This window comes from Bacillus sp. MYb209 (assembly GCF_002975175.1).
In the GTDB taxonomy this organism is placed as follows: Bacteria; Bacillota; Bacilli; order Bacillales; family Bacillaceae_G; genus Bacillus_A.
Map to the genome: position 1 here is coordinate 229,504 of NZ_PCNZ01000001.1, position 57,671 is coordinate 287,174.

Annotated in this window: 66 protein-coding genes and 1 other RNA gene (2 of these 67 only partly in view); 6 read left to right on the forward strand and 61 right to left on the reverse strand. The window is 36.4% G+C overall.

The genetic code is table 11. The annotated features are described in order from the left end of the window. The 9 genes from ypwA to CQZ94_RS01305 all read right to left on the reverse strand — a co-directional run. Nucleotides 1-749, reverse strand: partial view of a carboxypeptidase gene (gene ypwA, locus CQZ94_RS01265; protein WP_105583977.1) — the 5' end (the start) only. 769 nt of this gene lie to the left of the window's left edge; only the first 749 of its 1,518 coding nucleotides appear in the window; the start codon lies at nucleotides 747-749; its stop codon lies off the left edge, out of view. A 118-nt stretch (nucleotides 750-867) separates the two neighbouring features. After that, nucleotides 868-2,805, reverse strand: a complete 1,938-nt coding sequence (locus CQZ94_RS01270; RefSeq protein WP_105583978.1) for an ATP-dependent DNA helicase — start codon at nucleotides 2,803-2,805, stop codon at nucleotides 868-870. A gap of 138 nt (nucleotides 2,806-2,943) precedes the next feature. Continuing rightward, the gene (locus CQZ94_RS01275; RefSeq protein ID WP_105583979.1) at nucleotides 2,944-3,126 is read right to left on the reverse strand and encodes a DUF3921 domain-containing protein; all 183 of its coding nucleotides are present in this window, start codon (nucleotides 3,124-3,126) and stop codon (nucleotides 2,944-2,946) included. A 62-nt stretch (nucleotides 3,127-3,188) separates the two neighbouring features. Further along, the gene (locus CQZ94_RS01280; RefSeq protein ID WP_105583980.1) at nucleotides 3,189-4,328 is read right to left on the reverse strand and encodes a THUMP domain-containing class I SAM-dependent RNA methyltransferase; all 1,140 of its coding nucleotides are present in this window, start codon (nucleotides 4,326-4,328) and stop codon (nucleotides 3,189-3,191) included. A 180-nt stretch (nucleotides 4,329-4,508) separates the two neighbouring features. Further along, an RNA gene (rnpB, locus tag CQZ94_RS01285) (RNase P RNA component class B) lies at nucleotides 4,509-4,900 on the reverse strand. A gap of 86 nt (nucleotides 4,901-4,986) precedes the next feature. Further along, nucleotides 4,987-5,322, reverse strand: a complete 336-nt coding sequence (gpsB, locus tag CQZ94_RS01290; RefSeq protein WP_105583981.1) for a cell division regulator GpsB — start codon at nucleotides 5,320-5,322, stop codon at nucleotides 4,987-4,989. 97 nt (nucleotides 5,323-5,419) lie between these two features. Continuing rightward, entirely contained in the window at nucleotides 5,420-5,974 is a 555-nt protein-coding gene (locus CQZ94_RS01295) for an SLOG family protein (RefSeq protein ID WP_105583982.1), read from the reverse strand. A 56-nt stretch (nucleotides 5,975-6,030) separates the two neighbouring features. Further along, nucleotides 6,031-6,591, reverse strand: coding sequence for a CotD family spore coat protein (locus tag CQZ94_RS01300; protein WP_105583983.1), 561 nt, complete (start codon nucleotides 6,589-6,591; stop codon nucleotides 6,031-6,033). Nucleotides 6,592-6,747: 156 nt separating this feature from the next. Beyond that, entirely contained in the window at nucleotides 6,748-7,401 is a 654-nt protein-coding gene (locus CQZ94_RS01305; protein WP_105583984.1) for a YppG family protein, read from the reverse strand. 177 nt (nucleotides 7,402-7,578) lie between these two features. Between CQZ94_RS01305 and CQZ94_RS01310 the strand changes: the two genes are divergently transcribed. Then, a complete protein-coding gene (locus CQZ94_RS01310) occupies nucleotides 7,579-7,770 on the forward strand; it encodes a YppF family protein (RefSeq protein ID WP_105583985.1) in 192 nt (63 codons plus the stop codon). 25 nt (nucleotides 7,771-7,795) lie between these two features. On the opposite strand, the gene CQZ94_RS01315 is transcribed toward CQZ94_RS01310, so the two are convergent. Both CQZ94_RS01315 and CQZ94_RS01320 read right to left on the reverse strand, forming a co-directional pair. Beyond that, nucleotides 7,796-8,140, reverse strand: a complete 345-nt coding sequence (locus tag CQZ94_RS01315) for a YppE family protein (RefSeq protein ID WP_002149288.1) — start codon at nucleotides 8,138-8,140, stop codon at nucleotides 7,796-7,798. A 15-nt stretch (nucleotides 8,141-8,155) separates the two neighbouring features. Continuing rightward, nucleotides 8,156-8,398 (reverse strand): hypothetical protein, encoded by a 243-nt coding sequence (locus CQZ94_RS01320; protein ID WP_002117753.1) that lies wholly within the window; start codon nucleotides 8,396-8,398, stop codon nucleotides 8,156-8,158. A gap of 118 nt (nucleotides 8,399-8,516) precedes the next feature. Here CQZ94_RS01320 and CQZ94_RS32210 point away from each other — a divergent pair, with 118 nt between their 5' ends. Continuing rightward, the gene (locus tag CQZ94_RS32210; protein WP_306475192.1) at nucleotides 8,517-8,663 is read left to right on the forward strand and encodes a phage portal protein; all 147 of its coding nucleotides are present in this window, start codon (nucleotides 8,517-8,519) and stop codon (nucleotides 8,661-8,663) included. Between the two features lie 191 nt (nucleotides 8,664-8,854). Here CQZ94_RS32210 and CQZ94_RS01325 read toward each other — a convergent pair whose 3' ends face one another. After that, the gene (locus CQZ94_RS01325) at nucleotides 8,855-9,880 is read right to left on the reverse strand and encodes a DUF2515 domain-containing protein (protein WP_105583986.1); all 1,026 of its coding nucleotides are present in this window, start codon (nucleotides 9,878-9,880) and stop codon (nucleotides 8,855-8,857) included. Nucleotides 9,881-9,983: 103 nt separating this feature from the next. Between CQZ94_RS01325 and recU the strand changes: the two genes are divergently transcribed. Together recU and CQZ94_RS01335 are read left to right on the forward strand one after the other, a co-directional pair. Next, nucleotides 9,984-10,586: a Holliday junction resolvase RecU gene (gene recU / locus CQZ94_RS01330; RefSeq protein WP_105583987.1), complete on the forward strand. Its 603-nt coding sequence runs from the start codon at nucleotides 9,984-9,986 to the stop codon at nucleotides 10,584-10,586. 66 nt (nucleotides 10,587-10,652) lie between these two features. Further along, nucleotides 10,653-13,430 carry a PBP1A family penicillin-binding protein gene (locus CQZ94_RS01335; protein ID WP_105583988.1) on the forward strand — a complete coding sequence of 926 codons (2,778 nt, stop codon included), beginning with the start codon at nucleotides 10,653-10,655 and terminating at the stop codon, nucleotides 13,428-13,430. Nucleotides 13,431-13,455: 25 nt separating this feature from the next. Here CQZ94_RS01335 and CQZ94_RS01340 read toward each other — a convergent pair whose 3' ends face one another. The 17 genes from CQZ94_RS01340 to CQZ94_RS01425 form a co-directional block, all read right to left on the reverse strand. Next, nucleotides 13,456-13,974 (reverse strand): YpoC family protein, encoded by a 519-nt coding sequence (locus tag CQZ94_RS01340; protein ID WP_105583989.1) that lies wholly within the window; start codon nucleotides 13,972-13,974, stop codon nucleotides 13,456-13,458. 3 nt (nucleotides 13,975-13,977) lie between these two features. After that, nucleotides 13,978-14,625 carry an endonuclease III gene (gene nth / locus CQZ94_RS01345; protein WP_105583990.1) on the reverse strand — a complete coding sequence of 216 codons (648 nt, stop codon included), beginning with the start codon at nucleotides 14,623-14,625 and terminating at the stop codon, nucleotides 13,978-13,980. Nucleotides 14,626-14,640: 15 nt separating this feature from the next. Continuing rightward, nucleotides 14,641-15,348 carry a DNA replication protein DnaD gene (gene dnaD, locus CQZ94_RS01350; RefSeq protein ID WP_105583991.1) on the reverse strand — a complete coding sequence of 236 codons (708 nt, stop codon included), beginning with the start codon at nucleotides 15,346-15,348 and terminating at the stop codon, nucleotides 14,641-14,643. Nucleotides 15,349-15,469: 121 nt separating this feature from the next. Further along, nucleotides 15,470-16,657 carry an aspartate transaminase AspB gene (aspB, locus tag CQZ94_RS01355; protein WP_105583992.1) on the reverse strand — a complete coding sequence of 396 codons (1,188 nt, stop codon included), beginning with the start codon at nucleotides 16,655-16,657 and terminating at the stop codon, nucleotides 15,470-15,472. Nucleotides 16,658-16,675: 18 nt separating this feature from the next. Next, nucleotides 16,676-17,179, reverse strand: coding sequence for a cell wall elongation regulator TseB-like domain-containing protein (locus tag CQZ94_RS01360; protein ID WP_105583993.1), 504 nt, complete (start codon nucleotides 17,177-17,179; stop codon nucleotides 16,676-16,678). 7 nt (nucleotides 17,180-17,186) lie between these two features. Continuing rightward, nucleotides 17,187-17,357, reverse strand: coding sequence for a YpmA family protein (locus tag CQZ94_RS01365; RefSeq protein ID WP_000358351.1), 171 nt, complete (start codon nucleotides 17,355-17,357; stop codon nucleotides 17,187-17,189). 250 nt (nucleotides 17,358-17,607) lie between these two features. Continuing rightward, a complete protein-coding gene (gene dinG / locus CQZ94_RS01370; protein WP_105583994.1) occupies nucleotides 17,608-20,412 on the reverse strand; it encodes an ATP-dependent DNA helicase DinG in 2,805 nt (934 codons plus the stop codon). Between the two features lie 130 nt (nucleotides 20,413-20,542). Beyond that, on the reverse strand, nucleotides 20,543-20,926 hold the full coding sequence (panD, locus tag CQZ94_RS01375; RefSeq protein ID WP_000490176.1) for an aspartate 1-decarboxylase: 384 nt from the start codon (nucleotides 20,924-20,926) through the stop codon (nucleotides 20,543-20,545). Nucleotides 20,927-20,938: 12 nt separating this feature from the next. Then, nucleotides 20,939-21,787 (reverse strand): pantoate--beta-alanine ligase, encoded by an 849-nt coding sequence (panC, locus tag CQZ94_RS01380; RefSeq protein WP_105583995.1) that lies wholly within the window; start codon nucleotides 21,785-21,787, stop codon nucleotides 20,939-20,941. Further along, a complete protein-coding gene (panB, locus tag CQZ94_RS01385; RefSeq protein ID WP_105583996.1) occupies nucleotides 21,787-22,623 on the reverse strand; it encodes a 3-methyl-2-oxobutanoate hydroxymethyltransferase in 837 nt (278 codons plus the stop codon). Before panB ends, panC begins: the two co-directional genes overlap by 1 nt. A 341-nt stretch (nucleotides 22,624-22,964) precedes the next feature. Further along, a complete protein-coding gene (locus CQZ94_RS01395) occupies nucleotides 22,965-23,945 on the reverse strand; it encodes a biotin--[acetyl-CoA-carboxylase] ligase (protein WP_105583997.1) in 981 nt (326 codons plus the stop codon). After that, nucleotides 23,930-25,123, reverse strand: a complete 1,194-nt coding sequence (locus CQZ94_RS01400) for a CCA tRNA nucleotidyltransferase (protein ID WP_105583998.1) — start codon at nucleotides 25,121-25,123, stop codon at nucleotides 23,930-23,932. The genes CQZ94_RS01395 and CQZ94_RS01400 overlap by 16 nt, the downstream gene beginning before the upstream one ends. After that, nucleotides 25,110-26,255, reverse strand: coding sequence for an N-acetyl-alpha-D-glucosaminyl L-malate synthase BshA (gene bshA, locus CQZ94_RS01405; RefSeq protein ID WP_002086596.1), 1,146 nt, complete (start codon nucleotides 26,253-26,255; stop codon nucleotides 25,110-25,112). Before bshA ends, CQZ94_RS01400 begins: the two co-directional genes overlap by 14 nt. Beyond that, nucleotides 26,252-26,956: a bacillithiol biosynthesis deacetylase BshB1 gene (bshB1, locus tag CQZ94_RS01410; RefSeq protein ID WP_105583999.1), complete on the reverse strand. Its 705-nt coding sequence runs from the start codon at nucleotides 26,954-26,956 to the stop codon at nucleotides 26,252-26,254. Before bshB1 ends, bshA begins: the two co-directional genes overlap by 4 nt. 11 nt (nucleotides 26,957-26,967) lie before the next feature. Beyond that, nucleotides 26,968-27,363 (reverse strand): methylglyoxal synthase, encoded by a 396-nt coding sequence (mgsA, locus tag CQZ94_RS01415; protein WP_000684753.1) that lies wholly within the window; start codon nucleotides 27,361-27,363, stop codon nucleotides 26,968-26,970. A 14-nt stretch (nucleotides 27,364-27,377) separates the two neighbouring features. Next, nucleotides 27,378-28,178: a dihydrodipicolinate reductase gene (dapB, locus tag CQZ94_RS01420; RefSeq protein ID WP_105584000.1), complete on the reverse strand. Its 801-nt coding sequence runs from the start codon at nucleotides 28,176-28,178 to the stop codon at nucleotides 27,378-27,380. Next, nucleotides 28,175-28,519 (reverse strand): nucleotide pyrophosphohydrolase, encoded by a 345-nt coding sequence (locus CQZ94_RS01425; RefSeq protein ID WP_105584312.1) that lies wholly within the window; start codon nucleotides 28,517-28,519, stop codon nucleotides 28,175-28,177. Before CQZ94_RS01425 ends, dapB begins: the two co-directional genes overlap by 4 nt. A 393-nt stretch (nucleotides 28,520-28,912) precedes the next feature. Here CQZ94_RS01425 and CQZ94_RS01435 point away from each other — a divergent pair, with 393 nt between their 5' ends. Continuing rightward, on the forward strand, nucleotides 28,913-29,794 hold the full coding sequence (locus tag CQZ94_RS01435) for a YitT family protein (RefSeq protein WP_105584001.1): 882 nt from the start codon (nucleotides 28,913-28,915) through the stop codon (nucleotides 29,792-29,794). 19 nt (nucleotides 29,795-29,813) lie between these two features. On the opposite strand, the gene CQZ94_RS01440 is transcribed toward CQZ94_RS01435, so the two are convergent. From CQZ94_RS01440 to CQZ94_RS01590, 30 genes are all read right to left on the reverse strand, one after another. Next, complete coding sequence (locus tag CQZ94_RS01440; RefSeq protein WP_142395718.1) at nucleotides 29,814-30,473, reverse strand: uracil-DNA glycosylase; 660 nt, start codon at nucleotides 30,471-30,473, stop codon at nucleotides 29,814-29,816. A 133-nt stretch (nucleotides 30,474-30,606) separates the two neighbouring features. Then, nucleotides 30,607-31,287, reverse strand: coding sequence for a zinc metallopeptidase (locus CQZ94_RS01445; RefSeq protein WP_002086606.1), 681 nt, complete (start codon nucleotides 31,285-31,287; stop codon nucleotides 30,607-30,609). A gap of 105 nt (nucleotides 31,288-31,392) precedes the next feature. After that, on the reverse strand, nucleotides 31,393-32,178 hold the full coding sequence (ypjB, locus tag CQZ94_RS01450; protein WP_105584002.1) for a sporulation protein YpjB: 786 nt from the start codon (nucleotides 32,176-32,178) through the stop codon (nucleotides 31,393-31,395). A gap of 81 nt (nucleotides 32,179-32,259) precedes the next feature. Then, the gene (lit, locus tag CQZ94_RS01455; RefSeq protein WP_105584003.1) at nucleotides 32,260-32,946 is read right to left on the reverse strand and encodes a lipoprotein intramolecular transacylase Lit; all 687 of its coding nucleotides are present in this window, start codon (nucleotides 32,944-32,946) and stop codon (nucleotides 32,260-32,262) included. A gap of 25 nt (nucleotides 32,947-32,971) precedes the next feature. Further along, nucleotides 32,972-33,562, reverse strand: coding sequence for a lipoprotein heptaprenylglyceryl N-acetyltransferase LhaT (gene lhaT / locus CQZ94_RS01460; protein ID WP_105584004.1), 591 nt, complete (start codon nucleotides 33,560-33,562; stop codon nucleotides 32,972-32,974). Between the two features lie 121 nt (nucleotides 33,563-33,683). Further along, nucleotides 33,684-34,451, reverse strand: a complete 768-nt coding sequence (gene qcrC / locus CQZ94_RS01470) for a menaquinol-cytochrome c reductase cytochrome b/c subunit (RefSeq protein WP_105584005.1) — start codon at nucleotides 34,449-34,451, stop codon at nucleotides 33,684-33,686. 43 nt (nucleotides 34,452-34,494) lie between these two features. Next, the gene (gene qcrB, locus CQZ94_RS01475; protein ID WP_000932700.1) at nucleotides 34,495-35,169 is read right to left on the reverse strand and encodes a menaquinol-cytochrome c reductase cytochrome b subunit; all 675 of its coding nucleotides are present in this window, start codon (nucleotides 35,167-35,169) and stop codon (nucleotides 34,495-34,497) included. After that, nucleotides 35,170-35,682, reverse strand: coding sequence for a menaquinol-cytochrome c reductase iron-sulfur subunit (gene qcrA, locus CQZ94_RS01480; RefSeq protein ID WP_105584006.1), 513 nt, complete (start codon nucleotides 35,680-35,682; stop codon nucleotides 35,170-35,172). Nucleotides 35,683-35,823: 141 nt separating this feature from the next. Next, complete coding sequence (locus tag CQZ94_RS01485) at nucleotides 35,824-36,282, reverse strand: YpiF family protein (protein ID WP_105584007.1); 459 nt, start codon at nucleotides 36,280-36,282, stop codon at nucleotides 35,824-35,826. A gap of 153 nt (nucleotides 36,283-36,435) precedes the next feature. Continuing rightward, the gene (locus CQZ94_RS01490) at nucleotides 36,436-36,972 is read right to left on the reverse strand and encodes a ReoY family proteolytic degradation factor (RefSeq protein WP_002086615.1); all 537 of its coding nucleotides are present in this window, start codon (nucleotides 36,970-36,972) and stop codon (nucleotides 36,436-36,438) included. 73 nt (nucleotides 36,973-37,045) lie between these two features. Next, complete coding sequence (locus tag CQZ94_RS01495; RefSeq protein WP_105584008.1) at nucleotides 37,046-38,308, reverse strand: tetratricopeptide repeat protein; 1,263 nt, start codon at nucleotides 38,306-38,308, stop codon at nucleotides 37,046-37,048. 107 nt (nucleotides 38,309-38,415) lie between these two features. Further along, a complete protein-coding gene (aroA, locus tag CQZ94_RS01500) occupies nucleotides 38,416-39,690 on the reverse strand; it encodes a 3-phosphoshikimate 1-carboxyvinyltransferase (protein ID WP_105584009.1) in 1,275 nt (424 codons plus the stop codon). A gap of 157 nt (nucleotides 39,691-39,847) precedes the next feature. Further along, the gene (gene hisC / locus CQZ94_RS01505; RefSeq protein ID WP_105584010.1) at nucleotides 39,848-40,960 is read right to left on the reverse strand and encodes a histidinol-phosphate transaminase; all 1,113 of its coding nucleotides are present in this window, start codon (nucleotides 40,958-40,960) and stop codon (nucleotides 39,848-39,850) included. Nucleotides 40,961-41,077: 117 nt separating this feature from the next. Continuing rightward, nucleotides 41,078-42,163, reverse strand: a complete 1,086-nt coding sequence (aroB, locus tag CQZ94_RS01510) for a 3-dehydroquinate synthase (RefSeq protein WP_105584011.1) — start codon at nucleotides 42,161-42,163, stop codon at nucleotides 41,078-41,080. Then, entirely contained in the window at nucleotides 42,163-43,335 is a 1,173-nt protein-coding gene (gene aroC / locus CQZ94_RS01515) for a chorismate synthase (protein WP_105584012.1), read from the reverse strand. Before aroC ends, aroB begins: the two co-directional genes overlap by 1 nt. Nucleotides 43,336-43,635: 300 nt before the next feature. Beyond that, complete coding sequence (gene ndk / locus CQZ94_RS01520; RefSeq protein ID WP_105584013.1) at nucleotides 43,636-44,082, reverse strand: nucleoside-diphosphate kinase; 447 nt, start codon at nucleotides 44,080-44,082, stop codon at nucleotides 43,636-43,638. A 124-nt stretch (nucleotides 44,083-44,206) separates the two neighbouring features. Continuing rightward, nucleotides 44,207-45,169 carry a heptaprenyl diphosphate synthase component II gene (hepT, locus tag CQZ94_RS01525; RefSeq protein ID WP_002011823.1) on the reverse strand — a complete coding sequence of 321 codons (963 nt, stop codon included), beginning with the start codon at nucleotides 45,167-45,169 and terminating at the stop codon, nucleotides 44,207-44,209. Nucleotides 45,170-45,200: 31 nt separating this feature from the next. Then, entirely contained in the window at nucleotides 45,201-45,914 is a 714-nt protein-coding gene (gene menG, locus CQZ94_RS01530; protein WP_105584014.1) for a 2-heptaprenyl-1,4-naphthoquinone methyltransferase, read from the reverse strand. A 29-nt stretch (nucleotides 45,915-45,943) separates the two neighbouring features. After that, entirely contained in the window at nucleotides 45,944-46,696 is a 753-nt protein-coding gene (locus CQZ94_RS01535; protein ID WP_105584015.1) for a heptaprenyl diphosphate synthase component 1, read from the reverse strand. Nucleotides 46,697-46,966: 270 nt separating this feature from the next. Next, the gene (gene folE, locus CQZ94_RS01540) at nucleotides 46,967-47,536 is read right to left on the reverse strand and encodes a GTP cyclohydrolase I FolE (RefSeq protein ID WP_001151482.1); all 570 of its coding nucleotides are present in this window, start codon (nucleotides 47,534-47,536) and stop codon (nucleotides 46,967-46,969) included. A gap of 121 nt (nucleotides 47,537-47,657) precedes the next feature. Then, nucleotides 47,658-47,930 (reverse strand): HU family DNA-binding protein, encoded by a 273-nt coding sequence (locus CQZ94_RS01545; RefSeq protein WP_001043860.1) that lies wholly within the window; start codon nucleotides 47,928-47,930, stop codon nucleotides 47,658-47,660. A 306-nt stretch (nucleotides 47,931-48,236) separates the two neighbouring features. Beyond that, on the reverse strand, nucleotides 48,237-49,715 hold the full coding sequence (spoIVA, locus tag CQZ94_RS01550; protein ID WP_044438024.1) for a stage IV sporulation protein A: 1,479 nt from the start codon (nucleotides 49,713-49,715) through the stop codon (nucleotides 48,237-48,239). A gap of 241 nt (nucleotides 49,716-49,956) precedes the next feature. Continuing rightward, nucleotides 49,957-50,670 carry a hypothetical protein gene (locus CQZ94_RS01555; RefSeq protein ID WP_105584016.1) on the reverse strand — a complete coding sequence of 238 codons (714 nt, stop codon included), beginning with the start codon at nucleotides 50,668-50,670 and terminating at the stop codon, nucleotides 49,957-49,959. 48 nt (nucleotides 50,671-50,718) lie between these two features. Further along, nucleotides 50,719-50,922 (reverse strand): DUF2768 domain-containing protein, encoded by a 204-nt coding sequence (locus CQZ94_RS01560; RefSeq protein WP_002117663.1) that lies wholly within the window; start codon nucleotides 50,920-50,922, stop codon nucleotides 50,719-50,721. A 232-nt stretch (nucleotides 50,923-51,154) separates the two neighbouring features. After that, nucleotides 51,155-51,406, reverse strand: a complete 252-nt coding sequence (locus tag CQZ94_RS01565) for a stage VI sporulation protein F (RefSeq protein WP_000369753.1) — start codon at nucleotides 51,404-51,406, stop codon at nucleotides 51,155-51,157. A 119-nt stretch (nucleotides 51,407-51,525) separates the two neighbouring features. Further along, nucleotides 51,526-52,548 carry an NAD(P)H-dependent glycerol-3-phosphate dehydrogenase gene (locus CQZ94_RS01570; protein WP_105584017.1) on the reverse strand — a complete coding sequence of 341 codons (1,023 nt, stop codon included), beginning with the start codon at nucleotides 52,546-52,548 and terminating at the stop codon, nucleotides 51,526-51,528. An 18-nt stretch (nucleotides 52,549-52,566) separates the two neighbouring features. Further along, nucleotides 52,567-53,877 carry a ribosome biogenesis GTPase Der gene (gene der, locus CQZ94_RS01575; RefSeq protein WP_105584018.1) on the reverse strand — a complete coding sequence of 437 codons (1,311 nt, stop codon included), beginning with the start codon at nucleotides 53,875-53,877 and terminating at the stop codon, nucleotides 52,567-52,569. Nucleotides 53,878-54,001: 124 nt separating this feature from the next. Then, nucleotides 54,002-54,187 carry a capping complex subunit for YIEGIA gene (locus tag CQZ94_RS01580; protein WP_105584019.1) on the reverse strand — a complete coding sequence of 62 codons (186 nt, stop codon included), beginning with the start codon at nucleotides 54,185-54,187 and terminating at the stop codon, nucleotides 54,002-54,004. Continuing rightward, nucleotides 54,184-55,077, reverse strand: a complete 894-nt coding sequence (locus CQZ94_RS01585; RefSeq protein WP_105584020.1) for a YIEGIA family protein — start codon at nucleotides 55,075-55,077, stop codon at nucleotides 54,184-54,186. Before CQZ94_RS01585 ends, CQZ94_RS01580 begins: the two co-directional genes overlap by 4 nt. Beyond that, complete coding sequence (locus tag CQZ94_RS01590; protein ID WP_105584021.1) at nucleotides 55,070-55,681, reverse strand: YphA family membrane protein; 612 nt, start codon at nucleotides 55,679-55,681, stop codon at nucleotides 55,070-55,072. The genes CQZ94_RS01585 and CQZ94_RS01590 overlap by 8 nt, the downstream gene beginning before the upstream one ends. 117 nt (nucleotides 55,682-55,798) lie before the next feature. Here CQZ94_RS01590 and CQZ94_RS01595 point away from each other — a divergent pair, with 117 nt between their 5' ends. Next, nucleotides 55,799-55,933, forward strand: coding sequence for a YpzI family protein (locus CQZ94_RS01595; protein ID WP_105584022.1), 135 nt, complete (start codon nucleotides 55,799-55,801; stop codon nucleotides 55,931-55,933). Nucleotides 55,934-56,117: 184 nt separating this feature from the next. On the opposite strand, the gene CQZ94_RS01600 is transcribed toward CQZ94_RS01595, so the two are convergent. Both CQZ94_RS01600 and CQZ94_RS01605 read right to left on the reverse strand, forming a co-directional pair. After that, a complete protein-coding gene (locus CQZ94_RS01600; protein ID WP_105584023.1) occupies nucleotides 56,118-56,528 on the reverse strand; it encodes a hypothetical protein in 411 nt (136 codons plus the stop codon). A 416-nt stretch (nucleotides 56,529-56,944) separates the two neighbouring features. After that, a protein-coding gene (locus tag CQZ94_RS01605; RefSeq protein ID WP_105584024.1) for a type 2 isopentenyl-diphosphate Delta-isomerase crosses the window boundary here: on the reverse strand, nucleotides 56,945-57,671 show its 3' portion. Its footprint extends 323 nt past the window's final position; only the last 727 of its 1,050 coding nucleotides appear in the window; its start codon lies off the right edge, out of view — the gene reads right to left on this strand; the stop codon is at nucleotides 56,945-56,947.

Consider the following 57,671-nt stretch of genomic DNA (forward strand, 5'->3'; position numbering starts at 1 on the left):
CGAACATCCCCTCTATTTAATGTAATTTCAAAAGGATGTACCGTTTCATCAAGACGACCCGCTTCAAAGTTATAGTTCAATTGTTTTAATAACTCTAAAGTAAAATTCTTTTGTTTTTCTTTTGAAAAATGTTCGGATAAAGCATTTGTTTTTAATTCTTTTTTAGACTCAGAAATTTCTTTCACAAGCGGGACGATACGTTCACGTAGTTGACCAAATACATGATCTAACACTTCTACTGTGATTCCCGGCTCATACATGTCTAATAGCGTGTTATATTTGTACGTTTCGTAACCCCAATATGTAATAAACTTCTTTTTGAATTCAACAATTTTTTCTAAATACGGACGGAACATTTCGAAGTCAGATTTTTCGCGTGCTTCTTCCCATACACTTTCCGCTTTCGCTTCTAATTTCACATACGCTTCATATTCCGCTTGTGGAATTTTCTTATTTCTATCATATTCTTTACGACACTCTTCAACCATTTTCTTTGTCGTTTCAGAAAGTTTATTTTCAACAATTAAAGATTCTAGTTCAGTTAAATAGTTCCCCATCTCATCTGAAGTCGACATCGCAAACACTTCGGATGAAAGCATTCCAATTACTTCTGAACGCTGGTCTACTCCTTGCTTTGGTGCACCTGTTCTTAAATCCCAAAACATTAAGCTTAATGCTTCTCCATAATTCTCTATCTTCTTCACATATGCTAAAAATTGTTTTTCTACTTCATATGTAGCAACTGTCATAGTATAAAAAACCTCCTTTTTCTACCTCAACCTTATTTCGAGATTAAAACATAAATTCCTTTTCTAATAGAAAAAAAGCTTGGCAAGTGCCAAACTTTTCCCTACAACATCTTTTCGTTTAAAGTACTTTTCCTTCTACCGGAAGCACTTTCTTCACTGCTTCTATCACTTTTTCATCTTCATTATCTGATAAGAATAATGATATAGCACCTTTATCTTCACTTGTACGAATTAAACGTCCAATTCCTTGGCGAAGACGTAAAATCATATAAGGCACATCTACGTCCCAGAATGGATCATTCACATGTTTACGCTTCGCCTCAAACACAGGATCGTTTGGAGGGAATGGTAATGACCAAATAATAACGTGTGATAATGATGAACCTGGAATGTCTAAACCTTCCCATAAATGAACGGCACAAAGTACAGTCTCTTCTTCATTTTGGAAACGAGAAACGAGCTGACTAATTTCTTGATCTCCTTCATATAGGAACGGCACTGACATTTGCTCTTTACTTACATATTCTTTAAACGCTGCAAGTTCTTGCGTTGTACGGAATAATACGAGTGTACGTCCATTTGTTTTTTGTATATTTTCAAGTGTATATTGACACTTTCTTTCCCATTCATTTTCTTTCGTATACGGAAGTAAGTTTACTGTCATTTGCTCTTCATAATCAAACGGCGAAGCAACTGAGAATGATAAGTAATCTTTTACCCCTAGACTATTTGCAGTAAATGCGAACGAATCATTGTCAGATAATGTCGCAGAAGAGAAAATATACGGAATCTTCTTCGAGAATACTTTTTCTTGTAACACTTCTTCAACTGCACGCGGCATAATAACTAACGTGAAGGCACCATCACCTTCTTCACCCCACGTAATTACATTTTTCTCGTGCATGAAAAGACGAAGTGAATGCTCTAACACATCTAAATGCTCATCAACGATATTTAAATCGTATGTGTTTACTGTATACATTTCGCTTTCAAATACTAATGCGTCACCAACTTCACCAATTTTTGCATAAAGTCGTTCTGCCTCAGCAGTTACTTTTTCCGTAACTTTAATTTCTAAACGATCGGAACCTTCAATTTCCTTTTTATTCTCTTGTAGTACCTCAAAGAATCGTTCAGTTTGCCAAATTGTTTCTTCTACTAAATGTGCAAACTCTTCACGGATATCATTTTGTAACAATCTCGTTAAAAGTTGTTCCATCATCGTTTGCTTTAAACGATATGTTAAAGCTTTTTGCGCTGCATACTCTACAAGATGCCCTTCATCAAATACAACACAGCTACTTTCAGGTAACAATGGAATTTGCCCTTCACGTTTACGTGCATCATATGTCCAAATATGATCCATATAGAAGTCTTGAGAACAAATAATTAAATCTGCAGCTTTACGATAATGTTCACGAGAAAGTGTTTGACCACAACGATGACGAGAATCACAAGTGAAGCAATCTTGGAAGTAATCCCAGTTTACCTTTGACCATTCCTCGTCATTTAACAGTGGAAATTCTTTTCGATCACCGTAGTGAGTAAAGTTCTGCATCGTACCATGATCGAATACGAACTGAGGTAATTCGTAATATACATCTTCAATTACTTCTGGAGCTCGTCCACTCATAACATCTTCAAGTTTACGCAAACATAAATAATTATCCATTGATTTCGCAAGTCTAACATCAACAGATAGCCCTAATGCTTCAGATAACTTAGCAATGTCTCCTTCTTCTTTCACAAGCTGCTCAATTAACGTTTCATCTGCACAAGCGATAATAGCTGGCTTCCCTGTATAACGTGCATAACAAATTGCATATAGAAGATATACAATTGTTTTCCCTGTTCCTACACCTGCTTCTGCAAACATAACTTTCTTCTCTTGGAAAGCGCGCTCTAACTGAAACGCCATAAAAATCTGTTCATCACGCTCTTCAAAGCCTTTTTCTGGAAGGATGTCGTAAAACACATCTCCAATCCACTCATTCAACTTATCATAAAAATTATCTTGTTTTCCTACTTCAAATGGTAACCTATTCTCAGTAAACATCCTTAGCCTCCAACCAAACAGTTTTTCTATAAAAAGATATAGCAACTGCTACTCACATGTATGCAGTTGCTTTCCCCTGTTGCAATACATAGAAATACACGAAAAAAAAATTCCCTTTCGAAAAAGGAAAATTTTTTTCTATATTAATGACCTTAAATAACGTTTATCAATCGCTGTTTCATGCGAAAGAGCTGACAAATATTCTTCCTGCGCTTTTTGTATTTCATCTACAATCGCACCTTGACTATCCACTTCTTTTCCGAGCTCATCATACGTACGGTGAATAGCCTTTTGAATCATTGATAATTGGAAACCATCCATTTCGCTTCCTCCTTTTACGCATTACATAATAGCCAGTATATGCGCGCTGGAGGAGTTTTATACTATGAGTTACGCGGTGGACGTTTTCCAAAGTATTGGTAGTAATCTGTACGGATAAAGCCGTTAAACAACTTACGCTTCTTCGATGCATCTTTTCCGTAACACTTCTCAAATGCTTCATAACTTGTTAATAAATACATTGACCATGTATCTAACGGGCGGAATACCTCTCCCGTTTCTTTATATAATTTTTCAACAAGCGCTCTTTCACTTAAACGTTCTCCGTATGGAGGATTCGTTACAACATAGCCATATTCCTCTTTTGTCGTGAAATCTTTTACTTGCATTTGTTTAAATGATATAAGATCCCCTAATCCAACTTCTTCTGCGTTATCTTGGGCAACTCTTATCATACGGTGATCGATATCTGATCCAATGATTTGCAGTGGTTGATTATAATTTGCTAAATCTTCAGCTTCTTGACGAGCTTCGCGCCAATTTTGTTTACCAATCCAGCCCCATTCATCCGATGCAAAGCCTCGGTTAAATCCTGGTGCGATATTTTGTCCAATTAATGCAGCTTCAATTGGAATTGTACCTGATCCACAGAAAGGATCAACAAAAGGAAGATCCGGCTTCCAGTTTGTTAACTTAATTAAAGACGCAGCTAATGTTTCTTTTAAAGGTGCTTCACCTTGCTCGAGACGGTATCCACGTTTATGAAGACCTACACCACTCGCATCGATTGTTAACGTTGCAATATCTTTCAACATTGCAATTTCAATACGGAATAACGGACCATCTTCTTCAAACCAAGTTGTGCGTCTATACGTTGTTTTTAATTTCTCAACAACAGCCTTTTTAACAATACGTTGGCAGTCTGAAACGCTAAATAATGTTGATTTCAAAGATTTCCCAATAACAGGGAATTCTCCGTTCTCTGGAATATAATCTCCCCAGTTTAACGCTTTTGTTTTTTCAAATAACTCATCGAATGTTGTTGCTTTAAATTCGCCGACTTTAATTTTCACACGATCTGCAGTACGTAACCATAAATTCGTACGACAAATCGCTTTTTCATCCGCTTCAAACGTTACCTTTCCGTTTTCCACTTCACATTCATAACCAAGATCGCGAACTTCTCGGGCAACTAACGCCTCAATACCCATTGCCGCTGTTGCAATTAAAGTAACTTTTCCCATTTGCATTCACCTCTTATGTATAATCAAACAATAATTAATAACATGTTGTCCTATTAATTATTACATATTATGAAGAATATTCTCATTTACCATTTTAACTCAAAATTTATAACTTCATACAAATAAAAAGCCCTCCTCTAACAAAGGAGAGCTGAGTTATTTCATAGTTGGTTCATAACGTTCTGTAAGCCATGTTCTGTTCCTTTGTACTGCAAACGGCCCACGCCTCGTACTCCGGTGGTAATCATCTATCTACAGGTTATGAAAACCTGTCCTTTCCCATCGTTCATTTCCTTGGAAAAGATTCCCCTACCATTATTTGGGTTTCTCGCTCGTGGGGTTTACCTCGTTCCACTCCTATCATTTCTTCAAGGACTTCGTCACTGTGGCACTTTAAAGGTAGTCAAACCATATCCGAAAGGACTTAGGTTTTTTCCCTGCCGTTAAACCAGCCTTACAGCCAGAATACCCTAGCTTATGACTTGGCTAGGCACGAACACTACAACCATCTCAGGCTGTGCGAGCATGGACTTTCCTCTACAACGTTGGCGTTGCAGCGATTACCCAAACGTTATGACAAACATTAGTATAGTGGAAACAAAAAGATTTTGCAATGTTTTTTTCTATGTAAATGCTTTAACCTTTTTACCACCTTACATTATTCGTATAACTTACTTCCAAATACAGCTTTTTCTAAATTAGATAGACGTTTTAAAATATCCGTATTCGTATTGTTATATACAGGTTGTGCAACTGGTGTTTGTACCGGTTGTTGCGGAACTTGTGTTGCCACTACTTTTTGTTCTTCTAATTCACGTTTCAAACGAGCATTTTGTTGTTTTAATTGATCAAATTCCTTATGAAAAGCTTCATAATCTTTAATAATCATATCAAGAAACTTATCTACTTCTTCTTGTTGATAACCTCTCATACCTGTTTTAAACTCTTTTTCTAAAATATCTTTCGCCGTTAATTTAATTTTATCCGAAATCATTTTCTTCACCTCAAATTTTTGCCAAAACTTTCATTAACTAAATTTTTTCAGAAACAATGCCTTTTGTCAATCAAATATACGAGCACTATATTACATATCACTCTGCATTATTCCACTGTTCCTCTTCCATTATATCTTGTAAATCAGAAAAAAGAATGAAATAACTGTGATAATTTTCTATTTCTCCTTTTTTCTTAGCTGCTTCTACAATATATTTAGGGCTCCCAGGCTTTTCTTCATCATATACAGCTAAAAGTGCATCGCTTTTTTCAATAAAAAATTGATTCTTTAATTTAAATTGCTCTGGGCTTTCGTACTTCCGTTTCGTAATACTATCAATATGATCTGCTTGTGAAAGAATAAATTCGTAATATTCACGATTATCTTCCTTCCAATTTTCCTCTTGTTCTAAAAAAGGAGTAAATATCGCTAATTTTAAATTTGGATATTCTACTTGAATCTCAAAAACAACTTCAGCAGCCCATAGCTCTACTCCTAATTGACCACTTATAATAACCCATTCCAAACCTTCTTCTACAAAAGCAGTTAATTTGCGATGCAACGCCTTTTTTATACAATCTACTCCTGGATGATCATTTTTAAATATTCCAAGTTCAAATGGCTTATATCCTGTTACAGCAACAACTTTCATATCAACACTCCAATTATAAAAAAAGAACTAGCATTTTGCTAGTTCTAACATATCATTTACTTTTTAAACATTCCACCAATGTTTGGTCCCATATTTGGTCCAAATGGTGATATATTCGGTCCCATATTTGGTCCAAATGGTGATATATTCGGTCCCATATTTGGTCCAAATGGTGATATATTCGGTCCCATATTTGGTCCAAATGGTGATATATTCGGTCCCATATTTGGTCCAAATGGTGACACATTCGGTCCTGGTCCAAATGGTGATATTTGATGACCGTGGTGATGACCATGACCACATGGTCCACATCCACCGCCAAATCCACCAACAGATCCGCCGCCAAATCCACCAACAGATCCGCCGCCAAATCCACCAACAAATCCTGGATCACCAGGATCTACAACGTTTACGTTCGAGTTTGTTTGTGGGAAGAAGCTTTGATTTTTAATTTGTTGATGATGAACATGCGTTGTATGAGTTGGAAAAATGTGTGGCACCACCGTTGTTGAAAAAGAATGTGTTACGCACTGTTTCGTTGGATGAATGACAGGAGCTGTCGTACAAATAGTTCCTACAGGCTTATGCCCTCCAAAGCAAGGATGACAATGATGCATAGTTTTTTCTCTCCTCTCTCATTAAAAAAATCTGACTACACTTTACAATATGAGCGAGGTGGTAAAGCCGCTTGTTATATATACCCATTTATTTCATGGAAATTTGTCTAGTATCCAATTTCATACGTAATACCTATTATAGACAACCCCCTAATATTATTTACCAAAAAAGCCCCCGACTTGCTTAACAATCCCTGTTACTTGATTCATCGCGTTCATCATTTGTCCAGCTGTGTTCATCATTTTATTTACATCGTAGTTACCATCTGATGATTTAAATTGTGAAACAAAACTAGAAAACTGACTTGGTTGCTGTTGCTGTTGCTTTTGTTTATTCATCGTTGGATATGGTTGTTTTGGTGGATAAAACATAGCTTGTTGATTTACATATTGAGCTGGCGACATGTAGTTTTGTGAATTCATATACGCTTGCTGTGGTTGATTCGTATACATTTGCTGCGGCTGACTCATATGCGGTTGATTCATATGTGGTTGTTGCGACTGATCCATGTGCGGTTGCTGTGGTTGATTCGTATACGCTTGTTGCGACTGATTCATGTGCGGTTGCTGTGGTTGATTCGTATACGCTTGTTGCGACTGATTCATGTGCGGTTGCTGCGGTTGATTCATGTGCGCTTGTTGCGGTTGATTCCCAAACGACACTTCAAATGGTTGATAATAATTTTGGTTTCCATAATGAGGCTCGAAAGGATACATATTATATCGTAAATATGTATCCTCATTATATTGGTACATATTTTGCTGTGCATATGGATTTGCTTGCTGATATACATTAGGTTGTTGAAACATGCATTCTCTCCTCCTTCGCATAAGTTTCTACATATAGAATATGTACCTATAAAATAAAATGTGTGAAGGAGTATCTGTCTGTTTTTGTCGGAAGTTTAAATTTTTAAAAAAATTAGAAAGTAAACCCTTCCATGCTATGATAATAAGGAAGAAGATTCTCATTGGGGAGGAATCAACATGGTATTAGGGGATTTAAAACAAGCGTTTTCTCAAAAAAAGGGGTATTACACAGAAAATTTGAATGAACTGTTAGACTTTGCAAGACATTGTTATCTTGAAGGAAAAATATGCATATCAGATTACCGAACATTAATACGTGAATTAGAAATAAACGGTGCAACAAAACCTACAACAGTGACAGAAGCATAAAAAAACAAGAGGGTTTTCCCTCTTGTTACTTACATTGATCTACGATATTTTGCAAAGTATACGAAATAGCTTGATAAGTTTCAAAGAAACGTTTACCTTTTCCCTTATTAACAAAACATTGTAGCACATTAGTTTGTAAATTATCATACACTTGATCAATTTGTTGTACATGTATATACTTAGGTCGTTCTTCCTTTATCCACCTATAAGCTAATTCTTTCCACATCTCTAACTCCGCATCTACAATATCAACAAATGGCTTCATATCCTTATAAAAATCATATTCAGCCATTTCTCTTTTTTTCACATTCGCTTCATCATTATACTGCATTAACTTCTCCGAGGACTGGATTAATGCTTCATATCCCATTTTGTTCCCACCTTATTATGCACTCACTACGACGTTTTGAAATGTCTTTACCCAGCTCCCTTTTTCTTCGTGATGCACTAATTTATTTTCCATATGCTCGATATGCATTTCTGTTATTTCTATCTTATTGCATATTTTTTCACCTTTATCCTTCAATGCATGATTCATTCTAATCCCAATATTCATTTCCAGCAAATCGAGAGAACTTAACATTTGATCCATTTTTTTCATAACATCTTCCTTCTGAACCATCGCCATATTTAAAACGCCCCCTTCTTTGCCTTTCCTTTGTCATGTAATTTCGCCGATTGATTGATTACTCCTTCTCACATGACAAAACTAGTTGATATTCGTCAAAGAAATCATTTAGTATGCCATTTTTAGAAATGGTAACAATACAAAAAGGAGGTGTATTACGATGGCAAAAAATAAAAACGAAAAAAAGAAAAAGCAAAACAAACAACAAAACAAACCTGAGACTGGTAATCCAAAGCTTGACGGTCCAAATTTCCCCGCTACATAAAATGACACTTTAATCAAAGTGGCTTTTACAAACAACTATTTTCTAGTCTAACCTTACCTCTTCGCTTTCGATAAGTGTTGAAGTTAAAGTCGTACTGCCGGCAAATAGCCGATTAGAAAGTAATTTGTTGTAGAGCATATTACTTTTAATAAAGAAGTCCCGCCTTCATTTAAGAGGGCGGGACTTCTTTATTATATCATGAACTCATCTATTCTTTTAACAAAACTACTTAATATAGAAAGAGTATGTATTTGCTCCCTCTTCTTTCTATACCATTCTGTTATATTAATTTCCCCCTTAGGTTTTTTAAGTAAAAATAATGAATCTATTTCCAACCCTTCACTAAACCAATCTTTTTCAATTAATTTTTCATGAGTGACAATAGAATACACATCCCGAAGAGCCGGCGTACATGATTTTCTAATTCCCCTTATATTACATTCATAATCCATCCTTGATCCTGTATGTCTAGTTTGCACTGCAAATTTATAAAAAGAAGCCTTATACTTTGAATGAAATAATAACCAAGCTAATTGCTTCCCCAGTTCTATACGTTTTTGCAACGTTTCAAATTGATAAACTGAAAATCCATACATTCCCCCTTCCACCATTGGAAAAATAACTGCACTAACGTGAAATATTTCTTGAAATTTGAATAGTGCAGTATCAAATACATGTTTTTGAAAGTATGCATTCTCGATTACTGGTTTTTGAATTTTATTTTGTTCATTAATAATAAGCGCCGTCATAAGTCTATTTATATCCTTTTTCTTCCAAAATGCGACCCATTCTTTTTCCATAAAAATTGATATGTTGAAAAATTGTAACAAATGAAAGAGCGGCGCACATCTCTTTTTACTTTCCTCATACAGTAATAGTTGAGGAAATGCATCTAAAAAAATGAGCCAATTGGCTTTCTCATACAAAAGAAATAATCGTCTCTTAACTGTTTGAGATAGAAGATTAGAATAATATTCTCCTTCTAAATCTGTCATGTTCCATCCCCCATTCCTTGAAACCATACTTGCTAAAAAAGACCACCTAATTTCTCTATTTCTCAAATAATATTCTTGGTAAGATTGTGTACGTGAAATATTATCTACGTTAGCTACATCCGTTCTCTCCTTAATATTAAGAACTATAGCTTTTTCCTCTTCTGTACAAAAAATATCATTACGGTTCTGTTTAATTTTTTCGTAATCATTCCATCGAAACATGAGTAAGTCACCATACCTTTCTTGAAAAAGGTCACATCTTTTTTCATTTTTTGATATAATCACCTTTGTAAGTAATTCTTATCAAGTTGGGAGTGGACAAAATATGACCATTCGTTACCCAAATGGAAAAAGGTACGATCAAGCTTCACAACCTCATAAAACACCAATAAAAAAACATACTTACAGTAATAGAGGTATGTCCCTTGAAGAGGAATTGAATGACACCAATCAATATTACTTAACCCATAATATTGCATGCGTACATAAAAAACCTACACCTCTTCAAATTGTAAAAGTAGATTACCCCGCTCGAAGTGCTGCAGTGGTAAAAGAAGCGTATTTCAAACAACCTTCTACAACAGATTACAACGGTGTATACAAAGGGAAATACATCGATTTTGAAGCGAAAGAAACTAAAAATAAAACCAGTTTTCCACTTCAAAACTTCCACCTTCATCAAATTGAACATATGAAGCAAGTAGTCGCTCATAATGGAATTGCATTTGTTATTATTAAATTTACACTTTTTGATGAATTTTATTTATTAGATGCAAAACATATTATTGCATTTTGGAATCGTCAAAATACTGGTGGACGTAAATCGATTACAAAACAAGAAATAGAAGAGCATGGGGCTTTATTATCATGCGGTTATCACCCTCGGATTGATTATATCCGCGTACTAGACACGGTTTATTTTTCGTGATAGAGTCATCACTAAGGCTCTTTTTTCGACTTTTGGGGGAGAGAATGAAAGGTAGGAGAAAGTATAATGTCAGATAATTATCGTTCTCGTACAGAACGAAATCATGTAAAAAATCAAACGAAAGAAACTCATAAAGAAGAAAAGCCAAAGAAAAAAGGTTCCTTTTTCAAGAAATTCCTTATAGGTTGTCTACTTCTTGGTATCGTCGGCCTCGTAGCTGGCGTTTCGGCTTTCTTTGTTATGGTAAAGGACGCTCCGAAATTAGACAAATCAAAACTTGTCAATCCTTTATCAACAAAGTTTCTTGATAAAAACGGAAATTTCTTCTATGAATATGGTGCTGAAAAACGAACCCATGTTACATACGATCAAATTCCAAAAGTAGTGGAAAGTGCATTCCTTGCGACTGAGGATGCTCGTTTCTACGATCATAATGGAATTGATTTTAGACGTACTGGAATGGCGGTCATGGAAAATGTCACTGGTGGTTTTGGATCACAAGGTGGTAGTACGATTACACAGCAAGTAGTTAAAAACTATTTTCTAACGATGGACAAAACTGCAAAAAGAAAAGTGCAGGAATGGTACTTATCTTATAAGTTAGAGCAACAGTATTCAAAACATGAAATTTTAGAAATGTACTTAAATAAGATTAACCTAGGTAATCGCTCTTATGGTATTTCAACAGCAGCTAAAAAATATTACGGCAAAGATTTAAAAGACATACAATTACATGAAGCTGCAATGCTCGCCGGTTTACCCCAAGGTCCTAACATTTATGATCCAACAAAAGAAGAAAACGTTGAGCGAGCAACGAAACGTCGTAATATTGTATTAACATTAATGAACCGACACGGGTATATAACGAAACAAGAAATGAATGACGCAATGCAAATCCCTGTAACACAAGGACTTCTTCCATCTTCAGAAGTAACTGAAATGAAATACCAAGCATTTTTAGATGCAGTTGTAAAAGAAGTTGAAAAAGAAATTCCTGATGTAAATATCGGTTCAGATGGTTTAACAATCCAAACGACGCTTGATCTTGATACTCAAGACTATGCTGATAAAATAATGGATGGGGACCTCATCAAGTATCCAAACGATCAATTCCAAGGATCATTCGTATTTATGGATACTCAATCTGGAGAAGTTCGAGCAATTGGCGCTGGTCGTAAAGAAAGTAAGTCTACTTTCAAAGGTCATAATATGGCAATCGATTTAAAACGCCAAGTAGGTTCAACAATGAAGCCGATTTTCGACTATGGTCCAGCAATTGAGAACCTACAATGGTCTACGTATCATCAATTAAACGACTCAGAGTATACGTATTCCAACGGTAAAAAAATACGAAATGCAACAAATAGTTATAAAGGTGACGTTTCACTTCGTGAAGCATTGAAAAAATCATTAAATATTCCGGCTTTAAAGACAGCTCAAGCAGTCGGTCTCAATAAGTCACAAGAATTTGCTGAAAATTTAGGAATGACATTTAAAGACGGCAAGGTATATGAATCTACTGCAATCGGTAGTAATGACAGCTCTCCATTAGAAGTAGCTGGTGCATATGCAGCATTTGGGAATGACGGTGTTTATAATAAACCTCACTTCGTAAAAGAAGTTATCTTCCCAGATGGGAAAAAGAAAAACTTTAAGCCGAAAGAAAAACGTGCGATGCATGACTATACGGCCTACATGATTACTGATGTTCTTCGCGACGTAGTAAAACCTGGTTCTGGCGGTACAGGTCCGACAGCGTATGTTCCAGGAGTAGACGTAGCAGGTAAAACAGGAACACAAAACTTTGATGAATCTGTTATTAAAAAATACGGTATTCCAGCAGATGCCAACAGAGATAGTTGGTTCGCAGGATATACACCACAATATACAATGGCTGTATGGACTGGTTATGAAAAAGATAGCCCAGAAAATTACATTGGAGATCGTTCTACTAGAATTGCTCAGCAAATGTTCCAAACAATGATGAGCAAATTTGCTACGGATAAATCTCGTTTCGAGCGCCCTTCTTCTGTACAAGAATTAAATGGAGAACTGTACATTAAAGGTGCGAAAAAAGATGCAGTTAAAGAAATTAAAGTAGATTCGCCAAGCGGCCTTAATGTTGCTTTCGATGGCGCTAGCACAGTTACACTAAATTGGTCTGGACCATCAGAGGTTGATGCGTATGCTGCAAGCTATAAAGCTACTGACGGTTCTAGTGGTAGCTTATCAGTTAGCGGTACGACAGCTACTCTTAGTGGTATTAAACCAGGTGTTACTTATAGCTTCTCTGTAGTAGCGAAAAAGGGTACCGGAACAAGTCCTGCAGTTGGTGCATCCTTCACTGCGCCTGGCGGAACTCCAGATGCGAAAAAAGCTGACGAAGAAGCTAAGAAAAAAGCTGATGAAGAAGCCCAGAAAAAGGCCAATGAAGATAAACTAAAACAAGAAGAAGCTAAGAAAAAAGCTGACGAAGATCAGCGCAAACAACAAGAACAGCAACAAGAACAACAACGTAAACAGCAAGAAGAAGCTCAAAAGAAAGCTGCTGACGAAGAGGCTAAGAAGAAGGCTGACGAAGAAGCTAAGAGAAAAGCTGACGAAGAAGCTAAGAGAAAAGCTGACGAAGAAGCTAGAAAAAAAGCTGACGAAGAAGCTAGAAAAAAAGCTGACGAAGAAGCTAGAAAAAAAGCTGACGAAGAAGCTAGAAAAAAAGCTGACGAAGAAGCTAGAAAAAAAGCTGACGAAGAAGCTAGAAAAAAAGCTGACGAAGAACAGCATCAACAGAATACCGGAGGAGATACACCTCACGCAGACGGAAATGTTGTTACAACAGAGTCTTAATAAACAAAAAAGAAGTCGGTTTCTCTTAACGAGAAACTGACTTCTTTTTTGTTATCATTTTCTTTACATATAGCTTTTCTATTTCGATATACAACTGTGCTAATTGAATATATGAATGGTAATTACTCGGTTTCTTTATAATAAATGAATATCGCTCCATAAAATTAACAGGTTGTACTTCCAATTTATTCGTATTTACTTGCATCTCATTCAAACTATGAACAGGCTGCTCATTTAACCAATATATAACCGATAGAAAGTGAGCTGCAAAAAGAATCATCGGACCCTCAGCTTCTTGTTTTTTTCTGTTTCGAAATAGTGTAGCAATTTCTTCATGCTTGCTTTTCCATATATTTAACACCGCTGGAATACTTGTTTCAATTTCATTCCATGGCTCATATTGTCTTTCAATATCAAATATAAAGTAAGTATTTTGTATTATTTCTTCAAAAGATTGGTCTGTGTAATACGTAATCGAATTTGCACTCTCTTTAAAAAATGGTACGCACCGAAACTCTTTCGGTATTTCTATAACTCGCTCCATCCTTTATTTCCCCTTCATTCGTTTCTTTCCTTCGCGACATATTTCTAGTAATCGACACTCTTCACATTGTGGTCGCTGCGCCTTACAGTGATAACGTCCGAAGAAAATCATACGGTGGTGTGTAACTCCCCACTCATCCATTGGAATTTTCTTCATCAATGTCTTTTCCACTTCTAACACTGAATCTTTCCATCTACAAATTGCTAACCGTTTACTCACTCTCTCTACATGAGTATCAACAGCAATCGCTGGAATCCCAAACGCTACCGAAACAACTACATTCGCTGTCTTTCTCCCTACTCCTGGTAATTTCGTCAGCTCGTCACGGTCTTCTGGAACTTTCCCATTATAATCATCTAGCAACATCTGGCACAATTTTTGAATGTTTTTCGCCTTATTTCTAAACAATCCAATGGAACGTATATCTTGTTGTAATTCTTCTAAAGACACACTTAAATAATCTTCTGGTGTTTTATATTTTTGGAATAAGTTTTTCGTCACTTTATTCACAAGTGCATCTGTACATTGCGCAGATAATGCCACTGCGATTACAAGTTCAAATGGATTATCATGAATTAATTCACAATGCGCTTCTGGATACATATCCGCCATTGTATCTAAACAAGAGCGAATTTGCGTTTTATTCAACATGTCTTTCCTCCTACATTACTGCTCCAACCAATTGTAAAAAGGCACTTTCCCAGTAAATTTTGTTTCTTGTTTTGTTGTTTGTTGTGTACGTTGTTGATTCGCTCTAAATTTTTGGCCTTGATTTTGCGCTTGCTCTACCGTTTTAATTCCGTTCTTTTTCCACTCAAATAAAATACGATCAATATACCGGAAATTAAGTTTACCACTCATAACAGCTTCTCGAAGAGCCGCTTGAATTAAATTCGGATGATGTTGATCTTGATCTTCCCACATTCCTAATGTTTCACATTCAAACGGTGAGAGCGGTCTTCCAAATTCTTTTTCAAATACTGTATATAAATTTACTTGAAGTTTCTTTTTTTCTTTCTGTTCTTCCTCTATTGATTCATCCATTAAAAAATGCAATATTTTTTCCCAAAGTGGTTGTAAAGAATAACTTTCACACATCATCGCTTCTGATCTGTGTCCACCTTCTAGCGCTAAAAAACCTTTTTGGATTAATGTCTGAATCACTTCCATACATTTCATTTCTGTTATCGTCATCCGCTCTGAAATCTCTGAAGGAGTCGGGAACGAATTACCTGATTCTAAAAATGTGTGTACATGAAGTACCACCATAAATTCCGTTTCATTTAATCCTAGCTTTTTATAATGCATCATAAGCAATTTAGGAATTGCTATGCTTCCCTGTTCAAGCCATTGTAACATCATTTTCTTTTTCATCACCAAACACCTCGTTCTCTAGTATAACACACCTTCAGCCATTTCTATTTGCCACAATTCGTCAAAAAAACCTCCCTATATATAGGGAGGTTACTTGCCATTTACTACAAAAAACAGAAGATTACGCCTGTACTTTGCTTTTCATGAACGTATGAATTCGTTCTAATGCTTTCTCTACTTGCTCAAGAGATGTCGCATACGATAATCGAACGTTATTCGGTGCACCAAATCCTGTACCTGGAACAAGAGCTACTTTTTCCTCTTCTAATAATGCTTTTGCCCACTCATCAACTGTATCATACCCAGCTAACGCTACGGCTTCTTTTACATTTGGGAATAAGTAAAAAGCACCTTGTGGTTTGATACAAGTGAAACCCGGAATTTGAATTAATTTATCATAAATAATGTTCAATCTTTCTTCAAACGCTTGACGCATTGTTTCTACAGGTTCTTGTGAGCCTGCATACGCAGCAATTGCACCGTATTGAGCAATTGAAGTAGGGTTTGACGTACTATGACTCGCTAAGTTCGTCATCGCTTTAATAAGCTGCTTATTTCCTGCTGCATATCCAATGCGCCATCCTGTCATAGAATGTGATTTAGATACACCATTAATAATAAGTGTTTGTTCTTTTAATGCATTAGAAAGCTGGGCAATTGAAGTATATTCTGCGTCACCATAAATCAATTTTTCATAAATTTCATCAGAAACGATTAAGATATCATGTTCTAAACATACTTCTCCAAGCTGTTGTAATTCCTCTTTGCTGTAAATCATTCCTGTTGGATTGCTCGGTGAATTAATAATAACTGCTCTCGTCTTCTCTGTAATTGCCTCACGTAGCTGCTCAGCTGTAATTTTGTACTCATTGCCTTCTAAACCTTCTACATAAACCGGCTTACCGCCAGCAAGCTTTACTTGTTCAGGGTAGCTTACCCAGTAAGGAGTTGGAATGATAACTTCATCTCCTTCATCAAGTAATACTTGGAATAAAGTATATAATGCATGTTTTGCACCATTACATACAATAATTTCAGATGGATCATACGCTATTCCTTGATCGCGAGTAAATTTCTTAACGATTTCTAGTTTTAACGCTTGTAATCCACCTGTTGGTGTATACTTCGTATGTCCTTCTAACATCGCTTTATGTGCAGCATCCATAATATGTTCTGGTGTATTAAAGTCAGGTTCTCCTGCCCCTAATCCAATTACATCATGACCTTCTGCTTTTAATGCTTGTGCCTTTGCTGTAATTTCTAAAGTTGAAGACGGTGTTAAAGCAGCTACTCGCTTTGCTAATTTCATTTGTAGTTCCCCCTACATCTATTTTTCAATGCTATATCGTTTTAAAAACTTACCATCTTGAAACGCAAGATTGTAGTAACTATAACGATTGTCATCATCAATATATGTAACTTCCCATAATGGTACATCTTTTTCAAAGCCTAATTTCACTTTCAGAATTTCTTTCGGCTTTCTTTTTGATTCCTTACTTTCATTGCCGACTTGTTCTATTGTTCTTTGTATAGCCTCTTTTTCAGAAATACCTTCGCTCTTTTTCCTTACTACAGTATCCCCTTTTTTCTCAGGCACCCAAACGATAAGTTGTTCTCCTTTTTCATCTGTACCTTGTACGATTGTATATGAAGATTCTCCGTTATAATAATCCACAGATTTCACATTTGTAAGTTTTGCTTTTTCTTTTGCAATTTCTACAGACTTTGACTCTTTTGGAATTTTCTTTTCCATTGCTTTATTATAAACATACGCCCCATATATTCCGCTAGCAACGATTACGATAATGATTGCAAAGATCCACTTTTTCATTGAATCACTACGTTCTGTAAATCGTAAATACAGCTATTTCTTTATCTTTTTCGTCTAATGCTAATCCGAACATGAGGTCCTGCTCTTTTAACGTACGATTCAAGCTATCAACAATTTTATACAAGTCAGACGAATATTTAATACGCGTCGTTGATAGGACTTCGATTTTCTTATCCATGAAAAAACTCCTCCGTTACACAAAAATTTCTAATTATAGAAGAACGCAATGCGGTTACAATAAGAGTACATTCTTTACAACCCCTGCTTCATCACCCATCTATTATAGCAGGACATGTACAGCAAAAAAAGGTTTCAAATCGAAAAGCAATATATTTTATATACAAGAAGTAAGAAAAATAAAATTCCTCCTACCCACATTTTTTACGCCTGAAGTTTAAATGTACTTCAGGCGTATTTTTCTTCCAATTTTATTTATTTGGCCGTTCCTTTAATTGCTCTAACAATTCTTCTAACGGTCCTTCATAGAGCGGAACAGTTGGGATTGATTGTAAAAACCGTTTTCCATAGGAAGAACTTGTCAAACGACGATCTAATACAAATACCGTTCCTGTATCTGTATTTGTTCTAATAAGACGACCAAATCCTTGTTTGAAACGTAATATCGCTTGCGGGAGCGCTAACTTAGCGAATACGTCTTCTCCTTGATTTTTTAGCCACTCTCCTTTCGCTTCCATCATCGGCTGATTAGGAGGCGTAAAGGGCAGACGGACAATGACAAGGCAACTCAGAGCATCTCCAGGTATATCTATCCCTTCCCAAAAACTACTTGTTCCTAACAAAATCGATTTGTCGAACTCTTGAAATTTACGAATGAGGCGACTTCGGCTCTTATTATTCACACTTTGTGTTAATAATAAATATCCTTCTAATGCATCATCACTTTTCAAATTCGTATACGCTTCTTTCAACATTTCATACGAAGTAAATAAAACGAGCATTCTACCTTTTGTAGCTTTCGCTATTTTCGCAATATGTGCCGATACAGACTCAATATATTCCTCATTACTTGCTTGCTTAATAAAAGGCACATCCGTTGAAACCATTAATTTCATTTGTTCTTCAAAACGAAATGGTGATGGAACCTTTAATATATTGGGCGCAAAATCATGCAAACCTAGCTCCTCTTTTATATAGTCGAATGAATCACTAACTGTTAACGTTGCTGATGTGAAAATAACACTCTTTTTTTCTGTTAAAAATTCATCAGCAAATCTTTCACTAATATGAACAGGCTGCGCATATAAAACTGTTGAATGAATCGTTCCCTTCGTTTCAGTCTCCATCCATGTCACGTATGAATTTTTTTCTAAAATGAGTAATTGTAAAGATTGTACCATCTTTCTCAACAACTCAATTAAGTGCATAAATTCACCTGTAACAACATGCATCTCCCATTCTAATTTACTTTGCAATATATCAACTTGCTTCTCAAGTGTAGTCACTAATTTTCTTACATCATATACAAAACGATTTGTTAACTCGGTAATGCTATCCCATAACTTACCTTTCTCTACTTCCGTGTTATATCGATAAATGAGCGGCATATTGCTCATCCCTTGTTCCTGCTTTGTTTGTTTAAATATGAAAGCACGTAACATTTGGAATAGTTCATCCGCATCAAATTTCAATTCCTTCAAACTATGACTCACCATACGGAAAGTCGACCGAGATGCTTGCTCTGATTTTTTCATCATTTTATATACTTTAGAAAGCACATCATCTGTTTCTAAAGTACCAAGACGAGATAAAGCTAATTGAAAATACATACATGAGAACTGTTCACCCAATGTTCTACTCGCCGCTTCCTCGATATGATGAGCTTCATCAAAAATAATATGTTCACATGAAGCAAACAGTGGTTCTTCACTTGAAAAATCTTGAAATAATAACGCATGATTTGTAATAACAATATCTGCAAACAATGCTTTATTCTTCGCTCGTTGATAAAAACAACGACTAAACCAGTTACTTTGCATCCCGCCTGGACTATATGCATCACTACAAATACGGTTCCAAAGTAACTTTCCGCCCTCAGGAATATTTAATTCATCACGATCGCCGGTTTCCGTTTGCAATAACCACACTAAAATTTTTGCCTTTGTGAGCGCCATATCATAATTTTTCTCTTCCTCTTGCAAAGCATATTCAAATTTATGTAGACACAGATAATGCTTTCTTCCTTTCAGAAGAGCTACTTCAAATGAAAATGGCATTATTTTCTTTAATAAAGGAATTTCTTTTTCTAGTATTTGTTGTTGCAATTGTACAGTTTGTGTACTTATAATGACAGGTTCTTCTTTTTCCTTTGCGAAATAAATACTTGGAAGTAAATATGCAAGCGTCTTCCCCGTACCTGTTCCTGCTTCAATCAGTGAAAACCTAGAATCTCTTAGCGCTGTATATATTTCCTTCATCATAATCTGTTGGCTTTCTCTTTTTTCAAACTTTGGCATATTCAATTCAAGTTTATCCATTGTCTTATGTAAGAAAGCATCAAATTTAGATGAGCATGTTTCACTGAGGCTTAAAGAATAATTCCGCTTTCGAAGCGCAATATTTCGATACACTTCATACTCCTCTGTCTCTTCTTTACCATGCATCATTTTCTTTAAAATATTTTCAGAAAGTACATCAGCTATATCACTTTGGAAAACATCACTTAATTCATAAAGCGATTGTAATGTGACAAGTGGTAACTTTACAATTTCACTTAAAAATTGTAAAAACAACTCCGCTGTTGCAAGAGCATCACTATCCGCACGATGTGGTTGATCGTGCTCTAGTTCATGCTGCTTAGCTAAATCACGTAATTTATAACTATCAGCTGTCGGCAAAAGAATTTGCGCCAATTCAACTGTATCAATTTTAGGACAATGTACTTCTGTATATCCAGCCTGCCTTAATTCTTCATTTAAAAAATTCCAATCAAAGTGAACGTTATGTGCAACAAAAGCCGCACCTTGTAATAGCTCAACAATCATCGGGGCTACATCTCGAAATAACGGGGCTTGTTTTACAAGATCTTCATCAATCCCAGTTAATTCTGTAATAAATAGGGGAATCTCTCTCTTCGGATTAATAAAAGATGAAAAAATCTCTAATATCTCTCCATCTTCCACTACAACAGCTGCAATTTGGGTGATTTTATCCTTCCCATCCTTCCAGGAGTTCCCTGTCGTCTCTAAATCAACAACGACATAACGCTTACTCATATATGTAACACCTCAATTTCTTACCTATCAAACACAAAAATTATATAATGTTACTATACCACGTTTTACCTCATCTTAATGAAAAGATGCACAAAAAAGCTATCTCCTTAATTAGAGATAGCCATCCTACTTATAATATCGTGCCAGCTTTTTCAGCACCTAACATTTCAATAATTTGATTATCATCGTCTAATACTGCAATTTTCGGCTCTTGTTTATGAATATTTTCTTCTGCCACTAAACCATAGCAAATAATAATAACTTTATCACCCGGTTGTACAAGCCTTGCAGCTGCACCATTTAAACAAACAACTCCACTACCGCGCTCTCCTTTTATAACATATGTCTCTAAGCGAGCCCCATTGTTGTTATTTACAATTTGTACTTTTTCATTTTCTACAATATTTACCGCATCCATTAAATCTTCATCAATTGTAATACTACCTACATAATTTAAATTTGCTTCTGTTACAGTTGCGCGATGTAACTTCGCTCTCATCATTGTGCGAAACATAGATGCTCCCCCTTATTTCCCCATTAATGTTATATTGTCAATTAATCGTACATTTTCAAACTTAACTGCAATCGCTAAAATGATTCTTCCTTCAATTTTATTTGTTGCTTTTAATGAAGGGTATGCATATAAATCAGCATAATCTACAGTGCCTTTCGTATACTTCTCAATATGCTCTTTCACAAGATTCATAATGATTTCTGGATTACGTTCGCCTGCCTCAATTCGTTCTTTCGCTATACATAGACTGCGGTATAAATGAGGAGCCTCTTCGCGTTCTTCTAGTGATAAATACACATTACGAGAACTTTTCGCTAATCCATCTTCTTCCCTTACAATATCAACTGGTACGATCGTAACGGGAATATTAAAATCAGTTACGAATCCTTCAATTACAGCTACTTGCTGTGCATCTTTCATACCGAAATAAGCACGCTTTGGCAATGTAATATTAAATAGTTTCATTAGTACAGTCGCAACACCAGCGAAATGACCAGGTCTTTGTTTGCCACATAATACGTCGGTACGCTTCACAACTTCTACTGTTGTCGTTTGTTCTGCTGGATACATCTCTTCTACACTCGGATAAAATAAATAATCAACACCATTTTCTTTTGCTACATTTTCATCTCTATCAATATCACGTGGGTATCGATCTAAATCTTCATTTGGTCCAAATTGTAGTGGATTTACAAATACACTTAAAACTACATTTTCATTTTCTTCCCTGGCCTTACGTAGTAACGTAGCATGCCCTTCGTGTAAATACCCCATCGTTGGAACAAAACCGATACTTTTTCCACTTGTACGAAGTTCGTTTGTAATTTGCTGCATCTCTTGCACTGTAGTTATGATTTTCATTATTGTTTTCCTCCGTATAACGCTAAGCACTCTTCCTCTTTCATTGTGAATGAATGTTTTTCTTCAGGAAATTGCCCTGTCTTTACTTCAGTAACGTATTGCGAAATCCCTCGCACAATCTCCTCTTGAACAGACGTATATTGCTTCACAAATTTCGGAACACGATTTACGCCGTACGAGATAAGATCATGGTATACAAGAACTTGCCCATCTACTTTTTGTCCTGCTCCAATTCCGATTGTAGGAATTGTTAACTGCTCTGAAACAAGTTCTGCTAATTGCATTGGTACACACTCTAACACAAGTGCTATCGCACCAGCTTCCTCACATTTCTTTGCATCTTCTATTAATTTTTTTGCACTTTCAGCATCTTTTCCTTGTACTTTATACCCACCTAGCACTCCTACAGATTGAGGAGTTAAACCTAAATGCGCCACAACGGGAATTCCCGCATTCGTTAAGTAGTGAATAGTTGATATAACTTCTCCAGCACCTTCTACCTTTAATGCATGTGCCCCGCTCTCTTGAACAATGCGACGTGCATTAACCATCGTATCTTGCAATGAGACATGATAAGACATAAATGGCATATCAGTTACAATAAACGTCTCTTTCGCTCCGCGGCGTACAGCTTTCGTATGATGAATCATATCCTCTACTGTTACTGGAACTGTTGAATCATACCCAAGTACAACCATTCCTAGAGAATCACCCACTAAAATCATATCGACTTTAGCTTCTTCTACTAATTTAGCAGATGGATAATCATACGCCGTTAGCATTGTAATCGGCTCACCTTGCTCTTTCATTTTCAAAAAATCTGTTTTTGTTTTCAAAAACTACTCCTCCTTTATGCAGGAGAGAGGAGATGGCCGAAATCATATAAAAAAACCCCTCTGGCCATAAAAGGGCAGAAGGGTTGTGTGTTAGTCGGCATTATTCATCCCTCTGTCCCAGTCCGTTATTGGATCAAGGCAGAATCCAAATTATTTTTTTCATACTGCGTAAAATAATGGTGCAGTTCGCTTTGATACTGCCCATATTCGAACTAATTATAGCAAACTCTGAAAAGGAATTGCTACATTTTTTCGAAAAAATAATTTTCTATCCCTATTACGGTATGTGAAATTTATCAGTATCTAAATGACAAAAAGAAGCTCCAAAATAGGAACTTCTTTTACTTAATTTCTATATCAGCAGAATGAATGTGGTGCACTTGTCCTTGATGATCCTCAAGTAACAATACACCATCCTCCGTAATCCCTTTTGCTAGCCCATTAATAGTTTCCTTCATCGTTCGAGCTGTAATTTCTTTTCCGATACTTACTGCGTAACTTTCCCAAAGAATTTTAATAACAGAGAAGCCATTTTTTAAATACTCTTCATACAATTTCTCTAGTTGCAAGAAAATTTGTTGCATAAGTTCCGCACGAACAATCGGCTTACCCGATTCAATTGCTAATGAAGTTGCAATTTGCTGAATTTCCTCATCAAAATGTTCTTGTTTCTGATTTGCATTAATGCCAATTCCCATAATAACAGCATTAATTTTATCTGGATCAGCTTGCATCTCCGTTAATATACCGACAGCTTTTTTACCTTGAATTAAAATATCATTTGGCCATTTAATCCCTACGTTTACACCGGTACATTTTTCAATTGCTTGCGCTACGCTAACAGCTGCTAATAAAGTAAGCTGTGGTGCATGATGAACTGGAATAGATGGACGCAAAATAATACTCATCCAAATTCCTGTTCCTTTTGGAGAATACCATTTTCTACTTAAACGTCCTCTACCTGCTGTTTGTTCTTCAGCAACGACAATTGTTCCCTCTTCTGCGCCTTCATAAGCAAGTCTCGCTGCAATATGCTGAGTAGATTCAACCGATTCTTCAAAATAAACCGTTCTACCGATACGCTCTGTTTGTAATCCTAATTGAATCTCATTAGCAGTTACTTTATCTGGTTTACTAGCAATTCGATACCCTAAGCGGCGTATAGCTTCTAGTTCATACCCTTCATTACGAAGATCCTCCATATGCTTCCATACAGCGGTTCTCGAACAGCCAAGTTTGTCACTAAGTGTTTGACCAGATACAAATGCACCATCTGCTTCAGAAAAAACTTGTAATAACTGCTTTCTTATAGTAGATTGCATCTTTGTAGCCACTCCCTTATATTCTCTTTCTTATTAACTAAATCTCCTTGTACGATTGTTTTTTCAATATTTTGAAGCATTTCGGCAACCCACGGACCTGGCTTTTTATCTGCCCAGCTTAATAAATCATTACCAGTCACATTCATTTCTTGACGATTTTTTATCGGCAATGCATGAAATAATGATTGTACTTGCTTAACAGACGCACTATTATAACTTTCTATTATCGCTTCATATACTCTTTCCGCCATCTCAGCGATGCGAATTCCAGTTTTATAAAGAAGGATTGTATCCCACTCCTTCTCCTTTCTAGAACGAATTGCTAATAAAACCGCTACGATATCTTTAATCTTTTTATTCGAGAACTTCCATTGACGTAAAAAGACAGATGGATGCTCTTCTCCGATACAATATAAGAAAAATGCCCACGCCTCAACGTCTGTTTCGAAAGAATCCCATTTATACTGCGTAGCTTTCAAGAGTCTTTCTTCTGACATTTGCAAATATGGCAGATGAGAAAATAGCTTCGTTTCTACTAACTCTTGAAGACCATTCACACAATATGTACCGGTCAACAATTTTTCAAATTCAACTGTAATTCTTTCAATCGCTATATGTTCGAGCAAATGCCCATACGTTTCAATTGCTTGTTTCGTCTTTATTTCCAAAGAGAAACCTAACGTACTTACGAACCGAATACCACGCATCATTCGCAGTGCATCTTCTTGAAAACGGTCTGCAGCATCTCCAACCGTTGTAATTTCCTTCAGACGAATCGCTTCTTGCCCAGCAAATAAATCAACCATTTCGCCTTCCTCTGTCATTGCAATTGCATTCATCGTGAAATCACGTCGTTTTAAATCCTCTTCTAATGAACAGACAAATTGAACATTACTAGGTCTCCGAAAATCTTCATATTCGCTTTCTGTTCGAAAAGTAGTTACCTCATACGGTTCACCATTTTCTACAACAATTACAGTTCCATGCTCAAGACCAACCGGAACATGTCTTGGGAAAATAGCCATTACTTCTTCTGGTAAAGCAGATGTTGCGATATCGATATCTCCAATCGGTCTATCGATAATAAGATCGCGTACACTTCCACCAACGAAGTAAGCCTCATGTCCGTGCTGTTTTAATATCTCAATAATTGAACTAGCTTTTTTAAATCTTTCCATTCTTGTCATCCCTTAGTATGTCATAATAAATCGCTTCATACTGTGAAACGATTTTTTCCGAACGAAACTGCTCATATACAGATTTCATCGCTCGCTCCCCCATATTACGGTGAAGTTCTTCATTTTCTAGTAGTTGAATTGCTTGCTTAGCTATTCCATCTGTATCTCCAACTTCACATATATATCCTGTTTCACCATGTTGAATGACCTCTGGAATGCCCCCAACCCTCGTTCCGATACTAGGCACACCACACGCCATCGCTTCTAATATAACGAGACCAAAACTTTCCTTTTCTGATAAAAGTAGCATTAAATCACTCATCGCAAGAAGCTCTGCAACATTATCTTGCTTTCCTAGGAATAAGACACGTTCCTCAATATGTAAACTTTTCACCAATTGTAAAATAGTACAGAACTCTGGTCCATCACCAACAAGAAGCAATTTCGCATCTACTTCCTTTACAATTTTGGCAAATGACTGCACAACATCCTGTACACGCTTAACCTTTCGGAAATTTGAAATATGAATCAACACTTTTTCATTTTCTCGTATACCATATTCTTTTTTTAATTGAGACATATCACGTTTGAAATAAACACGTTCGTCTACAAAATTGTATACCGTCTCAATTTCTTTATCTGGTTTTACAAGTTCATTCGTTTCTTCAATTAACGAATGTGACACAGCTGTAACAACATCAGATTGTTCAATACCAAAGCGAATTAAATTATTTAACGAAGGGTCGGAACCTAACACAGTAATATCCGTTCCATGTAAGGTTGTAACAATTTTAATACGCTCCCCAATCATTTGTTTTGCTAAATATGCACAAATAGCATGAGGGATTGCATAATGCACATGTAAAATATCAAGGTTTTCTCTTTGAGCAACCTCTGCCATTTTACTCGCTAGTGCTAAATCGTAAGGTGGATATTGAAAAACAGAATATTGATTTACTGTTACTTCGTGAAAATAAATGTTCGGGTACACTTTATTCAACCGAAATGGTACACCCGATGTAATAAAATGAATTTCATGCCCGCGTTCCGCCAATTGCTTTCCTAACTCTGTCCCAACAACCCCAGAACCACCTACAGAAGGATAACATGTAATACCTATTTTCAATTTCATTTACATCCCCCTATTAAATCAGCATGTATTAAAACGGGTTTCTTACTCATAAATCCTTCGGCATACAGCACTCCAACTTCTTTCCCAAACATCTTCTCCCGAGCGATTACAGTTTCAACGTATCCTTCGGTTAATGGCGTCTTAACACCATCACTCCCTGTTGAAAACTGACTTTCATACGCTTCTAACGCTTCCACCTTTTTAGAAAGGTATTCACTAATATCTATACAAAAATTCGGTTTATGAAAACCATTAATCATATAATTATAAAAAGACTCTACACGGTGCGGCGGAAGTTCAGGCATATATTTACGAATTCCCGCTGAAAAGATAGCCTCTTCCACAAGTTTCGCGCAATTAGCATGGTCTGGATGACGATCTTCGTAATATGGTGCAAAAATTAGTGTTGGTTTATATGTACGAATAATCTTTACAATTTCACGTATATATTCTTCTTTCATATACAAACCACGGTCTGGCATTGCTAAATTAATTCTCGTTTTTACTCCCATAATACGAGCTGCAGCCTTTGCTTCTTCTTTTCTCAGTTCTACCGTTCCATTTGAAGAAAGATCAGCTTCTGTTAAATCGCAAATGCCTACTTCATAGCCTTGCTTCGTATACTTTGCAATGGTACCTGCCATGCCGATTTCCACATCATCGGCATGAGCACCAAACGCTAATATATGTAATCCACTCATAATTGTTCCCCTCATTTTCTTAACTTTCGGTAATCTAAATCTCCCCGCTCTAATGCATGCATTAACATTTCAGCACTTGCCATATTCGTTGCTAGTGGGATGGCGTATACATCACATAAACGAAGTAACGCATTGACATCTGGTTCATGCGGCTGCGCTGTTAGTGGATCCCGGAAAAAAATCACCATATCCATCTCATTTTTTGCAATCATTGCACCAATTTCTTGATCGCCACCAAGAGGACCAGATTGATATCTTGTTACAACTAAACCAGTTGCCTCCATAATACGAAGTCCTGTCGTTCCTGTTGCAAAAAGTTCATGTTTTTCAAAAATTGGTTTATATGCGTATGCGAACGAAACCATATCATCTTTCTTTTTGTCATGTGCGATTAAGGCAATTTTCATCCGTTGTCTCCCCTTTAGTCGATAATATTTTCTAAACCGTACACAAGATGATTAAGGTTCATTACTGTTTCAATTGATAGTTTTACACCTGACATAAATGATGCACGGTTGAATGAATCATGACGAATTGTTAACATTTGTCCATCTCCGCCGAACATTACTTCTTGGTGCGCAATAAGCCCTGGTAGACGTACGCTATGAATGTGAATACCGTCTACATTTGCACCACGTGCACCTTCTAGTTGTTCGATTTCATTTGGATGACCTTGCTGCTTTGGTTCACGGTTTTGACGGATTAATTCTACTGTTTTTACAGCTGTACCAGATGGTGCATCTAACTTTTGATCGTGATGCAATTCAATTACTTCAACATCTTGGAAGTACTTCGCTGCCATTTGAGAGAACTTCATCATAAGTACTGCACCAATCGCAAAGTTTGGAGCAATGATTGTTCCCACTTCTTTTTCTTTCGCAGTTTCCGTTAAATGTTTAAGCTCTTCTTCTGTAAATCCAGTCGTACCAATAACAGATCGAAGTCCACGTTCAACTGCAAGTGTCACATGTTTCTTTCCAACTTCTGGTGTTGTTAAATCTAACAATACATCTGCTTCTACTTCATCTAAACAAGTATGTAAATCCGCATAAATAGGTGCATCTAGCGCTGGCATTCCAGGTAAATCAGCGATTTTCTCTCCGCCATACTTATAATCAATTGCTGCTACTAAATTGAAATGCGCTGTTCTTTCCATAAGAAGGACTGCTTCATGTCCCATACGTCCTCGTGGTCCAGCGATAATTATTTTAATTTCTTTCATGCGTCTTTCTCTCCCTCATCAATACGTGTCCAGCGATCTTTATCACGTGTATTAAATTTATTCATTACAATGTTATGCGCTGTTTCTAAATCAATATTTAAACTATTTGCCATACAAATCATAACAAATAACACATCTCCAAGCTCTTCCTCAATACTTCGCTCTATCTCAGTCGTTTTCTTCGGTTTCTCACCATAATAATGATTAACCTCTCTTGCAAGCTCTCCCATTTCTTCAGTTAAACGGGCCATCATTGCAAGCGGACTAAAATAACCTTCTTTAAATTGGCCGATATATGCATCTACTTCCTTCTGCATATCTTTCATCGTTTTTGCTTCCATACTAGTCACCTCTATTCCTTCCTCTTTCATGTTAGCCAATTCATCGCGATTTGACAAATATTATTCCCCCACATTTGCCTATTTGCCACGTTTTTTCGGATAGACTATAATAAAGTGAAACTTTCTTTTGCATGATTTTTGCAAAAGATTAGCCCGAACTAATCGGGTTCCTACGGCTGGTTTGCTCTTTCTTCGTCGCTTTATCCTCTACCAGCCGTTGGGATGGGGTAACGTGAAACTTTCTTTTGCTTACTTTTTGCAAAAAATCAGCCTAAACCAATCGGGCTCTTACGTCGTTTACTATTTTTACCAGCAACTAGAAATAACTTATCATTATGTTTTATCGTTTAAGCGGAGCAACGCAAATCATTACATAATTAGGGGGCTATCTACATGAAAACAAACTTGAATATTCGAAATATTTTATTTATTTTATTAGGTTCCGCTATTTTCTCTTTCGGTATTGTGAATATCAATATTGAAAACCACCTTGCAGAGGGTGGCTTTACCGGCATTACGCTATTATTATATTTTCTATTTTCGTTTGACCCTTCCTATACAAACTTAATTTTAAATATTCCTATATTTTTCATCGGTTGGAAGTTACTCGGCCGAACAACATTTTTATACACATTAATCGGTACATTTAGCGTCTCTTTATTCCTTTGGGTGTTTCAGCGCTACGAGGTTCTCAACTTACATTTAAACTTGCAAAATGATATGACACTGGCTGCTTTATTCGCTGGGGCATTTATCGGTATAGGACTTGGAATTATATTCAAATACGGCGGGACTACTGGGGGTGTTGATATTATCGCAAGGCTAGCTCACAAATATGTTGGCTGGAGTATGGGAAAAACGATGTTTATGTTTGATGCGGTCGTTATCATTATCTCTATTCTTACATATTTATCATACCGTGAAGGCATGTATACGTTAGTTGCTGTTTTTATCGGGGCTAAGGTTATTGATTTCATGCAAGAAGGAGCTTATGCAGCAAAAGGAGCAACTATTATTTCTGATAAAAACGATGAAATTGCTGCAAAAATTTTATCCGAAATGGAGCGCGGAGCAACCTTTTTAAAAGCAGTTGGATCCTATACAAAATTAGAACGTAATGTACTATATTGTGTTGTTGCTAAAAATGAAATCGTAAAATTAAAAAATATCATTATTTCAGTAGATCCACATGCCTTTGTCGCTGTAAGTGATGTACACGATGTTGTTGGTGAAGGATTTACATTAGATGAAAATAAAAAACCGTTACATAATTAAATTCAACTAGAAAAGCTCTTTAGCTTTTCTGGTTTTTTATTACAAATCTTTTAAGTTTCTCCAAATCCTCATAAATAAGCTCCAATAAACTCCGATTATAGAAAATAGAAGCTGGATGAAAGGTCGGAAAAATATGATATTCTTTTTCTGACCAAATAAATTCTGTACTGCTGCTATCTTTCAATCGCTGCACAGGTTGCTTTAACAATTCTCCATGAACATCCGTAATTTTATTATTTTTACCAACTAAACGCTGTAATGCAATATTACCAAGTGTGACAATAACCGGCTGCTGTATAAATTCCAGTTCATAATCTAACAAAGGTGCATGGGCAAGTATCTCACCTTGATTCGGTGTTCTATTGTACTTCCTCTGTATTATTTCGCCATTTCGTTCCCTTTTCTCTCTCCATTTATAAGGTCTACTCCGAACCGCACTCGTAATATACACTTCTTCCCTTGTAACGTGAATACGTTCTAAAAACTCCATTAAATGTTTTCCAGCTTTCCCGCTAAACGGGATACCATTATGAATTTCTGTTTCACCAGGTGCTTCTCCAACAAGCATTAATTTTGGATTTCTAGGGCCCTGTCCACTTAAAAAACCTTCTAATTGGTATATAGCACTACGCTCCTTCACTTGCTTAACTAAATAATCTGGATATTCTATGTCCGTCACCTTCTTTCATCATTCCATACTTATCTTTATTTTAACTAGTTCTATACCCCATATTCTCTCTATTATTTCCATTCGTAACATGTTATAAGATTCAATCCACAAAACAAAAAAAGACTATCATAATTGATAGTCTTTAATCGTCGCTACGCTGCATACCAGTATAAATTAATACGAGACGTAATAATTCAAATACCGCTACAGCTGCTGCTGCTACATATGTTAATGCTGCCGCATTTAATACTTTACGAGCTTGACCGTACTCATCTGTCGATACGATACCAAGTGCTTCAATTTGTTGCATTGCACGTTTTGATGCATCAAACTCAACTGGTAATGTAACAAGTTGGAAAATAACACCTGCTGCCATTAAAATAATTCCTAGTAACAACAAACCAGACATTTGTGCAAATACACCAATTAGGACAAAAACCCATGACATGTTTGAACCAAAATTAGCAACTGGCACTAACGAATGGCGTACACGCATAAAGTTATAGTCTTTCGCATCTTGAATTGCGTGTCCTACTTCATGTGCTGCTACAGCTGTACCAGCAACTGAATGACCATAATAGTTATCTGTCGATAATCTAACCGTCTTTACACGCGGGTCATAATGATCTGACAAATGACCTGGCGTTTCTTCTACGGCTACATTGTACAATCCATTTTCATCTAAAATTTTTCGAGCCACTTCCGCTCCTGTCATACCTGATGTTGAATAAACTTGTGAATACTTGCTATAGGCACTACGTACTTTTGACTGTGCATACAACGGTATGATCAAAATGATCGCGAAGTAAATTAAATAAAACATCATAAACCTCCATTGAAGTTTTAATTATAGTACTTCTCATTCTATTTTTTTCTTCCACCGTTGTCAATAAATAAACATTACAATCCGTATCTTTATTTATACGCATTATCTATCTTTAGAATGCAAGTTACTTCTCCGCTTCTCTCTCTCCCCTTTATACTTTCTCCATCCAACATACGTTAAAGTGAACAAAATAAGTCCTCCAGTAATTGTCATAAACCAAATGAGAGAGGGAGCAATCTCATCTTTTTTTACTGTATGAAATATTTTTTGCAAATCACCTTTAATAATCCCTAGTTGCATTTGTCCACCTTTCGTTTTTAACATAACGTTACGAAATTCATCCAAATAAGATAAATGTGCATTTACACGCTGCGCTTCGTTTTCTGGCAGAGCAATCATTAAACTAGGATAAATAATATTAAATTCATTTAAAAATGTATTTAGCGTCTGTTGGAATTGTCCATCATCGTCTTTTTTCATCGCTTTTTCTACTTGAGAAAAAGCATTCATTATCTTTCTTTCTCTTTCCATCCAAAGTGGCTGATATTTAGATACTTGCGCATCAACAGCAAGTTGTAACGCTAACACATTATCAACTTTAACTTGCCTATCTAAATCTTCCGAGAGAGATTGTTTCGCCTTATCGTATGCTAAAGAAACGACTCTAATTTGTCCCGGAATTACTTTTGAATTATTTTCATTCTCCTTTGATAGAAACTGCTCTGAGAAATGGTGCAGTACTTGTATTGCCTTCTCATCTTCTTTTTTCTTCACTAACTGTAAAGAGTCATCTAGCAATCCAGTTAGTTCACTCCACTCTTCAGCATATATACGTACTGGAAACATTATAATTAGAAATGCTATCAGTCCAATTAATGTTCTCTTCATCCCGGTCCCCCCTATAACTACTAGTACAAAATATGTGGAATTGGACAAGAATAGAACAGAACAAAAACAAAAAAATTCTCTTTAAACAGAGAATTTTTTCTTTGAAACCCTTTTCTTTTTCACTAAATATTTATACACACTGTAACAAAGTATGCTACCACCTAAAATCAATAATAAAATAACACATGCAGCATGCATAAAGAATTCTTCCGGTAACATTAAAATAACCGGATCTGTTTCAATATCAAACATCCAATAATCATTGCTAAATAAAAGCTTATGAAATAATACGAAACTCTTTTCAAAATTAATAGCAATTGGTAACGTAAGAGCTATTGGAAAAATAATTGTCAGAATCGCTCCGTGAAGTAAAAACTTTTCTTTTTTCTTTTTTAATAAATACGCTCCTCCTAATACAGCAATTACAATCGTTCCATACATTATATATTGAATCTTTACTAAAACATTTTTAACATCTACAAAATGAATGCGTCCATTTGTGGACATATCTAATGTCGGCAATTGTAATGCACCTTCATAAAACGGCGATAAATATGTAATAAGCACATCATAATTTCTCTTAATTTCATCTTTCGCCATATCCGCTAAATCTGGAATATTTAAAAAATCAATTTCAAAATAATACAACCATTTTCCATATACAACTACCGTTGTCGCGAGAGCGAAAACAGAAAATGCTATGCTATAGGAAACTACTAAAGTGATCAATCGATCCAATATGTTTATACCACTCTTATTTTTCTTCATTTTCTCCCCCTAAATGTCCTCACCATCATAAAGAAAACTGTTTTCGGTTCTTACGTAAGCAATAATAATATGTAATACACAGTACAGCAATACTTAACCAAAACGTAAAATAACCAATTTTCTCTACAAACAAATGCATAATCCCGTATCTCGGCATTTGCCAAAATAAATAATCAATTGCATCATTATGTAATGCCCATATGCCAGCTAAAGTGAAGTGCCATTTTTTTATCCGATAAAACGGAGCATATAACATTCCCTGTACTGCCATCGCAAAATGAGATAACATTAACATATATCCCATAAGGCCAATAGGACCTTTTACATAAATCATAATTGCATTTACAACAACAGCCCAAACACCATATTTTATTAAAGTAACTATCGCTAACGCTTCTATTAACCCCCAGTTCTTCTTCATCAAAAAAGCAATTAAAACAAAGACAAAAAAGAGAGTCGCCATAGGGCTATCTGGTACAAACGGCCAAAATATAGGTGAGGTTTCTTTTAATTGATTTCCATACCATATGAATCCGTAAATTGTACCTAATATGTTAACAACCAATAAAAATAATAGTACCGAACGTTGCCTTAACATTGCATACAAGTAAACCAAGCTGTATGTCCAACACCTTTCAAACAAAGTAATTCTTTCATCGAACTCTACTCTATTATATAGCAAACTTTCCGTCATCAAAATAAAAAGCTGACTACAGATTTTGTAGTCAGCTTTTCTATTATTTTTTATTATACTTTGCAACGAATTCCGAAAGCTTTTTCAGTTCCTCATCTGTACCTTTAAATACACCTTTAGGCATTGAACCTTTTCCATCTTTCGCAATTTTAGCGATGTCTTCTGGTTTTAAAGTTAAGTTTTGCAAAGCCGGTGCTGCCGCCCCGCCCTGTAAATTGTCACCATGACATGTTAAACAAGTATTTTTTTGCATCAACTTGTAGCCATCATCATTTTTATCAACTGGTGCTGTTTTTACAATTGCTCCTTGTTTTTTTGCAGCTTCCCAGTCGTGGTGTGCTACAGATTCCCAAGTTAAAAAAATAATCGATGCAATTGCTAAAAGCATAAACCCCGTTGCTACAGGACGCTTCAATGGCGCTCTTTCTGGACCTCGATCTAGAAACGGAGCTAATAGTAACGCTCCAAACGCAATCCCCGGCATAATAAACGCACCAATTACAGTAAATGAGCCTGAAGCATACGAATACTTTAATAACTGATACAAGAATAAGAAATACCAATCTGGAAGTGGTATATATCCTGCATCTGTAGGATCCGCCATTCTCTCAAGCGGTGACGGATGCGCCACTGTTAAACATAAATAACCGACTAAAAAAACTGCACCAACCATCCATTCTTTTAACAAGAAATTCGGCCAAAACGCTTCTGTTTTCCCTGGATATTCAGAATAATCTTTTGGAATATTTGGTTTCCGGGCTACTGGTACCCGAGAATCTCCTACAAACTTCATCCCTTTGCCGCGATGCATAATCTCCCTCCTTTTGTTCTTTCCCCTTTAATTTAGCAATCTCTTATAGCGGACCGGAAATACCTTGTTTGCGAATCATGATGAAGTGGAAGGCCATTAAACCTAGAAGTGCTGCTGGTAAGAAGAAGACGTGAATAGCAAAGAAGCGAGTTAATGTTTGAGCGCCAACAATTTCGGAATGGCCAGCAAGTAATGTTTTAATATAAGGACCAATGAGCGGCGTTTGCTCTGCGATTTGAATCCCTACTTTCGTAGCAAATAACGCTTTCATATCCCACGGTAATAAATATCCGGTAAAACCAAGACCTAACATAACAAAGAAAATAAGAACACCAACAATCCAGTTTAACTCACGAGGCTTTTTATACGCACCTTGGAAGAAAACTCTGAGTGTATGTAAAAACATCATTACAATTACGAGACTGGCACCCCAGTGGTGCATACCACGAACAATTTGTCCATACGCAACTTCATTTTGTAAATAGTAAACCGACTCCCAAGCATTTTTAATATCAGGCACATAATACATCGTTAAAAACATTCCAGACAAAATTTGAATTACAGTAACGAAAAAGGTAAGTCCTCCGAAGCAGTAGACGAATGCAGAAAAGTGATGCGCCGGGTTAACATGCTCAGGTACTTCATGATCAGCGATATCACGCCATATCGGTGTAATATCTAAACGTTCGTCCACCCAATCATAAATTTTATTTAACATCTACTTTGCACCCCCTTTTGGCTTCGCTTTTCCTAAATAAAGTGTTCCATCTTTTACTTTGGATTCGTATACGTCAAGCGGAGCAAGAGGCGGTGTGCCTTTAATGTTCATCCCATCTTTTGTGTAACGTCCCCCGTGACACGGGCAAAAGAATTGATTAGGATGTGCTTTGTCCGAATTCCAGTTCACTGTGCAACCTAAATGTTTACACACTGGAGAAAACGCAACAATGTCTCCGCTTTCATCTTTATGCACCCAAGCAGATTTTGGCTCTTCAGACTTGTACCATCCGTCAACCTGCTTCACCTTAAAATCGAAGCGCTTCGGCTCTGTTGTAATATCCTTTACTTGTCCAACAGCAACCATATCTGTTTCCGCTTCTTTTCTTAACACCGGATCAAGCGCAAACCGCGTCATCGGCATTAAAATACCCGCCGCCATAAAGCCTCCTACCCCTGTAAGTGTGTAATTTAAAAACTGTCTTCTTGACACACGATGTTCTTTCTCGCTCACGAAAATTTCCCCCCTCTATCAGAAATTGTCCCCTCGTGAAAAAATTATATAAAAAATAAAAACTAGGACACTATCATGATATAATACCCTCTTGTATAGGTCAATATCATACTACTCATAATAATAAGAACTTTCTGTTTATTATTTTTTTATCCATCTTTCTTCCAACATTTCCATAATATTTTTTATGTGAGCACGAATAACTTCCCTTTTCGCTTGGTCACTAAATTGCTCTAATGATAACGATGGAAACCAAAATAAATCACCCTGCAAATCTCGCATATCTTCTTTCCATGAAAAATCACTTGTCACGTAGGCAATATGCTTAAAACCTTGCCTTTGCAAATGATCTGTCCATTCTTGCAAACGGTCTTTTTCATTCTTTTGGCTCTCTACCAAATACGTAAATGCGGGCAGTAAAAGCACTCTTCCTTTATACTCCCTTTCCAACTCCATACTCAAAGCCTCAATAAATTCACCTTGCTCTACAACCATTTTGATTTCTTTTGCTGCCGAAATAGACAAAAGGGGTATAATCCCTGTATCTACATACTCCCTCGCTTGCTCAAACTGTTCTACATCTTTTACAATCCATTTCACCTTTTCTCCCCTCCTCCATTTGAAATAACAGAACTTTCACTTTATATATATTAAACCATACTAAAAGAGGTAAAAAAAGAAAAACTACCTATTATTAAGTAGTTTTTCTTAAAAAGTCTGAAATTCGTAAAGATTACATAATCAAAATGAATTCTATAAAATTTTCAACTCTGCTGTTAACCTATGAAATGCTTCCTTATCTTGCTTATCCAAAGCTTCATCAATTTGTTTCAAAAGACGCTCTCTTCTAAATGAGAATACACTTTCTTCTAAAAATCGTTCTGCAAGCAATCGATCTTTTTCATTCACTTCAATATGCTTTGGCAAATATGGGTTTTCTTCTAATACAGCTACATAGTTTGCATTTTGGAACGATGATTTAAAATTAAGCTGAATATAAATATCCTCATCTCGATTCAAACGAATATCATGAAACGACTTTTCTGCATCTGTTGTCATTACATTTTGTTTAAAAAAGTGAAACGGTGTGTCTTTCACACAATTTGCTGACATTACTAAGCCACGCGGACAATATTTTGCATGCTCTACGAAGTGGACTTTATGCATTAATTGGTCGTGACTCATTAAATAATTCAAAATCCATACACATTCACGCTGTTTCAGTTGGTAATTATTCAAAAACCATTTTACAAAATCCTTCTTCTCGTTTACAGAAACAGGGGTATTCATCGCAATTAAGTCCCTCCTCTGTCTTTCTCTTTTCTTTTTAGATTCAAGAAGCGGCATTCAGTTTCCTTCCAACTTATGAAAAATCCTCTAAATTATATAACAACTCTTCAATATGAATTTGTGTTGGGTCTAGTTGTATTAACTGTGTAAATACTTCTTTCGCCTCTTTTCGCATTCCTTCTTCCAATAAGAAATAACCGTACTCTTCCAAGAAGTCTGGATGATTCTTAAAAGAAGTATATGCACTTTCATAGTGTTTTAATGCATCCGAATACATTTCTAATTGTTTTTTTGCAAACGCAAGATCCCAAAGTAGTTGTGTATCTGGCTCTCCGCTATCAATAGCACGCTCTACAACTGTAATTAACTCTTCATACTTTTCTTGTTCTTTTAAGATATATGCATATTTTAATGTTGCACCTAAATGTCCTGGATCTAACTCAAGCGCTTTTTGAAGCACTTCCTCTGCCTCTGCTACTTTTCCTAATTTAGCTGCAATGTTCGCTAATTCTACATAAAACGGAACAGCAAGCTCATCTACTTTAATTCCTTCATGAAGTGTTTCATAGCTTTCTTGAAGCATTCCTTCTTTTTCATAGCTTTTCGCTAAATACATGTATAGCGATGCGTACTCAGGGTCTAATTCTTTTAGTTCTTGCCAAGCACCAATCGCTCTTTGATATTCTTCTCCTTGATATAATGTGAAGGCATATCCAAATAATGAGTGAATATCTTTTTGCTCCTCTAAGCCCGCTTCATAGTAAGAGATCGCCCCTTCCCAGTTTCCAATTGCACTTAACGTTTCTGCAAGGCGAAGCGCAATGACAACACCCCCCATTACTTTATGTTCCGCTAATAGCGACTCGTAATAAGTGATTGCCTTTTGTTCTTCACCTTTACTACTATATAATTCTGCTAATCCAAACGTAATAACAGGCTCGTCAGGCATGATTTCTTTCGCCTTTAATAACTTTTGCTCTGCTACATCATCAAAACCTTGCATTTGGAATAAATCCGCAACAAGCAATAACGATTGAACATATAAGTCATCATTTTCCGGAATATCATGAAGTACTTCAATCGCTTCATCTTCTTTATCTAGATCAATATATAATTCTGCTAAAAATACCGTAAATTCACTTTCTTCCGGATATAGTAAACGTAAGTCTTCAGTAATTGCTAGCGCCTCATCCGTAAATCCAAGTGTATGATAGTAGCGAGCGATATCATACTTCTCTTCATCATTCGCAACTTGTAATTGTTCTTTTAATAATTGTAATCCTTTTTCCGCTTCACCATTTTCAATATATGTAACAGCCTGTTCAAACTTTTGCATAAACGTCTCCTTTAATTCAAAAAATATTCTCTTCTGTTCATTTATCATAAGCAACTAGGTGTAAGAACGCAACCTTTTGAGTGAACTGCCTCTTCCTATACTTTCTCTTATAGCGCAGCTAATTGTTCGAAAAATTTCGGATACGATACAGCGACCGCATCACTATTCTCTATTTTCACTTCTCCATCTATAATACACGATGCGATTGCAAGCATCATCCCAATACGATGATCGCCGTGACTATTAACAGTATTTCCTTTTAAACTTTGTTTACCATATATAATCATACCATCTGGTGTAGCTTCAATCTTCGCACCTAATTTGCCTAATTCATCTACAACCGTATCGATACGATTTGTTTCTTTTACTTTTAACTCCTCAGCGTTTTTAATAACAGTAATTCCTTCTGCCTGCGTTGCCAATAAAGCAATTACAGGAATTTCATCAATTAATCTTGGAATAAAAGTTCCACCAATTTCTATTCCTTTTAGTTTAGATGTTTCAATCGTAATATCCCCGCACGGTTCAAACTCTTCATTTCTAATATGATCGATAGAAATAAGTGCACCCATCTTTGTTAATACATCTAAAATCCCTGTTCTCGTCGGATTTAAACCAACGTTTTCCAATACAAGCTTACTATTTTGGACAATTGCACCAGCTACTAAGAAAAATGCCGCCGAAGAAATATCTCCTGGAACTTCTATGTCTGCACCTTTAAGTTGTTGTCCACCTTGTAATGAAACGGTCCGTCCATTAACATCTACGGTACAACCGAATGCACGTAACATTCTTTCCGTATGATCACGAGATTGCATAGGCTCTGTTACCGTAGTTATGCCTTCCCCTTGCAAACCCGCAAGTAAAACTGCTGACTTCACTTGTGCACTTGCTACTGGTGAATGGTAATGCATACCTTTTACCTTACCACCGCGAATAGATAAAGGTGTATATTGTCCGTTTTCTCTACCATCGATTTGAGCATTCATCTTACTAAGCGGGTCTGTAACACGTTTCATAGGACGTTTTCCAATTGATGTATCACCAATTATCGTACTATGGAACGGCGTGTTTGCTAAAATCCCAAGCATAAGACGAATAGTCGTCCCTGAATTCCCCACATCTAATACTTCTTTCGGTTCTTGTAAATTATGTAACCCTTTACCGTAAATCGTGACATCGTTACCACTCTGTTCAATCTGGACACCTAGTTTTTGAAAACATGCAATTGTACTTAAACAATCTTCTCCTAATAAAAAATTTGATACTTTCGTCGTCCCTTCCGCTATCGCTCCAAACATAACAGAGCGATGCGAAATAGATTTATCTCCTGGAACAACAATTTTCCCATTCAAACTATTTTTTCGTCCTACTAGTTTCAAACTGTATCCTCCTCACATTTTAAATAAGTTATATGTACAATAGTTCTTCTTATACGTCTACTTCTATTGTAACGTTTTCTTTCTTGAACGTGCAAACAACTCCCCTTATTGCAATTCAAATGAAAAAGGCTCCTGTAACAGGAGCCTTCACCATTTCTTAAGAATACGTTTCTTCTTTCTTCACTTGTTCTTTTACAAGTTCCGTAAGTAATTCAATAATCTCATCATTTTCTTCTTTTAATCCAACAGTAATACGAATACCATCATGCATACCAAATGCTGCACCAGAACGAACGATATATCCTTTTTTCATTAATCGTTCGAAAGCTTCATTACCAGGTATACCAAGTTTCAAGAAAATGAAATTCGTTTGAGATGTATAGTAGAATACGTTATATTCCTTACAAAATGCATAATATTGATTTAATCCTCCGGCATTTTTCTTCACACACTCTTGTAAAAACTGTTGATCCTCTATTGCCGCTAACGCTACCGCTTGTGCGATAGTTGATGTGTTAAATGGTAGTCTTGCTACCTCTAGCTGCCCAATAAGCTTTGCATCACCAACCGCATATCCAATACGAAAAGCAGCTAATCCATATGCTTTTGAGAATGTACGTAGCACCATAAGATTTTCGTACTTTTCAAGAAGAGGTAATGTTTGCGGATAATCTTCTGCACCAGCATATTCATAATATGCTTCGTCCATAATAACGAGCGCTGACCTTGGAACTGATTCTAAAAATGAAAGTAATTTTTGTTTTTCTACATATGTACCTGTCGGATTATTCGGATTACAAATCCATACAATCTTCGTTTTCTCATCTACTTGCTGTAACATTGCATCTAAATTGTGAATACCATTTTCAAGTGGTACTTCCCGAACTTCCGCTCCTTCAATAACAGCATGGTGATAATATTGTGAGAACGTAGGATTCGCCATTACAACATTTGTTCCGTTATGTAGCAAAGCGCGGCTAATCATTTGAATGACTTCATCTAACCCACTACCAAATAAGAGTTGTTCCGCTTTTACACCTAAATGCTCTGCTACTTTCTCACGAAGCTCAAAAGCCGCCCCGTCCGGGTAGAGTGCATATTGATTAGCTAACGAAGTTAATGCTTCTGTCACACGCGCAGAGCAGCCAAACGGATTTTCATTCGATGCTAATTTCACAATTTTTGACAATCCATATTCTCTTTTTACTTCCTCAATATTTTTCCCAGGTACATATGCTCTCAAAGTTAACAATTGCTCTTTTACTCTCACTTTTCTTCCCCCAGTCATTGATATGATTTATAATTCCTTACTGTCATCTTTAATCATAACCGTCACCATTACGAGAATACCTTTAAATATGCATTTCATACCTGTTCTACAACTTTTTTAGACCATATCCTTTTGAAATGCTTCTAACGCAATATGAACAGTCTCATCTGAAATAGATACGACATTCACTCCCCCATATTCCTGCATAAGCACCATATGAATTGTTCCAGCATTTGCTTTTTTATCTTGTTTCATCAACTGAACGAGACGTTCTACATTCAAGTCGCTTGGCATTTTCGGATAACCGTATTTCAAGAACCACTGCTTCATTTCTTCATAAGAAAGATCAACTTTGTACACTTGCTCACTTAAAAACATGGCAAATAGCATGCCAACTGCTACTCCATCACCGTGAGTAATATTTCCATATCCTAACTCTTTTTCAAGAGCATGTCCTAACGTATGCCCAAAATTCAAATGGGCACGTACACCTTTTTCTGTTTCGTCTTGCGACACAATATTCGCTTTCACAGGAATCGCCTTCGTTAATATATGAATTAACTTTTCATCACGAAGATCCGTTAATATTTGCACTTCTTCTTTTAACCAATGATATAGCTCTACATCACCAATAAGAGCATGCTTTATCACTTCTGCATAACCTGATCGCCACTCTTTTTCAGGAAGTGAATGTAAAAATGGCGTATGATATACAACAGCTTCTGGCTGATGAAACGCTCCAATCATATTTTTTCCTAGTGGATGGTTAATTGCTACTTTCCCGCCTACTGCGCTATCGTGAGCTAATAAAGTCGTTGGAACTTGGACAAAGCGAATACCACGCATAAATGACGCGGCAACAAACCCAGCCAAATCTCCAATCATTCCGCCTCCAAGTGCGATGATTAAAGAATTTCTATCTAATTTATTTTCAAGAGCCGAAGTGTGAGCCTCATAGAAATTTTCAAAAGACTTTTCTTTTTCGCCACTCGGTACAACAAACGAAAACACTTTTTGCTCTACTTGCAATGCATCAACAACTGTCTGTAAATGCAGTGATGCAACAGCTTCATCAGAAATGATCATTATGTTAGATACCACAGGATTCATTTTTTGAATAAGCGTTGTTACATGTGACAACGCCTCTTTTCCAACATGTACATCGTATTCTTTTGATTTCGTTTGAATATGTATGTTCTCCATTAAAATCCCCTCGCATATTCATTATGTTTCTCAATATTTTCACGTATAAGATCCATACGATCTAACCCAAATTGTTCAATTAAAGCTGTTGCTAGCTCCCAAGCCACAACAGCCTCAGCCACAACGCTAGCTGCTGGTACTGCACAACTATCTGAACGTTCAATACTCGCCGTGAAAGGTTCTTTCGTATCAATATCAACACTTTGAAGAGGTTTATATAATGTCGGTATCGGTTTCATAACACCGCGCACAACAACTGGCATGCCAGTTGTCATACCGCCTTCTAATCCACCTGCATTGTTCGTTTTTCTTCTGTACCCTTGCACTTCATCCCAAAGGATTTCATCGTGCACTTCACTTCCCGGTCTATGTGCTGCTTCAAAACCAATTCCAATTTCAACACCTTTAAAGGCGTTAATACTCATAATTGCCGCTGCTAATTTTGCATCTAACTTTCTATCATAATGTACATAGCTACCTACCCCAATTGGCATTCCTTCTACAACTACTTCAACAATGCCGCCGATAGAATCGCCATTTGCCTTTGCATCATCAATTGCTTGCATCATCTTTTTACCTGCTTCTTCATCTAAACAACGTACAGGAGATGCTTCTGTAATACTTTGTAATTCTGCAATAGAGTTGTATGAAATATTCTCTGCTTGTACATCACCAATTTCGACAACATGTCCTGCAACTTGTATTCCTAACTCCGCTAATATTTTTTTCGCAACTGCACCCGCTGCAACACGAACTGTCGTTTCACGTGCGGAGGAACGCTCCAATACATTTCTCATATCTCTATGACCATATTTAATCGCTCCATTTAAATCAGCATGTCCAGGTCTTGGTTTCGTAACTTGCCTTTTCATTTCTTTCTCTTCCTGGTCAGTTAACGGTTCTGTGCCCATAACCTTAGTCCAATGTGCGAAATCACGATTTTCAACGACGAGTGCAATCGGAGATCCTATCGTCTTTCCATGCCTAACACCACTTACAATTTGCACTTGGTCTTTCTCAATTTGCATGCGTCTACCGCGTCCATATCCTTTTTGTCTTCTAGCTAATTCTTCATTTATATCATTCGTTACTAAAGATAATCCTGCCGGAACACCTTCTAAAATTGTCGTAAGTTGCGGACCGTGGGATTCACCAGCTGTAATATATCGCATACGTTATTCCTCTTTTCGCATATGTATTTATCCCGCTACATAAAGTAGCTATATTATCTTCCATCACTCTTTAAAATACAAAGAAATTATATAGTAAATCGAGTGTTTGCTTTCCCTACTTGTAATTATTCTATTATTTTCATAACAGTAGACCTTTTACTTTACATACCAATATATCATAACAGTCCTAACTTCGTAACTGATCGAAATAAAAAAAAGTGCAAGAAGAATACCCTATTCTTCTTGCACTTTTTACTATTATCACAGTTATTAAAGCGTTTACAAATTATTTCAAAATAATTAGTAAATCCATTGATTCATTAATTTTGAGTAGTCTACTAATTCTTCTTCCTTAAAGAAAATAGCAATCTCGCGCTCTGCACTTTTTAAAGAATCCGAACCGTGGATAATGTTTTTCGCAACAGTTACACCGAAATCTCCACGAATTGTTCCAGGATCAGCTTCATGTGGTCGTGTTTTACCCATCATATTGCGTGCTGTATCTACTACACCTTCACCTTGCCATACCATTGCGAATACAGGGGCAGATGTAATAAAGTCTACTAATTCACCAAAGAAAGGTCTTTCTTTATGCTCACCGTAGTGTTGTTCAGCAATTTCCGGAGTAACTTGCATTAATTTTGCACCAACTAATTGAAAGCCCTTTTTCTCAAAACGAGCTACGATTTCCCCAATGAAGGCACGTTGTACACCGTCTGGTTTTACCATTAGAAATGTTTTTTCCATAAAAAATCTCTCCACTTCTGAATTATGTATGTAATTGTATATCCCCACACACATATTAACACCCTTATCACAATTGTGCAATAGTTCTGAAATAGATAGATTATTTTATTTTTTAGAAAAAACACTAAAATTTTCGTTTTCCAATATACTTTGCGACATTTTGCAACGCATACTTCGCCTGTCCACGAGGGAGTGGTTTTATTATTTCTAATGCTTTATGTAAATAACGTTCACTAAACGAAAATGCTTTATCAATAGCTTCGCTCGCTTTAATATCATCAATAATTTCTTTCATTTCACTTGCTGTTGTATTTTCATGCACAGATGTAATTTTCTGACGAAGAACTGGGTCTTCCATGGCATACAAAACAGGTAATGTAATGTTACCTTGTAATAAATCACCACCAGCAGGCTTTCCAAGCTTCTCTTCTGTCGATACGAAATCTAAAATATCATCAATAATTTGATAAGACATACCAACAAAATATCCATACCAAAATAGACGATTTACAGTATCACGATTAGCACCAGCAGCAATCGCTCCCAACTGACAACTCGCGGCGATTAACAATGCTGTTTTTCGTTTTATCCTTCTTAAATACGTTCTTAAATTTTGATCATAGTTATACTTATCTTTAATTTGTTCGATTTCACCTTTACAAACTTCTAAAATTGTATGAGACAACGCTTGATGTGCATCTGGAATTTCTATATTTGTTATACATTCAAGAGACTTCGCAAACAAGTAGTCTCCTGTATACATTGCAATACGATCTCCCCATTTCGCATTCACCGTTGCGCTACCGCGTCGTAAAAACGCAGCATCAATTACATCATCGTGAACAAGCGAAGCCATATGAATAAGTTCTAATGCAACCGCAACATGCTTAATTGCATCTAACTTATAATCCCCAAATTTCCCTGCAAGCAAAACAAAAACAGGGCGAATCCGCTTCCCACCTGCTTCAATAAGCTGTAATGCCGCTTCTTCTACTAACGGCTGCTCAGAAGCAACTGTCTTCTTCAATTCTTTTTCTATAACATTAATATCCGATCGTAAAAAAGAGTACATAAGTTGTAACTTCATATTGTTCACCTTAACCTAAAACGTCTTTTTTCTATTTTGATTCTGGTTTAAAACCTAAATGCATAGCTGCTACACCAAAAGTAAATGGTTTCACTTGCACATTCTTAAGCCCAGCTTCTTCAAACATACGTGCTAACTCTTTCATCCCTGGGAATGTACTAGCAGATTCCTGAAGCCATGAATATTCTTTATAACTTTTCGCAAACATCTTTCCAAATAACGGCATGATATATTTAAAGTATAAGACATATCCTTGACGAAAACCTATCATCGTTGGTTGAGATGTTTCCAGGCAAATTACTTTTCCACCAGGCTTTACTACACGCGTCATTTCTTTTAATACTTGCATGTAATCCGGAACGTTACGTAACCCAAAACCAATCGTTACATAATCAAACGTATTATCTTCATAAGGAAGTTCCATTGCATTTCCATGCATAAGTTCTACTTGCTTTAATTCTAAAGCTTCTACCTTTTGTTTACCGACAGCTAGCATATTTTCGCTAAAGTCTAAACCGTAAACCTTCCCATCTTCACCTACAGCTCCCGCTAGTGCAATTGTCCAATCTGCCGTCCCGCAGCATACATCAAGTGCCTTACTCCCAGGTTTCACATCCATAATTCGCATCGTTTCTTTGCGCCATGCCTTATGCCTTTGAAAACTAATTACAGAATTCATCACATCGTATTTATCAGAAATTTTCTCAAATACGTCATGTACTCTTTCTTCTTTTGATTGTTGCATGCTCGTACCTTCTTCCAATGTAAAGTTACTTATGTCCTTGATTTATCTCTTAACATAGAAATTATCTCATTAACTTCTGTATGATTCTCTAAAAAATTTTCTTCCTGCTTTCTCATTTCCATAAGCCATTCATTAATAACTGTTTCTAGATTTTTATCGTCATCCAATGAGTTTTTTTGGACCGCTTGAAAAACAGGTGAATTTTGTTTATCAGCATACAATTGACACTCTTTTTGAAGACGATTTTTTCCTAATACATAAGTTATATATGGTTTCCAATTAGATAACTGAAAATGATCACATGTTTTTTGCAAAAGCGCAGATTCAATTATTACTACACTTTCCATTATGTCTTGAATCGCCACATGTGCTTTTTGATATAGCATAATTTTATGTTCATTAATCTCCTTAATTCCTTCAGCAAGTGCACGAATTAAGATAATATCACAATTCATTGACAATAAGTAATAGTATAGACCACTATAATAATCCCCTGCAAGAACTGTCAATTGACGACGCTTATGGAATCCACTCGTCTCTTCGTTTGCTTTATTTGATACTTTTTCATGTGTATCAAGAGCAATTTGTACAAGCATAATCGTTACTACATAATGTTCAATTTGTTCTTTATGTATATTTGCACTTTTTAATGCACCGTATAACAGCGCTATTTTTTCTTCATCAATAAATGGTTCTTCAATATAGTTTATAAAATAAGGATGGCGTAATTTCTCCATCAATTTCTCTTTAATACCCGCATACCCTCCGTAGATGTCACACACAAAAAATCACCCTTGTTTTCTAATTCATAAAATTTATTATAACACATACATTCTATTTTCTATAATCAAAACTTGGCTACTTCTGCCAAACTTCCACCGAATGAAGCCTCAACTTTCATTCATACGAGTTATCTTCGTCTCTAACAACTACAAACATTCATTTCCACAAAAAGCGAAGTAATTTTCAACCTTTATATTCTTGCTCTTTAACACTAAAACTATATCATTTTTTTGTATATAAAAAAAAGAAAAGCAGTTTCCCGCTTTTCTTTACTTCGTCTTAATAAACGATAAAATTTCACTACGTGCTGCTGCATCATTTTCTAACACGCCGCGCACCGCAGTCGTTACTGTTTTCGCACCAGGCTTTTTCACACCACGCATCGTCATACACATATGCTCTGCTTCTACTACTACCATTACACCATGCGGCTCTAATACTTCCATAATAGAGTTAGCTACTGTTGATGTAATTCGTTCCTGTAGTTGTGGACGACGCGCAATTGTGTCTACAGTACGAGCTAATTTACTTAGTCCTGTTACTTTTCCACCTTGCGGAATATATGCAACGTGAGCAACTCCATAAAACGGAACAAGATGATGCTCACACATCGAATAGAATGGTATATCTTTTACTAGTACAAGCTCTTCGTGGTCTTCTCCGAATACTTTGTGTAAATGCTCTTTCGGATCCTCATGCATCCCTGAGAATACTTCTGCGTACATTTTCGCAACACGTTTCGGTGTATCAAGTACTCCCTCGCGATTTGGGTCATCTCCGATTGCCTCTAAAATAAGACGTACTGCATGTTCAATTTGTTCTAAATTAACTTTTGCCATCCGCTAGCCCTCCCGAAAAACCTAAAAGTGATACGAACACATTCTAGCATATTTATGTTTTTAAAAGCAAAAAGAAGAGTTTCCAAAAAGGAAACTCTTCTTCCCTGTTAATATGTAAGGATTATTTAACCGCATCTTTTAACGCTTTACCAGGTTTGAATGCAGGTACTTTACTTGCAGCGATTTCAATCTCCTCACCTGTTTGTGGGTTACGACCTTTACGAGCCGCACGCTCACGAACTTCGAAGTTACCGAATCCGATTAGTTGTACTTTATCACCTTGTTTTAAAGCTTCTAAGATAGAATCAAAAACAGCGTCCACTGCTTTTGTTGCGTCCTTTTTAGAAAGGGAACTTGCTTCTGCAACAGCATTGATTAAATCTGTCTTGTTCATGCCATTCACCTCCTCCCAAAGATAAGACTGTATAATGATCATAAAATGAGTCTTACTTTCATTTGTAGGCAATTTTTACAAATTCTATACTACAAAGATGTAGATAAATCATTATCAACGCCTATATTATACGATTCTCCTTTATAATTCAATATTTTTAAGGAAATTGTTACTCTTAAAATGTGAAATTCTGATGAAACTTGACAATTTACAACAAAATATTAGATAATGACTGTTTATTTTTCTATTACGTACTCAAAAAAAAAAAAAAAAAAAAATCCCTCTGCAATTAGAGGGATTTTTTTCTTATAATATAATCGCAATTAATCCGCCAGATCCTTCATTAATAATTCTTTCTAGCGTTTCTTTTAACTTATAACGAGCGTTTTCTGGCATTAGAGATAACTTCGCTTGAATTCCTTCTCTAACAATAGAGCTAAGAGAGCGCCCAAATATATCAGAATTCCAAATTGATAGCGGGTCATCTTCAAAATCTTGCATCAAGTAGCGAACTAGTTCTTCACTTTGTTTTTCAGTACCGATAATTGGTTCAAATGTTGATTCTACATCCACTTTAATCATATGAATAGACGGCGCAACCGCTTTTAATTTAACACCGAACCTTGAACCGTGACGAATAATTTCCGGTTCATCTAAGCTCATATCAGCTAATGCAGGCGCTGCTACTCCATATCCGGTTTGTTTTACCATACGTAAAGCATCTGCCACTTGGTCATACTCTGTTTTCGCATGAGATAAATCGAGCATAAGCTTTAATAAATGATCTTTCCCTCGAATCTCTACTCCTACTACTTCTTTTAAAATTTGATCATACAATTCATCTGGCGCATATAAATCAATCTCTGCCACACCTTGCCCCATATCAATGCCAGCTAGACTTGCTCGATCAATAAATTCATATTGACTAAACTGCCAAACGACACGGTCCACATCACGAAGACGTTTTATATCCTTTACAGTCTCTTGAACCGCTTCCTGATAACTTCGGCGTAACCAATGCCCTTCATTTAGCACCATTACCCAGCTCGGAAGGTTGACATTCACTTCTAAAACCGGGAACTCGAATAACGCTTCTCGAAGTACGTTATACACATCTGTTTCTCTTAAACTCTCTACACTCATCGCAATTACTGGGATATCATATTCTTCTGATAAACTTTGACGTAACTGCTCCGTATCTGGATGATATGGCTGTACAGTATTGATAATCATAATGAAAGGCTTTCCTACTTCTTTTAACTCATTTACAACGCGTTCTTCTGCCTCTATATAATCTCTTCTTGGAATTTCACCAATTGTTCCATCTGTTGTAATAACGACACCAATTGTTGAATGCTCTTGAATTACTTTACGTGTTCCGATTTCTGCAGCTTCATGGAATGGAATAGGCTCTTCATACCAAGGAGTATTAATCATGCGCGGACCATTCTCATCTTCATAGCCTTTTGCTCCTGGAACCGTATATCCAACACAATCTACTAATCGAATATTCACTTCAAGACCTTCATCTACTTCGATAGAAACCGCTTGGTTTGGAACAAACTTCGGTTCCGTCGTCATTATTGTACGACCAGCAGCACTTTGAGGCAGTTCATCCTGCGCTCTTTGACGGTCTGACTCATTTTCAATATTGGGAATAACAACAAGTTCCATAAATTTTTTAATAAATGTTGATTTCCCTGTTCGAACAGCTCCTACAACTCCAAAATAAATATCACCGCCTGTGCGTTCCGCAATATCTTTAAAAATATCTACCTTTTCCAAGTGATTCCCTCCCTCAATATTTTTGGGAATAATTCCACGTTTATAGTCAACTAATACCTTCTCTAACGTTGCCTATAATATCTGATATAATATAATGGTATTCTAGAAGTTCGGACAATATATCATATAATTTTGTCCAATTTCATATGACTATTTAAAAATACCTTTGTTTGCATCGCAAGTTGTATAACATAAAAAACCTTTCTTCTAGAACTTATTCACTAAAAGAAAGGTTCATGACTTATGATTTTAAAAAAATTGGTTCTCCATTTTTTACTGTGTACGGCAAAGAATATGCAGGAACAAACGGGGAATCCTTCGATAGTATACCCCGGATATCTTCACCTTCTTTAAATTGCCCTTCATTTTTTTTCAGCGCTTCATATAAGTCGATTCTATAATCAACAAACAATTCTCCTTTTTCATTGATTACAAGAGGGAGACCTTTTCCTGAGTACGGACTTGTCACTTGTGGTACATCTTTATATCCTAGTTTTTTGAAGTCTAATTCATAAACACCATCTGTAATCACTTTTTTAAAAGGTGGATATTGATGTTCATCACGATACATCCTTAGCTTCAATGCCACTTCTTGAATTTGTTCCGCCATTCTCACATCAATTAACTTTACTGTCGGATTTTTTTCAACATCTATTAATACATATTGATATACTCCACCACTTTCATATGCATTCCCTGGTGCCTCTTGTATGTACCTTGGAGCAATTTTTTGAAAATCAATTGGATACTTCTGATAAATCGGCGTACTCATATCACGCGTCTTAATTGGTAATAAACCATCCGTTTGATCCTTATATGTAGTAATGGCTTTTTGTACAACTTGCAACTGATCTTCATAAGGAATCGCATTTTGTTTCATATTTTCTTTCGGGTACATACACCCTGTTAAAATGCTAATGCAACAAAATATTAAAATAATATGGATTTTTTTCACTGACAATCACCTTTTCATGCGAGTATAGATTGTTTCCTATAACGTCCTTTATTGTTCCACAGGTCCACTAAATACAACAAGAAAAATAACAATACCCGACACAATCATGAGGGTGTACGCTACTAACGCTGTAATCCCCTTCAGAAATTTATTCTTCATTTTATGTCTACTTAATAAAATAAAAGCTACTGCAACAAACATAAATCCCATTGCCCCTAAGGAAAACCACATTTTTATAAGCCCTTCCGACATATATACACCCCTTTACTTTCTAACTATTTTTATACTATTTTAACAAATTAAAATCTTTAAACAAATAGAAATCATCATTTTACCGTGAATTAACAAAATTTAAATACAATAAAATAATAAAACCGAAGCACGCTATTTCGCACTTCGGTTGACCAAATATGCCCTTAACAGCTCTATTCCCATTCTTTCATGACTATCATATGCATTCGCTAAACTCTTTGTTTCTCATATTTTACTTTTTAAACATTTTACTTAACGAACCAAAATCAGCGGGCATATTATTGTTAATGATTGCTTTTACAATTTGATCCTCTTGCTCTTTTGGCACTTCACGTCCTGCCATTAGAGCAACTTGATGAATCAATTGGCGAAGCACTGTCTCATCACGTAAGTTCGCATTTTGAACAGACGACGCTAATTTAAAAATATCTTCTTTGTTCACTTTCGCTTCTTTTTCAATGTTATTGAAAATGTTGTTATCCATTCTTTTCACCCTCTCCTCAAGTTACTCTTCATCCTATGCAGAGATGAAAAATTGGTGAAAAGACCCATAAAAAAATAAAAAAAACGGTAGAAGTACGAAATGTACTTCTACCGTTTTCTTTATAACAAATCAGGTATCGCTTCAACTTCATGTTTTCGAACACGTCCCATCAATGAGCCTACTGCATCTTTCACATTATTCCCATTGAACAGCACGTCATATAAAGCAGCTGTAATCGGCATTTCAACTTCCATTTTCTCTGCCAATTCATGAGCAGCTTTCGTTGTTCTTACACCTTCTACAACCATACCCATACTTTCTAGCACTTCTTCTAAAGAGTGCCCTTTTCCAAGCATATTTCCAGCGCGCCAATTTCGGCTATGCACACTTGTACAAGTTACAATTAAGTCTCCCATACCAGTTAGACCCGCAAATGTTAACGGATTTCCGCCCATTTTTCTTCCTAAACGAGCAATCTCTGTTAAACCACGTGTCATTAATGCCGCTTTCGCATTATCACCTAATCCAAGCCCGTCAGTTATTCCCGCAGCTAGTGCAATAATATTTTTTAAAGCACCACCAAGTTCAACTCCAACGATATCTGGGTTTGTGTATACACGGAAGTAGCTATTCATAAACAAATCTTGTACTTCCTCAGCCGCTTCCATACGCTTCGCTGCAGATGTAACAGTTGTCGCTTGACGTAAGCCGACTTCTTCAGCATGACTCGGTCCAGACAGTACAACAACATCTTTGATCAAGTTCTCTGGAATTTCTTCCTCAATCACTTCCGAAATACGTTTTGACGTACCTGGTTCGATTCCTTTACTCGCATGAATCCAAGTAATCGGTTCTGTAACAATTTCTTTCATCTCTTGCAATACGTCTCGGTACGCTTTCGTCGGTACTACTAGCAGTACTGTATTTACATCTACTAATGCTTCTTCTAAAGAAGAGTAGGCTACGATTGTGCTTGGCAATGTAATCCCTGGAAGATATCTACTGTTCTCACGCTTTGTATTAATTTCATTCATGAGTTCAGGACGGTTTCCCCAAATACGTACATCATGCCCATTGTCAGCCAATACCATCGCTAACGCTGTTCCCCAGCTACCTGCTCCTATTACTGTGATTTTTGTCATAAAATCACATCCTCTCCATTAGTCTCTTGCTCTAGCGATAATGTGAATCGGCGTTCCTACAAAACCGAACGCTTCACGTAAACGATTCTTTAAGAAGCGCTCATATGAAAAGTGCATTAATTCTGTATCGTTTACAAATATAACAAATGTTGGTGGTTTTACCGCAACCTGTGTCGCATAGAAGATTTTCAGACGGCTACCATTATGTGTCGGCGTTGGATTCATCGCTACCGCATCCATAATTACATCATTTAATACATTCGTTTGTACACGGATGCTATGGCTTTCATTTACTTCATTAATAACCGGTAATAATGTTTGTGTACGTTTTTTCGTTTTCGCAGATAAGAATACAATCGGCGCATACTCTAAAAATTGGAAATGAGCACGAATGTTTTCTTCAAATGCTTTCATTGTTTTCTCATCTTTCTTAACTGCATCCCATTTGTTTACAACGATAATAACAGCTCGCCCTGAATCATGAGCATATCCAGCGATTTTTTTATCTTGCTCAATAATTCCTTCTTCTCCGTCTAAAACGACTAAAACAACGTCAGAACGTTCAATCGCTCTAAGTGCACGAAGTACACTATATTTTTCTGTGCTTTCGTATACTTTCCCTTTTTTACGCATACCAGCTGTATCGATGATTACATAATCTTGACCATCTTTGCTATATGGTGTATCAACAGCATCACGTGTCGTTCCCGCTATATTACTTACAATTACACGTTCTTGACCAAGAAGTGCATTTACAAGTGATGATTTCCCTACGTTTGGACGTCCAATTAAAGAGAAACGGATTGTTTCATCGTCATACGCTTCTTCTTCAATCTTTGGAAAATGATTTGCAGCTTCATCTAACAAATCACCAAGTCCTAAACCGTGTGTACCTGAAATAGGGAATGGCTCGCCAAATCCTAATGCATAAAAATCATAAATATCACTACGCATGTCTGGATTATCAACCTTATTTACCGCAAGTACAATTGGTTTTTTAGAACGGTATAAAATTTTAGCAACCTCTTCATCTGCTGCAGTTACACCATCGCGACCATTCGTCATAAAAATGATAACATCTGCTTCATCAATCGCTACTTCCGCCTGTTGACGAATTTGTGTCAAGAACGGCTCGTCTCCAATATCAATTCCGCCTGTATCAATAATGTTAAATTCATGGTTTAACCATTCTCCCGCACTATAAATACGGTCTCGCGTTATACCTGGTATATCTTCTACGATTGAAACTCTTTCTCCAACAATTCTATTGAAAATAGTAGATTTCCCTACGTTCGGGCGGCCTACTATCGCTATTACTGGTTTCGGCATATACTTTCATCCTTTCAACTTGCTTCTGTTTATTATGTAAAAAACCCTTCTTTGTGCAAGAAGGGATTTGCATTCCAGAATATTTCTCAACGTATCAAAACACCTCACATTATACCACACGTTACTAATGTTTCACAATAATATATACATTATCTTGTAAGCGATGTGCAATACCATCTAAAATAGCTTCTAAATTATTCGCAACAAATTCCATTTCCTCTGTCGATTCACAAACAAATAAAGGAGCCCCCCCTGCAAACTTTTCGGGTGTGGTTGTAATGACTGCGAGAATAACACTTTCTAACATCATCTCTTATCTCCCCTTCCCTTCGGAGCTTCCGATGACATATGAACAGCACTCTCTAATGTTGGGACATTTCCGATTACCCCTATCGCCTTTTCTGCATCTTGATCTTGCGGCAGAACAAAAATCCCAACTCTCCCATCCTCTAAATCACGCTTCGCTAACGGTACAAGTGCCGGCGTTCCAGAATCTCTATATATTCCTAAAGCAACCGAAACATCATGTAAAATAGCTTGACGTTGTCCTAAGTTTGAGATTGTAACCATCGCATCTATCGATTTCGGTTTTAAAATAAATCCCATTCCATATTTCATAATTTCTTCTTGCCTTGCTGGCAATCCAATATTCATAATGTAAATATTATCAATATAAAGTCCCGCTCCTTCAAAATGAAGTGGAACATGCTCAATTTCTACAAGGTCATGAAGTCTTTTACCTGACATTAATTTTTTCGCAATGAAAAAACTTACTATACCAGTAATTACCCCGGCAATCCATGAATGGAATCCTATATACGCAAACGTTGTTACAAACGACGTTAACATCGCCAAATAGTTACGACTTTCAAATACTAATGCAATTCCTTCAATGTATGTATTGCCACGTGGTACGAGCTCGTATCCATCTAATTGTTGAAGCGTATTTCTTTCCATATTACGCACATCACGAAATTGCGTCGCTGCTAACGTAAGAAATGTAATTGCAGAGAAATCCTTTTTCAAAACAGACGGAATCGCAATTGCTCCTAAGGCAGCCGCAATTAATCCCATCGCGATATGAATAATTTTCCCGTGGAGCCTCGTCGGATATTGCCTCGTATCGGTACGAAGCATTAACAACCTAGTTATTGTACCTGCAATTACGCCACATAAAATAGCTGGTGTATATTCAGTCATGTATTACCCTCGCCTTTCTTTTACGTGTTTTCCTCTTAAATTGTTCCATGTATACTGATGCTTTTGTAATCCAAAGTAAAATCGCCATAAATAAAGTGGAAACAGCAGCAACATCTAAAAAAGCTAAACTGCCATATTCATAAGGAAAATGTAATTTACGAAAAATAAGCGTCACCAACAATTCCCCTTGTAACATCCCTATATATAAGGAGCATAATCGTAATATGCGATCCCCGTGCAATAAAACCGATGCATACACAAGTGCACCACTTAACAGCAACAACCTATCAACCACAATCCAAATTGGATCATATACTTCTAACAAATGAAAGCTTGTATATAACATTGCAATAATAAGTGCCGAAAGTAAGGTATATATTTTTTTCCAAATAGAATATAACGTGATGCCTACAAAAGAAATAATACAAAGCAAAAGGGCATTTACCGATATGGTGAAAGAAGCAATCGTCACATTTAACGGAGAACAAATAATAAAAATTAATATACAAGCACTTATCTTCCAACGAATAGATTCTTTTTTCATAAAAAAGGTCACGACAATCCACCCTATCCAAGCAACAAAATAAAAAGTACTCCCATCCATCACTCCACCTCCTATGTTTTCCATTATGGGAACTTTTTATGAAAGTTAATCCTCCTTTTCTTTGTGCATAGTTTTTCCCATAACAGCAAAACTTTTAATAAGGAGGTGTAACTCACAATGGGTAAAGATCGCCAAGAACGAAAGCTAAAAGAATCACGCCGCGTTGAATCTGATCGCGACCAATCACTTCAATATCCCGGTGCAACAAGTCTTGATACACCGGAGCAAGCTCGAAAGCAGAATCAGCATTAAATAAAGCGAAACTTCAGTGAGTGGGATCCATCCCCACTGATTATTAGCCCACACCAATCGGGCTTTTACGGACAGCTCGACTCCGCCGAATTTTGAGGTGGGGCCTTACTGCCCTCAAATAGGCAATACAAAAAGACGGTTTCGATAATGTACGAAACCGTCTTTTTACACAATTATTTTATTTCTACTCATAATATAATTCTTTTGTTTTCGCATTATAAACCCTGTCACTTAACGAGGCATCAATCGTAACTATACCTGTTGTTTTTTTAGAATATGTAATAACATAATACGTATGAAGAGAAGGATTTTTACTCTTTACCTCTACACGTACATAATCCGTCTCTCCTATTTCATTTAACTTTTGCTCAACCTCTTTTTTCACGCCTACAATATCTTCTTTTTCTTCTTTAATTCCCCTACTCACAATGATATTTCCTTGATTAGAAAGTAATACTACTTCAGCATTACTTAAACTCACTTCATTTAGTATATTGAAATAATAAATCACATGCGAATCTTCCGATGGATTTTTGTCTTCTCCTAATTCCCTTGGCAAAATTAGTGCTTCTATTCCACTTCCTGCATTCACCATTGGATTCCTATACAATTTATTCCCGACTGCGATTGCAATATTCGCCGTTTTAATTGTTAATTGTGCTGTTGTTGAACTAGAACCCCCTTCTCTTACATTTGAAGTTAATGCAATTTCAACCTTTTTATTATATCCAGAAATCGCTATATCTTCTCTTATATTTCGTGCATGGATATTAACATCTTCACTATTATATGTAATGCGTCCTATCGTATTTTTACTATTTGAGGATACATTATCTCCTTTTTATTAACGTCCTCATCCCCTAAATTACCGTAAATTTTTTCTTGCTTCTTTTGACCCTTAAATAGTAATCTCTTATCTTGTTTTATCGCTAACCAGCTATATTGAAAAGTTTGCACACGTTCTGCTTACGAAAATAAAACGCAAAAAAAATCAACCGGACGGTTGATTTTTTATCGCCTACTATAATGTGCAGTGTCAATCCCTCGCTGTGCTAACCAATGATACGTTTCGCCTTTTACAACAAGAGGTACAGATTGTAACTTTTCTATCGTCTTCACGCCAAGAGCTGTCATAATAAATTTTAAATCTGTATGTAAAAGGTCGATTTCATCCACTAACTTCTCAACACCATCTTGCATTAAAATACGTAAAAAGTATCCAGCAAACGCAGTTGTATTCGCCCCTAATGCGATTGCCTTCGCCACATCAAGTGCCGTTTGTATACCCCCAGATGCAATAAAAGAGAGGTTATTATTTGTAGAGGTTGCTTCAATAATCGAGGTAGCTGTTTGTATGCCCCAGTTATTAAAATAAGAAAGCATTCGCTGTCTTCTTTCATTTTCAACAGCAGCAAAATTCGTACCACCTTGTCCGCCAATATCAATTGCTGTTATACCTATACTCGCTAACTGTTGTACTGTTTCCTTACTCATTCCAAATCCCACTTCTTTTACAATGACAGGAACTTTACTGTTTAAAACAATTTGTTCAATTCGCCGAAGTACACCAGTAAAATCACGGTCTCCTTCTGGCATCGTTAACTCTTGTATGACATTTAAATGAATTTGCAATGCATTTGCTCCAATCATATCAACGGCACGCTCTGCCTGTTCGACAGTTGCCTCACTCCCCAAATTAGCAAAGAAAATACCATTTGGGTTTACCTTTCTGACGATC

Bases quoted from the DNA above. Each gene is read 5' to 3' on its own strand.
- CQZ94_RS01270 (WP_105583978.1), bottom strand. From the start codon at position 2,805: ATGTTTACTGAGAATAGGTTACCATTTGAAGTAGGAAAACAAGATAAT.
- CQZ94_RS01275 (WP_105583979.1), bottom strand. From the start codon at position 3,126: ATGGATGGTTTCCAATTATCAATGATTCAAAAGGCTATTCACCGTACG.
- CQZ94_RS01280 (WP_105583980.1), bottom strand. From the start codon at position 4,328: ATGGGAAAAGTTACTTTAATTGCAACAGCGGCAATGGGTATTGAGGCG.
- gpsB (WP_105583981.1), bottom strand. From the start codon at position 5,322: ATGATTTCGGATAAAATTAAATTAACGGCGAAAGATATTTTAGAAAAA.
- CQZ94_RS01295 (WP_105583982.1), bottom strand. From the start codon at position 5,974: ATGAAAGTTGTTGCTGTAACAGGATATAAGCCATTTGAACTTGGAATA.
- CQZ94_RS01300 (WP_105583983.1), bottom strand. From the start codon at position 6,591: ATGCATCATTGTCATCCTTGCTTTGGAGGGCATAAGCCTGTAGGAACT.
- CQZ94_RS01305 (WP_105583984.1), bottom strand. From the start codon at position 7,401: ATGTTTCAACAACCTAATGTATATCAGCAAGCAAATCCATATGCACAG.
- CQZ94_RS01310 (WP_105583985.1), top strand. From the start codon at position 7,579: ATGGTATTAGGGGATTTAAAACAAGCGTTTTCTCAAAAAAAGGGGTAT.
- CQZ94_RS01315 (WP_002149288.1), bottom strand. From the start codon at position 8,140: ATGGGATATGAAGCATTAATCCAGTCCTCGGAGAAGTTAATGCAGTAT.
- CQZ94_RS01320 (WP_002117753.1), bottom strand. From the start codon at position 8,398: ATGGCGATGGTTCAGAAGGAAGATGTTATGAAAAAAATGGATCAAATG.
- CQZ94_RS01325 (WP_105583986.1), bottom strand. From the start codon at position 9,880: ATGTTTCGATGGAATGATTACGAAAAAATTAAACAGAACCGTAATGAT.
- recU (WP_105583987.1), top strand. From the start codon at position 9,984: ATGACCATTCGTTACCCAAATGGAAAAAGGTACGATCAAGCTTCACAA.
- CQZ94_RS01335 (WP_105583988.1), top strand. From the start codon at position 10,653: ATGTCAGATAATTATCGTTCTCGTACAGAACGAAATCATGTAAAAAAT.
- CQZ94_RS01340 (WP_105583989.1), bottom strand. From the start codon at position 13,974: ATGGAGCGAGTTATAGAAATACCGAAAGAGTTTCGGTGCGTACCATTT.
- nth (WP_105583990.1), bottom strand. From the start codon at position 14,625: ATGTTGAATAAAACGCAAATTCGCTCTTGTTTAGATACAATGGCGGAT.
- dnaD (WP_105583991.1), bottom strand. From the start codon at position 15,348: ATGAAAAAGAAAATGATGTTACAATGGCTTGAACAGGGAAGCATAGCA.
- aspB (WP_105583992.1), bottom strand. From the start codon at position 16,657: ATGAAATTAGCAAAGCGAGTAGCTGCTTTAACACCGTCTTCAACTTTA.
- CQZ94_RS01360 (WP_105583993.1), bottom strand. From the start codon at position 17,179: ATGAAAAAGTGGATCTTTGCAATCATTATCGTAATCGTTGCTAGCGGA.
- CQZ94_RS01365 (WP_000358351.1), bottom strand. From the start codon at position 17,357: ATGGATAAGAAAATCGAAGTCCTATCAACGACGCGTATTAAATATTCG.
- dinG (WP_105583994.1), bottom strand. From the start codon at position 20,412: ATGAGTAAGCGTTATGTCGTTGTTGATTTAGAGACGACAGGGAACTCC.
- panD (WP_000490176.1), bottom strand. From the start codon at position 20,926: ATGTTTCGCACAATGATGAGAGCGAAGTTACATCGCGCAACTGTAACA.
- panC (WP_105583995.1), bottom strand. From the start codon at position 21,787: ATGAAAATCATAACTACAGTGCAAGAGATGCAGCAAATTACAAACGAA.
- CQZ94_RS01395 (WP_105583997.1), bottom strand. From the start codon at position 23,945: ATGCAATCTACTATAAGAAAGCAGTTATTACAAGTTTTTTCTGAAGCA.
- CQZ94_RS01400 (WP_105583998.1), bottom strand. From the start codon at position 25,123: ATGGAAAGATTTAAAAAAGCTAGTTCAATTATTGAGATATTAAAACAG.
- bshA (WP_002086596.1), bottom strand. From the start codon at position 26,255: ATGAAATTGAAAATAGGTATTACATGTTATCCTTCTGTAGGTGGTTCT.
- bshB1 (WP_105583999.1), bottom strand. From the start codon at position 26,956: ATGAGTGGATTACATATATTAGCGTTTGGTGCTCATGCCGATGATGTG.
- mgsA (WP_000684753.1), bottom strand. From the start codon at position 27,363: ATGAAAATTGCCTTAATCGCACATGACAAAAAGAAAGATGATATGGTT.
- dapB (WP_105584000.1), bottom strand. From the start codon at position 28,178: ATGAAAGAAATTAAAATAATTATCGCTGGACCACGAGGACGTATGGGA.
- CQZ94_RS01425 (WP_105584312.1), bottom strand. From the start codon at position 28,519: ATGGAAGCAAAAACGATGAAAGATATGCAGAAGGAAGTAGATGCATAT.
- CQZ94_RS01435 (WP_105584001.1), top strand. From the start codon at position 28,913: ATGAAAACAAACTTGAATATTCGAAATATTTTATTTATTTTATTAGGT.
- CQZ94_RS01445 (WP_002086606.1), bottom strand. From the start codon at position 31,287: ATGTTTTATTTAATTTACTTCGCGATCATTTTGATCATACCGTTGTAT.
- ypjB (WP_105584002.1), bottom strand. From the start codon at position 32,178: ATGAAGAGAACATTAATTGGACTGATAGCATTTCTAATTATAATGTTT.
- lit (WP_105584003.1), bottom strand. From the start codon at position 32,946: ATGAAGAAAAATAAGAGTGGTATAAACATATTGGATCGATTGATCACT.
- qcrC (WP_105584005.1), bottom strand. From the start codon at position 34,451: ATGCATCGCGGCAAAGGGATGAAGTTTGTAGGAGATTCTCGGGTACCA.
- qcrB (WP_000932700.1), bottom strand. From the start codon at position 35,169: ATGTTAAATAAAATTTATGATTGGGTGGACGAACGTTTAGATATTACA.
- CQZ94_RS01490 (WP_002086615.1), bottom strand. From the start codon at position 36,972: ATGAATACCCCTGTTTCTGTAAACGAGAAGAAGGATTTTGTAAAATGG.
- CQZ94_RS01495 (WP_105584008.1), bottom strand. From the start codon at position 38,308: ATGCAAAAGTTTGAACAGGCTGTTACATATATTGAAAATGGTGAAGCG.
- aroB (WP_105584011.1), bottom strand. From the start codon at position 42,163: ATGGAGAACATACATATTCAAACGAAATCAAAAGAATACGATGTACAT.
- aroC (WP_105584012.1), bottom strand. From the start codon at position 43,335: ATGCGATATATTACAGCTGGTGAATCCCACGGTCCGCAACTTACGACA.
- ndk (WP_105584013.1), bottom strand. From the start codon at position 44,082: ATGGAAAAAACATTTCTAATGGTAAAACCAGACGGTGTACAACGTGCC.
- hepT (WP_002011823.1), bottom strand. From the start codon at position 45,169: ATGAAGTTACAACTTATGTACTCTTTTTTACGATCGGATATTAATGTT.
- menG (WP_105584014.1), bottom strand. From the start codon at position 45,914: ATGCAACAATCAAAAGAAGAAAGAGTACATGACGTATTTGAGAAAATT.
- folE (WP_001151482.1), bottom strand. From the start codon at position 47,536: ATGGCAAAAGTTAATTTAGAACAAATTGAACATGCAGTACGTCTTATT.
- CQZ94_RS01545 (WP_001043860.1), bottom strand. From the start codon at position 47,930: ATGAACAAGACAGATTTAATCAATGCTGTTGCAGAAGCAAGTTCCCTT.
- CQZ94_RS01560 (WP_002117663.1), bottom strand. From the start codon at position 50,922: ATGTCGGAAGGGCTTATAAAAATGTGGTTTTCCTTAGGGGCAATGGGA.
- CQZ94_RS01565 (WP_000369753.1), bottom strand. From the start codon at position 51,406: ATGGATAACAACATTTTCAATAACATTGAAAAAGAAGCGAAAGTGAAC.
- CQZ94_RS01570 (WP_105584017.1), bottom strand. From the start codon at position 52,548: ATGACAAAAATCACAGTAATAGGAGCAGGTAGCTGGGGAACAGCGTTA.
- der (WP_105584018.1), bottom strand. From the start codon at position 53,877: ATGCCGAAACCAGTAATAGCGATAGTAGGCCGCCCGAACGTAGGGAAA.
- CQZ94_RS01580 (WP_105584019.1), bottom strand. From the start codon at position 54,187: ATGATGTTAGAAAGTGTTATTCTCGCAGTCATTACAACCACACCCGAA.
- CQZ94_RS01585 (WP_105584020.1), bottom strand. From the start codon at position 55,077: ATGACTGAATATACACCAGCTATTTTATGTGGCGTAATTGCAGGTACA.
- CQZ94_RS01590 (WP_105584021.1), bottom strand. From the start codon at position 55,681: ATGGATGGGAGTACTTTTTATTTTGTTGCTTGGATAGGGTGGATTGTC.
- CQZ94_RS01595 (WP_105584022.1), top strand. From the start codon at position 55,799: ATGGGTAAAGATCGCCAAGAACGAAAGCTAAAAGAATCACGCCGCGTT.
- CQZ94_RS01600 (WP_105584023.1), bottom strand. From the start codon at position 56,528: ATGGTGAATGCAGGAAGTGGAATAGAAGCACTAATTTTGCCAAGGGAA.